The organism is Flavobacterium flavipallidum (genome assembly GCF_038289905.1).
In the GTDB taxonomy this organism is placed as follows: domain Bacteria; phylum Bacteroidota; class Bacteroidia; order Flavobacteriales; family Flavobacteriaceae; genus Flavobacterium; species Flavobacterium flavipallidum.
This window is the reverse complement of record NZ_JBBYHU010000010.1, coordinates 1-57,671: the sequence shown is the minus strand read 5'-3', so window position 1 is coordinate 57,671 and position 57,671 is coordinate 1. Positions and strand designations below refer to the sequence as shown.

General features: G+C 33.4%; 46 protein-coding genes (1 of these 46 running past the window's edge). 40 read left to right on the top strand and 6 right to left on the bottom strand.

Annotation, left to right across the window (positions count from 1 at the left end):
- The 3 genes from thrA to AAEO59_RS07120 form a co-directional block, all read left to right on the top strand.
- A protein-coding gene (gene thrA / locus AAEO59_RS07130) for a bifunctional aspartate kinase/homoserine dehydrogenase I (RefSeq protein WP_341700043.1) crosses the window boundary here: on the top strand, positions 1-1,881 show its 3' portion. It extends 531 nt beyond the left edge of the window; the window shows 1,881 of its 2,412 coding nt (coding positions 532-2,412); the start codon falls outside the window, past its left edge; its stop codon occupies positions 1,879-1,881.
- Positions 1,882-1,945: 64 nt separating this feature from the next.
- On the top strand, positions 1,946-2,377 hold the full coding sequence (locus AAEO59_RS07125; protein ID WP_341700042.1) for an OsmC family protein: 432 nt from the start codon (positions 1,946-1,948) through the stop codon (positions 2,375-2,377).
- A 123-nt stretch (positions 2,378-2,500) separates the two neighbouring features.
- Positions 2,501-3,673: a trans-sulfuration enzyme family protein gene (locus AAEO59_RS07120; RefSeq protein ID WP_341700041.1), complete on the top strand. Its 1,173-nt coding sequence runs from the start codon at positions 2,501-2,503 to the stop codon at positions 3,671-3,673.
- Between the two features lie 64 nt (positions 3,674-3,737).
- Here AAEO59_RS07120 and AAEO59_RS07115 read toward each other — a convergent pair whose 3' ends face one another.
- The gene (locus AAEO59_RS07115; protein WP_341700040.1) at positions 3,738-4,394 is read right to left on the bottom strand and encodes an outer membrane protein; all 657 of its coding nucleotides are present in this window, start codon (positions 4,392-4,394) and stop codon (positions 3,738-3,740) included.
- Positions 4,395-4,656: 262 nt separating this feature from the next.
- On the opposite strand from AAEO59_RS07115, the gene AAEO59_RS07110 reads away from it, so the two are divergent.
- The gene (locus AAEO59_RS07110; protein ID WP_341700039.1) at positions 4,657-5,067 is read left to right on the top strand and encodes an RrF2 family transcriptional regulator; all 411 of its coding nucleotides are present in this window, start codon (positions 4,657-4,659) and stop codon (positions 5,065-5,067) included.
- A gap of 78 nt (positions 5,068-5,145) precedes the next feature.
- On the opposite strand, the gene AAEO59_RS07105 is transcribed toward AAEO59_RS07110, so the two are convergent.
- Positions 5,146-5,928: a sulfite exporter TauE/SafE family protein gene (locus AAEO59_RS07105; protein WP_341700038.1), complete on the bottom strand. Its 783-nt coding sequence runs from the start codon at positions 5,926-5,928 to the stop codon at positions 5,146-5,148.
- A 392-nt stretch (positions 5,929-6,320) separates the two neighbouring features.
- On the opposite strand from AAEO59_RS07105, the gene AAEO59_RS07100 reads away from it, so the two are divergent.
- The 11 genes from AAEO59_RS07100 to AAEO59_RS07050 all read left to right on the top strand — a co-directional run bounded on the left by AAEO59_RS07100 (position 6,321) and on the right by AAEO59_RS07050 (position 22,407).
- Positions 6,321-7,022 (top strand): phosphoadenylyl-sulfate reductase, encoded by a 702-nt coding sequence (locus AAEO59_RS07100; RefSeq protein WP_341700037.1) that lies wholly within the window; start codon positions 6,321-6,323, stop codon positions 7,020-7,022.
- Positions 7,023-7,114: 92 nt separating this feature from the next.
- The gene (cysD, locus tag AAEO59_RS07095) at positions 7,115-8,014 is read left to right on the top strand and encodes a sulfate adenylyltransferase subunit CysD (RefSeq protein ID WP_066328686.1); all 900 of its coding nucleotides are present in this window, start codon (positions 7,115-7,117) and stop codon (positions 8,012-8,014) included.
- Between the two features lie 101 nt (positions 8,015-8,115).
- Positions 8,116-9,360, top strand: a complete 1,245-nt coding sequence (locus tag AAEO59_RS07090; RefSeq protein WP_341700036.1) for a sulfate adenylyltransferase subunit 1 — start codon at positions 8,116-8,118, stop codon at positions 9,358-9,360.
- Between the two features lie 80 nt (positions 9,361-9,440).
- Positions 9,441-11,531, top strand: a complete 2,091-nt coding sequence (locus tag AAEO59_RS07085; protein WP_341700035.1) for a nitrite reductase — start codon at positions 9,441-9,443, stop codon at positions 11,529-11,531.
- A 54-nt stretch (positions 11,532-11,585) separates the two neighbouring features.
- Positions 11,586-12,164 carry a precorrin-2 dehydrogenase/sirohydrochlorin ferrochelatase family protein gene (locus tag AAEO59_RS07080; protein ID WP_341700093.1) on the top strand — a complete coding sequence of 193 codons (579 nt, stop codon included), beginning with the start codon at positions 11,586-11,588 and terminating at the stop codon, positions 12,162-12,164.
- Between the two features lie 103 nt (positions 12,165-12,267).
- Complete coding sequence (locus AAEO59_RS07075) at positions 12,268-13,320, top strand: NAD(P)/FAD-dependent oxidoreductase (protein WP_066328690.1); 1,053 nt, start codon at positions 12,268-12,270, stop codon at positions 13,318-13,320.
- 392 nt (positions 13,321-13,712) lie between these two features.
- Positions 13,713-14,714, top strand: coding sequence for a homocysteine S-methyltransferase family protein (locus tag AAEO59_RS07070; protein ID WP_341700034.1), 1,002 nt, complete (start codon positions 13,713-13,715; stop codon positions 14,712-14,714).
- Positions 14,715-14,728: 14 nt separating this feature from the next.
- On the top strand, positions 14,729-15,175 hold the full coding sequence (locus AAEO59_RS07065) for a hypothetical protein (RefSeq protein WP_341700033.1): 447 nt from the start codon (positions 14,729-14,731) through the stop codon (positions 15,173-15,175).
- A gap of 248 nt (positions 15,176-15,423) precedes the next feature.
- Positions 15,424-18,108: a methionine synthase gene (gene metH, locus AAEO59_RS07060; RefSeq protein WP_341700032.1), complete on the top strand. Its 2,685-nt coding sequence runs from the start codon at positions 15,424-15,426 to the stop codon at positions 18,106-18,108.
- 99 nt (positions 18,109-18,207) lie between these two features.
- Positions 18,208-19,161: a methylenetetrahydrofolate reductase [NAD(P)H] gene (metF, locus tag AAEO59_RS07055; protein WP_341700031.1), complete on the top strand. Its 954-nt coding sequence runs from the start codon at positions 18,208-18,210 to the stop codon at positions 19,159-19,161.
- 171 nt (positions 19,162-19,332) lie between these two features.
- Positions 19,333-22,407: a T9SS type B sorting domain-containing protein gene (locus tag AAEO59_RS07050; protein WP_341700030.1), complete on the top strand. Its 3,075-nt coding sequence runs from the start codon at positions 19,333-19,335 to the stop codon at positions 22,405-22,407.
- Between the two features lie 77 nt (positions 22,408-22,484).
- Here AAEO59_RS07050 and gldA read toward each other — a convergent pair whose 3' ends face one another.
- Positions 22,485-23,381, bottom strand: coding sequence for a gliding motility-associated ABC transporter ATP-binding subunit GldA (gldA, locus tag AAEO59_RS07045; RefSeq protein WP_341700029.1), 897 nt, complete (start codon positions 23,379-23,381; stop codon positions 22,485-22,487).
- A 122-nt stretch (positions 23,382-23,503) separates the two neighbouring features.
- Between gldA and AAEO59_RS07040 the strand changes: the two genes are divergently transcribed.
- The 16 genes from AAEO59_RS07040 (at position 23,504) to queA (ending at position 44,374) form a co-directional block, all read left to right on the top strand.
- Complete coding sequence (locus AAEO59_RS07040) at positions 23,504-24,427, top strand: M20/M25/M40 family metallo-hydrolase (protein ID WP_341700028.1); 924 nt, start codon at positions 23,504-23,506, stop codon at positions 24,425-24,427.
- 238 nt (positions 24,428-24,665) lie between these two features.
- Positions 24,666-25,502, top strand: a complete 837-nt coding sequence (locus tag AAEO59_RS07035; RefSeq protein WP_341700027.1) for a prephenate dehydratase — start codon at positions 24,666-24,668, stop codon at positions 25,500-25,502.
- 58 nt (positions 25,503-25,560) lie between these two features.
- Positions 25,561-26,706, top strand: a complete 1,146-nt coding sequence (locus tag AAEO59_RS07030) for a pyridoxal phosphate-dependent aminotransferase (protein ID WP_341700026.1) — start codon at positions 25,561-25,563, stop codon at positions 26,704-26,706.
- A 76-nt stretch (positions 26,707-26,782) separates the two neighbouring features.
- The gene (locus tag AAEO59_RS07025; RefSeq protein WP_341700025.1) at positions 26,783-27,640 is read left to right on the top strand and encodes a prephenate dehydrogenase; all 858 of its coding nucleotides are present in this window, start codon (positions 26,783-26,785) and stop codon (positions 27,638-27,640) included.
- A gap of 50 nt (positions 27,641-27,690) precedes the next feature.
- Positions 27,691-28,770 (top strand): bifunctional 3-deoxy-7-phosphoheptulonate synthase/chorismate mutase type II, encoded by a 1,080-nt coding sequence (locus tag AAEO59_RS07020; RefSeq protein WP_341700024.1) that lies wholly within the window; start codon positions 27,691-27,693, stop codon positions 28,768-28,770.
- A 169-nt stretch (positions 28,771-28,939) separates the two neighbouring features.
- On the top strand, positions 28,940-29,917 hold the full coding sequence (rsgA, locus tag AAEO59_RS07015) for a ribosome small subunit-dependent GTPase A (protein ID WP_341700023.1): 978 nt from the start codon (positions 28,940-28,942) through the stop codon (positions 29,915-29,917).
- Positions 29,917-30,369: a D-aminoacyl-tRNA deacylase gene (gene dtd / locus AAEO59_RS07010; RefSeq protein ID WP_341700022.1), complete on the top strand. Its 453-nt coding sequence runs from the start codon at positions 29,917-29,919 to the stop codon at positions 30,367-30,369. The genes rsgA and dtd overlap by 1 nt, the downstream gene beginning before the upstream one ends.
- 191 nt (positions 30,370-30,560) lie before the next feature.
- The gene (locus tag AAEO59_RS07005; protein WP_341700021.1) at positions 30,561-32,972 is read left to right on the top strand and encodes an aminotransferase class I/II-fold pyridoxal phosphate-dependent enzyme; all 2,412 of its coding nucleotides are present in this window, start codon (positions 30,561-30,563) and stop codon (positions 32,970-32,972) included.
- A 120-nt stretch (positions 32,973-33,092) separates the two neighbouring features.
- Complete coding sequence (locus tag AAEO59_RS07000) at positions 33,093-33,488, top strand: DUF7793 family protein (protein ID WP_341700020.1); 396 nt, start codon at positions 33,093-33,095, stop codon at positions 33,486-33,488.
- 323 nt (positions 33,489-33,811) lie between these two features.
- Entirely contained in the window at positions 33,812-35,296 is a 1,485-nt protein-coding gene (locus AAEO59_RS06995) for a response regulator (protein ID WP_341700019.1), read from the top strand.
- 252 nt (positions 35,297-35,548) lie between these two features.
- Entirely contained in the window at positions 35,549-37,456 is a 1,908-nt protein-coding gene (locus AAEO59_RS06990) for a DUF3857 domain-containing protein (protein WP_341700018.1), read from the top strand.
- A gap of 6 nt (positions 37,457-37,462) precedes the next feature.
- Positions 37,463-39,484: a DUF3857 domain-containing protein gene (locus AAEO59_RS06985; RefSeq protein WP_341700017.1), complete on the top strand. Its 2,022-nt coding sequence runs from the start codon at positions 37,463-37,465 to the stop codon at positions 39,482-39,484.
- A gap of 4 nt (positions 39,485-39,488) precedes the next feature.
- Positions 39,489-41,480 (top strand): DUF3857 domain-containing protein, encoded by a 1,992-nt coding sequence (locus AAEO59_RS06980; protein ID WP_341700016.1) that lies wholly within the window; start codon positions 39,489-39,491, stop codon positions 41,478-41,480.
- Between the two features lies 1 nt (position 41,481).
- Positions 41,482-41,808: a nucleotide pyrophosphohydrolase gene (locus AAEO59_RS06975; RefSeq protein WP_055094629.1), complete on the top strand. Its 327-nt coding sequence runs from the start codon at positions 41,482-41,484 to the stop codon at positions 41,806-41,808.
- Positions 41,809-41,921: 113 nt separating this feature from the next.
- A complete protein-coding gene (gene aroA, locus AAEO59_RS06970) occupies positions 41,922-43,151 on the top strand; it encodes a 3-phosphoshikimate 1-carboxyvinyltransferase (protein WP_341700015.1) in 1,230 nt (409 codons plus the stop codon).
- A 173-nt stretch (positions 43,152-43,324) separates the two neighbouring features.
- Complete coding sequence (gene queA / locus AAEO59_RS06965) at positions 43,325-44,374, top strand: tRNA preQ1(34) S-adenosylmethionine ribosyltransferase-isomerase QueA (protein ID WP_341700014.1); 1,050 nt, start codon at positions 43,325-43,327, stop codon at positions 44,372-44,374.
- 60 nt (positions 44,375-44,434) lie between these two features.
- On the opposite strand, the gene AAEO59_RS06960 is transcribed toward queA, so the two are convergent.
- Positions 44,435-46,258, bottom strand: coding sequence for a hypothetical protein (locus tag AAEO59_RS06960; protein ID WP_407934924.1), 1,824 nt, complete (start codon positions 46,256-46,258; stop codon positions 44,435-44,437).
- A gap of 164 nt (positions 46,259-46,422) precedes the next feature.
- Positions 46,423-47,949 (bottom strand): helicase HerA-like domain-containing protein, encoded by a 1,527-nt coding sequence (locus AAEO59_RS06955; protein WP_341700013.1) that lies wholly within the window; start codon positions 47,947-47,949, stop codon positions 46,423-46,425.
- A gap of 368 nt (positions 47,950-48,317) precedes the next feature.
- On the opposite strand from AAEO59_RS06955, the gene AAEO59_RS06950 reads away from it, so the two are divergent.
- The 7 genes from AAEO59_RS06950 (at position 48,318) to AAEO59_RS06920 (ending at position 54,874) form a co-directional block, all read left to right on the top strand.
- Positions 48,318-49,136 (top strand): MotA/TolQ/ExbB proton channel family protein, encoded by an 819-nt coding sequence (locus AAEO59_RS06950; RefSeq protein ID WP_341700012.1) that lies wholly within the window; start codon positions 48,318-48,320, stop codon positions 49,134-49,136.
- Positions 49,137-49,185: 49 nt separating this feature from the next.
- Positions 49,186-49,824 carry an ExbD/TolR family protein gene (locus AAEO59_RS06945; RefSeq protein WP_341700011.1) on the top strand — a complete coding sequence of 213 codons (639 nt, stop codon included), beginning with the start codon at positions 49,186-49,188 and terminating at the stop codon, positions 49,822-49,824.
- A 19-nt stretch (positions 49,825-49,843) separates the two neighbouring features.
- Entirely contained in the window at positions 49,844-50,392 is a 549-nt protein-coding gene (locus AAEO59_RS06940; RefSeq protein WP_341700010.1) for an ExbD/TolR family protein, read from the top strand.
- A gap of 40 nt (positions 50,393-50,432) precedes the next feature.
- Positions 50,433-51,245 (top strand): energy transducer TonB, encoded by an 813-nt coding sequence (locus AAEO59_RS06935; RefSeq protein ID WP_341700009.1) that lies wholly within the window; start codon positions 50,433-50,435, stop codon positions 51,243-51,245.
- Between the two features lie 232 nt (positions 51,246-51,477).
- Complete coding sequence (locus AAEO59_RS06930) at positions 51,478-52,386, top strand: PstS family phosphate ABC transporter substrate-binding protein (RefSeq protein ID WP_341700008.1); 909 nt, start codon at positions 51,478-51,480, stop codon at positions 52,384-52,386.
- Positions 52,387-52,437: 51 nt separating this feature from the next.
- Positions 52,438-54,108 carry a tetratricopeptide repeat protein gene (locus AAEO59_RS06925; RefSeq protein WP_341700007.1) on the top strand — a complete coding sequence of 557 codons (1,671 nt, stop codon included), beginning with the start codon at positions 52,438-52,440 and terminating at the stop codon, positions 54,106-54,108.
- 133 nt (positions 54,109-54,241) lie between these two features.
- Positions 54,242-54,874 (top strand): 7-carboxy-7-deazaguanine synthase QueE, encoded by a 633-nt coding sequence (locus AAEO59_RS06920; RefSeq protein WP_341700006.1) that lies wholly within the window; start codon positions 54,242-54,244, stop codon positions 54,872-54,874.
- 46 nt (positions 54,875-54,920) lie between these two features.
- On the opposite strand, the gene AAEO59_RS06915 is transcribed toward AAEO59_RS06920, so the two are convergent.
- Positions 54,921-55,622 carry a class I SAM-dependent methyltransferase gene (locus AAEO59_RS06915; protein ID WP_341700005.1) on the bottom strand — a complete coding sequence of 234 codons (702 nt, stop codon included), beginning with the start codon at positions 55,620-55,622 and terminating at the stop codon, positions 54,921-54,923.
- Between the two features lie 79 nt (positions 55,623-55,701).
- Between AAEO59_RS06915 and AAEO59_RS06910 the strand changes: the two genes are divergently transcribed.
- Positions 55,702-56,196 (top strand): YkgJ family cysteine cluster protein, encoded by a 495-nt coding sequence (locus AAEO59_RS06910; protein ID WP_341700091.1) that lies wholly within the window; start codon positions 55,702-55,704, stop codon positions 56,194-56,196.
- Between the two features lie 91 nt (positions 56,197-56,287).
- Positions 56,288-57,523 carry an ABC transporter permease gene (locus AAEO59_RS06905; RefSeq protein WP_341700090.1) on the top strand — a complete coding sequence of 412 codons (1,236 nt, stop codon included), beginning with the start codon at positions 56,288-56,290 and terminating at the stop codon, positions 57,521-57,523.
- The last annotated feature ends 148 nt before the right edge of the window (positions 57,524-57,671 follow it).

The following is a 57,671-nucleotide window of genomic DNA, read 5'->3' as shown; positions in this document are numbered from 1 at the left end:
TTCATAGGTTCTAATATTAATAATGTTACGACTACTTTAGGTCGTAACGGAAGTAATTATACGGCTTCATTGCTGGCTAATTATTTAGATGCGGAGGAATTGCAAAATTACACCCATGTGGATGGAATTTATACTGCAAATCCAGATTTAGTTGCTGATGCAAAGAAAATTGATCATTTGACATTTAATGAAGCGAATGAATTAGCAAATTTTGGTGCAAATATTTTGCATGCCAAAACAATCATTCCTTTGTTAGAAAAAAATATTCCGCTTCGTATATTAAATACTTTTAATCACGAAAATGAAGGAACTTTAATCACTGCTACATCAAAATCAGGAGGAATTAAAACGCTTTCGGTTTTAGAAGATTTGGCTTTAGTGAATTTGGAAGGTAGAGGTTTGCTGGGTAAGACAGGGGTGGATGCTCGTATCTTTAAAGTAATGGGAGACAATAATATCAGTGTGAGTATTATTTCTCAGGGATCATCTGAAAGAGGAATTGGTTTAGTGGTTGCCGAATCTCAGGCGACTAAAGCCATGATTGAATTAGAAAAAGAATTTGAAAATGATTTCTATTCTAAGGATGTAAATAAAATTTCGGTGACTGATGATGTTTCGGTGATTTCAATTATCGGGCAGGATTTGAGTACTTTTTATCGTCCTTATACGGCTTTGATTAAAAATAAAATCATTCCTATTCTTTTCAATAATACCGTTACTGGAAAAAATGTGAGTTTGGTGGTTAAAAAATCCGAACTGAATAAAGCATTGAATGTTATTCATGGAGAGATTTTTGGAGTTTCTAAAAAAATCAATATTGTGGTTTTTGGTCACGGATTAGTTGGGGGAACTTTGATTAATCAAATTTTAGAATCGGCAAAAGCTATCGAGAAAAGAAAAGATATTAAACTGAATATTTTTGCGATTGCTAATTCTAAAAATGTGTTGCTAAACAAAGACGGTGTTTCGCCTAACTGGGTAAATGAAATTCAAACTAACGGTTTTGCATATACTATCAAAGATGTTATCGCTTACGCAAATGAGAATCATTTAGAAAACTTAATTGCTGTTGATAATACTGCCAGTGCTGCATTTGTAGAAAATTACATTCCATTAGTTGAAAATGGATTTGATTTAATTTCGTCTAATAAAGTAGCGAATACGTTGAGTTATGGTTTCTATAAAGAGCTGAGAAAAGTATTGGCTGAAAATCAAAAGAATTATTTGTACGAAACCAATGTAGGTGCGGGATTACCGTTGATTGATACGATAAAATTATTGCATCTTTCGGGTGAAAATATCACGAAAATCAAAGGTGTTTTCTCAGGAACATTGAGTTATTTATTCAATAATTTCTCTGCCAAAGATGTTCCTTTTAGTGATATATTGAAAGAAGCGATTGATAATGGCTATACCGAACCAGATCCACGTGAGGATTTATGCGGAAATGACGTAGGTAGAAAATTGTTGATTTTAGCCAGAGAATTGGATTTGCAAAATGAATTTGAAGAAATTGCGATTCAGAATTTAATTCCGGAGCATTTGCGTGAAGGAAGTGCTGCTGATTTCCTAACGAAATTAAAAGAGTTTGATCCAATTTATACCAAGATCAAAGAAGAGCAACAACCAAATCACGTGTTGCGTTACATAGGAGAATTGTCTGGTGATTTGCAAAATGACAAAGGAATATTAGAAGTAAAATTAGTTTCTGTTCCTTCTGATACGGCTTTAGGAGGTTTGAAAGGTTCGGATTCTTTCTTCGAAATTTATACAGAATCTTACGGAGACAGACCAATCGTGATTCAAGGCGCTGGAGCCGGTTCGGCAGTAACGGCAAGAGGCGTTTTTGGAGATATTTTAAGATTGTCGGATAAAGGATAATTGATTTAAGATTGCAGTCCCTATAGCTATCGGGATTGATTTCATATTTAAAAAAAAATAAAAAATGAAAATAACATTAGACAGAGTAAACGAAAACTTTCATTTTCAATTAAAAAATGAAAGAGGACATATTGTTAATGTGGATGCACGTCCTGATTTTGGAGGGAATGATATGGGGCCAAGTCCAATGGAATTAGTATTGATGGGTGTTGCAGGATGCAGCGGAATTGATATGATTTCGATATTGAAAAAACAACGTCAGGAAATCACTTCTTTCAAAGCTGAGGTGGAAGGAGAAAGAGTTCAGGTAGGAGATGCTAAACCTTTTAAAAATATTTATGTAGTATTTTCTTTGGAAGGAGATATCAAAGAAGACAAAGCAGCAAAAGCGGCGCAATTGTCTTTTGAAAAATACTGCTCAGTTTCTAAAACGGTAGAGCCTACAGCTACGATTCATTACAAAGTAATTTTGAACGGAATCGAATTAGCGAAATAATTAATATAGAAAATAAAAATTAAACGGTTTTATTAAGTTTAATTGGTGAAATCTAAAACAATATGAATTTGTGCTATCCCGATAGCTATCGGGAGTGCAATTTGTGTTAAAAAATAAAAAAAAATGGACGAACAAGAATTTGGTTTTGAAACTCAAGCCATACGTACACATTTAGATAGAACGCAATATCAGGAACATTCAACACCTCTATATTTATCTTCAAGTTTTGTATTTGAGGATGCTGAGGATATGAGAGCTTCTTTTACAGAAGAAAAAGTGCGTAATATCTACAGTCGATTTTCTAATCCAAATACAACCGAGTTTGTGGATAAGGTTTGTGCTATGGAAGGAGCTGAAGCTGGTTATGCTTTTGCTACCGGAATGGCAGCTATTTACTCCACTTTTGCAGCTTTATTAAGCTCTGGCGATCATATTGTGTCTGCAGGAAGTGTATTTGGTTCTACGCATGCATTGTTCATGACTTATTTCCCAAAATGGAATATTACTACTTCTTATTTTGATATCAATAAGCCGGAAACAATTGAAAGTTTTATTCAACCTAATTCTAAAATTTTATATGTTGAAACGCCTACCAATCCGGGTGTTGATGTAATTGATTTGGAATTGTTGGGGGATATTGCTAAAAAGCATAATTTGATTTTAATTGTCGATAACTGTTTTGCTACACCTTATATCCAGCAACCTATTAAATACGGAGCTCATATTGTGGTGCATTCAGCAACAAAATTGATGGATGGTCAAGGAAGAGTTTTAGGCGGAGTTGCAGTAGGTGATGCCGATTTAATTCGTCAAATTTATCTTTTCTCAAGAAATACAGGTCCGGCAATGTCACCATTTAATGCCTGGGTTTTGTCTAAAAGTATGGAAACTTTAGCGCTTCGTGTGGAAAGACATTGTGAAAATGCCATTAAAGTAGCTGAGTTTTTAGAAAACCATCCTAGTGTAAACAGTGTGAAGTATCCTTTCTTAAAGTCACATCCAAAATATGAAGTGGCTAAAAAACAAATGCTTTTGGGAGGTAACATTATTGCGTTTGAAATTAAAGGAGGTATTGAAGCCGGTAGAGCATTCTTGGATAAAATAAAATTATGTTCGCTGTCAGCAAATATTGGAGATGCGAAAACAATTGTAACGCATCCTGCTTCTACAACACATAGTAAATTGTCAACGGAAGAAAAATTAGCTGTTGGTATTACCGAAGGCTTGGTACGTGTTTCTGTAGGTTTAGAAACTGTAAAAGATGTAATTGCCGATTTAGAGCAGGCGCTTTCTTAGTAAGATTGCTTTATAAATATAAAAGGGTTAGCAAAAAACAAGCTAACCCTTTTTTGTTTGATTCTTATTTTAAAAATACACTGATACCAGCATTTGCACCAAAAGCACTGGAACTTGTTTTTATACCATCATTTTTGAATGAATAGTTAGTATAGCCTAAACCTAAATCAAGTGCTATATTTTCCGTGATTAAGAAAATTAAACCTCCATTAGCTGTCCAAACAAAACCATCATTTTTGGTTTCAGAGCTCGAAAAAAGAATGTCTCCGGATGAATTATACATTGTGTAATTATTCTTGTTTTTAGTATTTGCAAATCCGACTCCTGTATTTAAATAAGGTCTTGTTTTTCCTTCGGAAAAGAAATAGGTTACATTCGGAATGATAGAAAGTGTTGTTTGTTTTTCTTTAGTTCCATTTGTAAATGTTGGATCGTAAGGAGATTCAATTTCTGTTCCGGCTTTTATTTTAGTCGTAGATGTTTTGTAATCTAACGCTAATCCAAGTGCTAAATTATCAACAATAAAATAACCAGCATTAGGCGAGATAGTAAAAGTATTTGTTTTTGAACCATCAAAGGTTTGTCCTTGAGCTTTGTATTTTATAGTATTAGAGGTGAAACCTAAATTAGTTTTACCGCTGATAAAAAATGAGCCTTTTTCTGTTTGTGCAGACATTACGCCAAAAAAGACAAGAGATGCTGATAAAAATAGTTTTTGCATTTTGGGTTGATTAAAATTCGCAATAAATATATGTAAGATTATTTTTGATTTTAATAAAAAAAATGAAATTTTACATTTCATTGTTAAATTAGTGTCATACTTTAAAACTGTTTTGGATTGATTATTTAATTCGTTGGTAATATTTCTGATTTAAGATGTTGATATTGTTCGAGAATATTTTTGATTGACAATTTTTGATTGTAGATTTGTTTTTTGAACCTGAAATATTAAATCAAAAACTGTTTCATAATAAACATCTTAAATGATTTCTAAAAAGACAAAATACGGAATTAAAGCATTGACTTATTTAGCGCGTCAGGAAGATCAAACCCCTGTTGCTATTGCAGATATTGCTAAAAGCGAAAATATTTCGATTAAGTTTTTGGAGAGTATTTTGTTGCTACTTCGTAATTCTGGATTTTTGGGAGCAAAAAAAGGAAAAGGCGGAGGTTATTATTTGATTAAAGATCCTAAAGAAATCAGCATGGCAAAAGTCTATCGCATTCTTGAGGGACCTATTGCCTTATTGCCTTGTGCAAGTCATAATTTTTATGAAAAATGTGATGATTGCCAGGATGAAACAACTTGTGCAGCACGCCGGTTAATGACTGAGGTTCGGGATAATACCCTGAAGGTTTTGGAAAATAACAGCTTAGCTGATATTGCTTTTTAAAAGAATTAATTGCTATAAAAAAAGAGCGGATTTCTTAAGGTAAAGAAATCCGCTCTTTTTTTAAGGATGAAATTTAATTTAGAATACCAATTTGTATCCTACGAAAAACAACATAATAGCTATAGCGTTTCTAAGTAATAAATCAGGTACTTTTCCACTCAATAAACTTCCAACAAAAATTCCAGGAAGAGATCCCATTAGTAGCTGACTTAATAAAGTCAAATCTAAATTACCCATTGATGCGTGACCCAATCCTGCTACTAATGTAAGAGGAACCGCGTGTGCGATTTCAGTACCAACAAGTCTTGGAGTTGGTAAAAGTGGATATAGGAAAAATAATGTTACTGTACCTAAAGCTCCTGCTCCAATGGAAGTTAGTGTTACAGTCGCTCCTAATAAAACTCCGATGGCAATTGTTAAAAGATTTTGTGTTCTACTTTCGCTATGAAATTTATCACCAGCATGTTTTTGGGAAAAATCTAATAATTTCTTTTTAAATAATACAGCTACCGATGTGAATAATAAAGCCCAGCCTAAGCTGTATTTAATTATTGTGTTGATATGTGAAATATCTGTTTTAATACTTTCTAAAATCCACAAAGTAATAAGTGCAGCCGGTACGCTGCCTAAGGCTAGCCATCCGGTAATTGTCCAATTGATATTGTTTTTTTTATGATGTACAAAAACACCTCCAATTTTAGTAAATGCAGCATATAATAGGTCGGTTCCAACAGCTGTTGTCGGAGAGATTCCAAACCATAATAAGATTGGGGTCATTAATGATCCGCCACCTACGCCGGTTAGTCCTACGATAAATCCAACAACAAGTCCTGCGACTACAAATCCTATTTCAATATCCATGATAAAATAATTTTGGTGCAAATTTAGGATTATTTTTTAAATTAATCCTATCGATTTAGTAGAATTTATTTTAATCTAGTTTTTAACATATATTTAATGTGATTGAAAAAGAATAAATTCTCTTGTTTTTGTGCTTTTTAAGGTGGCTTTATTTTTTGAGTTATAAAATGTATGTGTTGGAGTTTATGGTATTTTGAAGTTTTTTAAAGTTTAATTATTATGTTTTGTAACTGTTTGTTTGTTGATTTTTAATAGGTTAGTTGGTTTTTGTAAATGTTTGATATATAAAAAAGAATGGAAAAATATTTTGTATTTTAAAAATAAGTATTACTTTTGCTGAGTAATCTACTAAACCGATAGGGTAATAGTTTTTAAAAGAAAAAGTAAAAGAGATGAGCGAAGCAGTTGTTCAAATATTATTAGAAAAAACAAAGGATTTTTCAATTGAGGAAACTTTTGCTTTTTTGGCTGAGGAATATAAAGATAAAGTTGTTTTTTCGACTTCTTTTGGTCAGGAAGATCAGGTAATCACTGATTTAATTGAAAAAAGTGGTGCTGCAATAAAAATTTTCACTTTAGATACAGGACGTTTATTTCAGGAAACTTATGATGTTTTTCACAGAACACAAAAAAAGTACAAAACACCTATTAAAGTGTATTTTCCTGAAGCAAAAGCGGTAGAGGAATTGTTAGAGAAAAAAGGACCTAATAGTTTCTTTGAATCAGTTGAAAATAGAAAAGAATGTTGTTTTATTCGTAAAGTAGTACCTTTGAAAAAAGCATTGGGCGGGAATAAAATATGGATAACAGGTTTAAGAGCGGAGCAATCAGAAAACCGAAGCGATTTGCATTTGTTTGAATATGATGCTAATTTTGACATCGTAAAATTCAATCCGTTATTAAAATGGACTTTGGAAGAAGTGCAAAAATATATTGACGATCATAATGTGCCACAAAACAGTTTGCATAAAAAAGGATTCGTAAGTATTGGTTGTGCGCCTTGTACCCGAGCCATAGTTGAAGGTGAAGATATCAGAGCAGGAAGATGGTACTGGGAACAAAGCCATAAGGAATGTGGTTTGCATAGTAAATAATTAAGAAACAAGAATAGCGAATAGAATAAAGAGGAAAGATTATAGTTTGAAGAATTACAATCATAGAATCTTTTAATTTTTAAATAAAAAAAATGAGTTCAGTTTTAAAAACAAATGCTTTAGAGAGCGAAGCGATTTACATATTTAGAGAAGTTGTTTCTCAATTTGAGAAGCCTGTGTTGCTTTTTTCAGGTGGTAAAGATTCGATTACGTTGGTGAGATTAGCGCAAAAAGCGTTCTTTCCAGCTAAAATCCCTTTTCCATTGTTGCACGTAGATACAGGTCACAACTTTCCTGAGACTATCGAATTCAGAGATAAATTAGTTGCTGAATTAGGATTAGAGTTAATCGTTCGTAATGTACAGGATGCTATCGATCAGGGAAAAGTAGTGGAAGAAACAGGTCGTTATGCAAGTAGAAACAGTTTGCAAACAACCACTCTTTTAGATGCAATTGACGAATTTAAATTTGATGCTTGTATTGGTGGAGCGCGTCGTGACGAAGAAAAAGCAAGAGCTAAAGAACGTATTTTCTCTGTTCGTGACGATTTTGGTCAATGGGATGAGAAAAATCAACGTCCTGAGTTGTTTGATTTATTGAATGGAAAAATTGAATTAGGACAAAACGTTCGTGTGTTCCCAATTTCAAACTGGACAGAATTAGATGTTTGGAGTTATATCGAGCAAGAGCAAATTGAAATTCCTTCTATTTATTTCTCACACAAACGTAAAGTGTTTGTAAGAGACGGAATGATTTGGTCACACTCTCCATTTGTTTATCAGGATGAAGATGAGGAAATCGAAGAAAGAGTAGTTCGTTTTAGAACTGTAGGAGATATGAGTTGTACTGCTGCTGTTGAATCTTATGCAGGTACTATTGCTGAAGTTGTTGGTGAAATCAGACAATCTACTATTTCTGAGCGTGGAGCGCGTATTGACGATAAACGTTCGGAAGCAGCGATGGAGAAAAGAAAGCAACAAGGATACTTTTAATAAGTTAGAAGTTAAGAGTTAGGAGTTAGAAGAATCAAAAAACATACAGATTTAAGTTTCGAAAGAACCTGAAACTTTAAAACTGAAACAAAATAGTTAGAATGGAAGTTTTAAAAATAGCAACAGCAGGAAGTGTAGATGATGGAAAAAGTACATTAATCGGAAGGTTATTGTATGATACACAATCATTGACTACAGATAAATTAGAAGCAATTGAAAGAAGCAGTAAGCAAAAAGGATATGATTATTTAGATTTTTCTTTGGCTACTGACGGATTAGTTGCTGAGAGAGAACAAGGAATTACAATTGACGTAGCGCATATTTATTTTTCTACAGCTAAGAAAAGTTATATCATTGCTGATACTCCGGGACACGTGGAATATACACGTAACATGGTTACCGGTGCTTCAACTTCGCAAGTATCCATCATTTTGATTGATGCTCGTAAAGGAGTAATTGAACAAACGTATCGTCACTTTTTCATCAATAACTTATTGAGAGTAAAAGATGTGATTGTAGCAATCAACAAAATGGACTTAGTGGATTATTCAGAAGAAGTTTTTAATAAAATTAAAGCTGATTTCCAAGCATTGAATGCTAAGAGTTCTTACAAAGAACAAAATGTAAGCTACATTCCTTTAAGTGCTTTAACTGGAGATAATGTTGTGGAATCATTAGGAAAAATGCCTTGGTACACAGGACAAACAATCTTACAGCATTTAGAAGCTTTAGAGTCAAAAGATATTTATGATAATGGAAAAGCACGTTTCCCGGTTCAAACGGTTATTCGTCCTAAAACCGAAGAATACCACGATTTTAGAGGATACGCCGGAAAATTGAACGGAAATAATATTAAAGTGGGAGATGCTGTTACGGTATTGCCTTCTTTAACAGAATCTGTTGTGACTAAAATTCACTTCTTTGATAAACAATATGATGAAGCAGTTGCCGGTTCTTCAATCACAATTGAATTAGAAAATGATATCAATGTGACTAGAGGAGATATGATTGTAAAATCAGCTGAGTTGCCAAAAGTTGAAAAAGAAATCACAACAACTGTTTGTTGGATGGATAGCAAAAAATTAGTTGCAGGAACTAAATATTTGGTGCAACATAATACAAACAGAGTTTTAGCAAAGGTTGATGCAATTAAAAATGTAATTGCAACTGATTATTCAGGAACTACACCAGCCACTCAATTAGGAATTAACGAAATTGGTGAAGTATCTATTAAATTGAGCAAAGCTTTGTATTTTGATTCTTATGAAGATAATAAGTCAAATGGAGCATTCATCTTAATTGATCCTAATACGAATACAACTGCAGGAGTAGGTTTTATAAAATAGTTGATGGTTGAAGGGATTTAGTTGATAGGAACACTGTCGACAACCAACAACCAACAACCAACAACTAATAGTAAGAAGAAATGGAAAGTTTTAGAACAGAAATAGAAAATCCGATTGTCCAAAAAGAGATTATCGATTTAGAGAAAAAAATTCACGCATTCCGTGGTGGAAAAATTGACGACGAGCGTTTTCGTAGTCTTCGTTTAGCTCGTGGTATTTACGGGCAACGTCAAGAAGGTGTACAAATGATTCGTATCAAATTGCCTTACGGAAAAGTAAGCAGTGAGCAATTAAGAAGAATTACGGATGTTTCAGAAAAATATTCTACAGGTCGTTTACACATTACGACACGTCAGGATATTCAAATTCACTATGTGAGTTTGGACAGAACTCCTGAACTTTGGGCTGATTTGGCTAAAGACGATATTACTTTAAGAGAGGCTTGTGGAAACACCGTTCGTAATATTACAGGAAGTGAATTAGCAGGTGTGGATGTAGATGAGCCGTTTGATGTAACACCTTATGCTCATGGTTTGTTCCAATATTTATTGCGTAATCCTATCTGTCAGGAAATGGGACGTAAATTCAAAATTTCGTTCTCTTCATCTGAGAAAGATTCTGCTTTGAGTTATTTACACGATTTAGGGTTTATTCCTAAAATTGTAGACGGACAAAAAGGTTTCAAAATCATGTTAGGTGGTGGATTAGGTTCTCAGCCTTCTCATGCCGAATTACTTTCTGAGTTCGTTCCTGTAAACCAAATTATTCCAACTGCCGAAGGTGTAATCCGTATTTTTGACCGTTATGGTGAAAGAGCAAAACGTTTAAAAGCACGTTTGAAATTCTTAATCAAAGATTTAGGACGTGACGAATTTTTACGTTTGGTAGAAGAAGAGAAAAAAGCTTTGCCTTTCCATTCTTACGAAATTGATACTACTGCTTTTGAAGGTTCAATTGCTGAGCCATTGTTAGAAGTGCCAACAGTAACTATCGAAGATGTTGCGGCTTATGAAGCTTGGAAAAAATCAAATGTGATTGCTCAAAAACAAGCAGGTTATGTTGCAATTGGTGTAAAAGTACTTTTAGGAGATTTTTACATTGACAAAGCGAGATTATTAGCTGATTTGATTAAAAACTACGGAGCTAATGAATTGCGCTTTTCATTACGTCAAAACATTGTCATCCGTAATATTAAAGAAGAAAATTTACCATTCTTCTACCAAGAGTTAGCTAAATTAGACATGGTTCATTTAGGTTACAATACCATTGGTGATATCACAGCTTGTCCTGGGACTGATACTTGTAATTTAGGTATCGCAAGTAGTACTGGTATTGCTGATGAGCTTGAAAGAGTAATCAAAACAGAATATCCACAATATCTTGATAATACTGAAATTGCTATTAAAATCAGTGGATGTATGAATGCCTGTGGTCAGCACAATATGGCTGAAATTGGTTTCCAAGGAATGTCAATCAACTCAGGAAAATTAGTAGCACCGGCTTTACAAGTATTGTTAGGTGGTGGTAATTTATCAAACGGAAACGGTCGTTTTGCTGATAAAGTAATCAAAATTCCTAGCCGTCGTGGTCCTGAAGCTTTGCGTTTAATTTTAAATGATTTTGAAGCAAATGCTAATGGTGTTAAGTTCTTAGATTATTATGATGCGAAAGGTGAAAAGTATTTCTATGAATTCTTAAAACCATTGGCAGATGTAACAAATCTTACTGAAGCTGATTTCGTTGACTGGGGTAATGCTGACAATTACGTAAAAGCGGTAGGTGTTGGAGAATGTGCCGGAGTTGTAATCGACTTAGTTGCGACTTTGTTATTCGAAGCTAAAGAAAAAATTGATTCTGCTAATGAGGCTGTGAACGAACAAAAATGGTCAGATGCTATTTACTTAGCTTATGCAGGATTTGTAAACGGAGCCAAAGCTTTATTATTAGCTGAAAAAGAAAAAACTAATACACACGCCGGAATCATTGATTCATTCGATAGTGTTTTTGTTGAAGCTAATAAAATTGAATTAGGAACTTCTTTTAGAGAATTGGTTTACCAAATCAATAAAAACGAGCCTAATGAAGCTTTCGCAAAACAATACATTGAGCAAGCAGTTGTGTTTTTCAATAAATTAGAAGCTTACAGAGAGCAGGATTTAGCTCAAGCATAAATTATAGATAAGATGAGTGATATAAAAGATACCGCTGGTAACAATTCAAATAGCTTGGAGCGCAATGAATTGTATCCAATATTTTTAAAACTGCATAACCTAAGCGTACTTATTGTTGGTGGAGGGAATGTAGGTTTAGAAAAGCTATCTTTTTTACTTAAATCGAGCCCTAACGCTAAAGTTGAGGTGGTGGCCCCGCGTTTTATTGAAGAATTAGTTACCCTGGCAGAAAAACACCCTGCTGTAAAATTGACTAATAAGAAGTTCAAGAAAAAAATGTTGAAAAAGCGCCATATGGTAATCGCTTGTACAGATGATTTAAAGGTGAATAAACGCATATATGAATTGTCCCGAAAAAGATATTTGATATGCAATATTGCCGACACACCTGATTTATGTGATTATTATTTAGGAGGAATCGTAACCAAAGGAAATGTAAAGATTGCAATTTCAACCAATGGAAAATCGCCCACAACAGCCAAACGTTTGAGAGAGTTTTTTGAGGAGGTTATACCGGAAGATATTAATCAAATGGTACAAAACCTTAATGATTATCGAAATAATCTGAAAGGAGATTTTGAAGAAAAAGTTCACAAAATGAATGAGATTACTCAGTCATTAAAAAATAAATAAAAAAAATGTAATTCGTAAATAAACGAATGATTTAAATCATGTCCTTATTTTGATTTTTTTCGTTTCTTTGCAATTATTAAGAATGATTATAAATAAATAAAAAATGATAGAAACAGATATCCTTATAATAGGAGCCGGTCCTACTGGTTTATTTGCCGTTTTTGAAGCAGGTTTATTGAAATTAAAATGTCACATCTTAGATGCTTTACCGCAACCGGGTGGACAATTAGCTGAATTGTATCCAAAGAAACCAATCTATGATATTCCTGGATTCCCAGAAGTATTAGCGGGTGATTTAGTAGATAACTTAATGGAGCAAATTAAGCAATTCGAGCCAGGATTTACACTTGGTGAACGTGCTGAAACTATCGTTAAACAAGAAGATGGAAGTTTTATTGTTACTTCTAATGAAGGAACTGAATTCCATGCTAAAGTAATTGCTATTGCGGGTGGTTTAGGAAGTTTTGAACCTAGAAAACCTTTAATCGAGGATATCGAGTTTTACGAAAATAAAGGAGTAAAATATTTCATCAAAAATCCTGAAGAATTCCGTAACAAACGTGTAGTTATTGCCGGAGGAGGAGATTCTGCTTTGGATTGGAGTATCTTCTTAGCTGATGTAGCTTCAGAAGTGACTTTAGTGCACCGTCGTAACGAATTCCGTGGTGCTTTGGATTCAGTAGAAAAAGTACAGGAATTAAAAGATAAAGGAAAAATTCACTTGATTACTCCTGCAGAAGTTGTTGGAATCAACGGTGCAGAGCATGTTGAATCAGTAGATTTAGAAGAAAACGGAGCACACCGTAACATTCCTTGTGATTACTTTATTCCACTTTTCGGATTAACGCCTAAATTAGGACCTATCGGAAACTGGGGCTTAGAAATCGAGAAAAACGCCATCAAAGTAAACAATGCTTTGGATTACCAAACTAACATTCCTGGTATTTTTGCTATCGGAGATATCAATACCTATCCGGGTAAATTGAAGTTGATTCTTTGTGGTTTCCACGAAGCAACTTTAATGTGTCAGGCAGCTTACCAAATCATCAATCCAGGAAAACGTTATGTGTTGAAATACACCACTGTTTCTGGAGTTGATGGATTTGACGGTACCCGTAAAGAAGCACCTAAAGCGGTTGTAAAAGCAATTAACTAAAAGGTTACTGAGATATTAAAACAAAGGCTCTAAGTTTGTTGAACTTAGAGCCTTTTTTTAGATTTTTAACTTTGGTACTTTGTAACTCAGCAACTTTAAAAAACACTTGCAAGTGGTAAGGCTATTGCTTTACTTTGCATTTCCAAATTTGGAAAATAATTAGGAGCACAGCATGAGGCATTTTAGGGAATATAGTTCCCGCTTTTCGCTTTAATCTTGTGTCGGCATAAATGCCTGCCGCCACAAGGATTTCCGCTACAATCGGGGCTATAGAGCCACAATTGTTTTTGGAAAATTACTCCTGCAAGGTTTTAAAAACCTTGTAGGTATTAGTATAGAATTAGATACCTACAAGGTCAAAACAGACCTTGCAGGAAAATAAAAAATAAGTTATGCCAAGCATTCAGGAAGAAATCAAAAAAAGAATACTCGTTCTCGACGGAGCAATGGGAACCATGTTGCAACGTTACAATTTTTCGGAAGAAGATTTTAGAGGCGAGCGCTTCAAGGATTTTCCACATCCTTTAAAAGGAAACAACGATTTATTGTCGTTGACCCAACCTAAAGCCATCGCTGAGGTTCATGCTGCTTATTTTGAAGCAGGAGCTGATATTGTTGAAACCAATACGTTCTCCGGAACAACAATTGGTATGGCCGATTACCACATGGAGGATTTGGTGTATGAACTGAACTACGAATCGGCAAAAATTGCCCGAAAAGTAGCTGATGAATTCACAGCTAAAAATCCCGAAAAACCACGTTTTGTGGCAGGTTCAATTGGCCCAACAAACCGTACGGCATCGATGTCGCCGGATGTAAATGATCCGGGATACAGAGCGGTAACTTTTGATGATTTGCGTATTGCTTATAAACAACAGGTAGAAGCTTTAATGGATGGTGGTTGTGATTTGTTATTGGTAGAAACGATTTTCGATACGCTGAATGCCAAAGCAGCACTTTTTGCTATCGAAGAAGTAAAAGAAGAACGAGGGATTGATATTCCAATTATGGTTTCAGGAACCATTACCGATGCTTCCGGAAGAACACTTTCCGGACAAACGGTGGAGGCTTTCCTGATTTCAGTTTCACATATTCCATTGTTGAGTGTAGGATTCAATTGCGCTTTAGGAGCCGATTTGTTGAAACCTTATTTGCAAACCTTGTCTTCGCATACCTCTTTCAATGTGTCGGCGCATCCTAATGCAGGATTGCCAAATGCTTTTGGAGAATATGACGAAACACCACAGGAAATGCAGGCACAAATTAAGAGTTATCTGGATGATAATTTAGTAAATATTATTGGAGGATGTTGTGGTACAACCCCAGATCATATTCGATTAATTGCCGATATTGCTAAGGATTATAAACCGAGGGTTTCGACAGCGAGTTTGTAATAAAATAGTTGAATGTGGATCAAACGGATAAAATAAAAAATAAGAAAGGCAATTATGTAGGAATTATTGTTTTCGTAGCAATTGTATTTGTCTTGTTGTTTTTTAATTATTATGAAAAACATAAAATTGAGGAATATCGAAGAACATTTAAAGGGCAAACTATTGGATTCACAACAAGATATAAAAATCATTCGAAGTCTATTTCTATAAAATATTATTTTTATTATAGAGAAAGAATAGTAGGTTCAATGATAGTTTATGGAAACAATAGTAATCGTCTCAGTAAATTTTATAAGGTAAAATATAATTTAAAAAACCCTTATGAAAATTATATTGTTTTAGATGAAGAATTACAACCTGATTCACTTGAACTAGTTAAGGCTGGTTTTACTAAAGTTAAATATTATATTTACGATGAAGGTAGGACAAGTGAATATATTGAAAAATCTAAATGGAAATGATTTAAGTTTTCACAGCTAGCGCAAGCGTCATGTTCGTGTCTAAAAAGAGAATAAAAAAAATAAATCACGCAGATTCAGCTGATTTTAGCAGATAAGAAATCTGCTCTATCTGCAAAATCTGCGTGAAAAAAAATATAAAACGTCTAGTTTGTCAGGAATGACAAAAATGATGATGTCGATAGTGAGATTGTTTCGTTCCGATAGCTATCGGAACTCGCAATGCTTGGACGAATAAAAATAAAAATAAAATGGCAGAAGCAGAAGCAAGAAGAAATTTAGTTTTATCGGGATTAGAACCGTTAATTATTACGCCGGAGAGTGTTTTTGTAAACATAGGTGAGCGTACCAATGTAACAGGTTCCAGAAAATTTCTTCGATTAATTAAAGAAGAAAAATACGATGAAGCCTTAGATATCGCCAGACAGCAGGTAGAAGGTGGAGCACAAATCATCGATATCAATATGGATGAGGGAATGCTTGATGGTGAATATGCAATGGTGAAATTCTTAAACCTGATTGCTGCCGAACCGGATATTGCCCGTGTGCCTATTATGATTGACAGTTCGAAATGGCACATTATTGAAGCCGGATTGAAAGTAGTACAGGGAAAATGTGTGGTAAACTCGATTTCGTTGAAAGAAGGAGAAGAGCAATTTATTCATCACGCCCAATTAATCAAACGTTATGGGGCGGCGGTAATTGTGATGGCTTTTGACGAAGTAGGTCAGGCTGATAATTACGATCGAAGAGTCGAAATTTGCCAACGTTCGTATGATATTTTGGTAAACAAAGTAAACTTCCCGCCACAGGATATTATTTTCGATTTGAATATATTTCCAGTTGCGACAGGAATGGAAGAACACCGTTTGAATGCTTTGGATTTCTTCAGAGGAACTAAATGGGTTCGTGAAAATTTACCACATGCACACATCAGTGGTGGTGTGAGTAATGTATCTTTTTCTTTTAGAGGAAATGATGTGGTGCGTGAAGCCATGCACTCGGTTTTCTTGTATCATGCTATCAAAGCCGGAATGACAATGGGAATTGTAAATCCGGAGATGTTGACCATTTATGATGATATTCCAAAAGATTTGTTGGAGCACGTTGAAGATGTGATTTTGGACAGACGCGATGATGCTACGGAACGTTTATTGGATTTTGCTGAAAGTGTAAAAGGAACTGGTTCTAAAAACACAGAAGCCGAAGTACAGGAATGGCGTTCAGGAACGGTGCAGGAACGAATTACACATTCATTAGTAAAAGGAATTGATGCTTTTATTGAAGAAGATGTGGAAGAAGCCCGTTTAGCAGCAACAAAACCTATCGAAGTAATCGAAATCAACTTAATGGCGGGGATGAATGTTGTTGGGGATTTGTTTGGTTCCGGGAAAATGTTCTTGCCACAGGTAGTAAAATCGGCACGTGTAATGAAAAAAGCGGTGGCTTATTTATTGCCTTTTATTGAAGCTTCAAAACAAGCCGGAGACAAAGAAGGAAACGGAAAAATATTGATGGCAACCGTAAAAGGGGATGTGCACGATATTGGTAAAAATATTGTTTCGGTGGTGTTAGCTTGTAATAATTACGAGATTATTGATCTGGGTGTAATGGTTCCTCCGGAAAAAATTATTGCTGCAGCTTTGGAACACGAAGTAGATATCATCGGATTGAGTGGTTTGATTACGCCTTCGCTGGACGAAATGGTGTTTTTGGCCAAAGAACTGGATAAACGCAATATGAAAGTTCCGGTGATGATCGGTGGAGCAACTACTTCGCGTGCACATACAGCCGTGAAAATTGCACCGCAATACAAAGCAACTGTAGTTCACGTAAATGATGCTTCGAGAGCGGTAACGGTAGCAGGAAATTTATTAGATGATAATAAAGAAACTTATACAGCTGGAATTCGAGAAGAATATGATGCTTTTAGAGAGTCGTTTTTAAATCGTTCGAGAGATAAAAATTTCCTGTCTATTGAAGATGCCCGTAAAAATAAATTACAATTGGATTGGGCGAATTATTCGCCAAAGAAACCAAATTTCATTGGGACAAAAAGTGTAGAAGTTGATTTGGATGTGTTGGTTCCTTATATCGATTGGACACCGTTTTTTCAAACATGGGAATTATACGGAAAATATCCTGCTATCCTGACGGATGAAGTAGTAGGAGAGCAGGCAACGTCTGTGTTTAAAGATGCTCAGGCAATGCTGGATGTGATTTTGAAAGAAAAGAAATTGCAGGCCAAAGGAATCTACGGCATTTTTCCGGCTAATCAGGTAAATGATGATGATATTCAATTGTACGACGAAAAAGGAAAAGAGATAGAAAAATTCCTGACTTTGCGTCAACAGTCACAAAAAACCAAAGGAGCACCAAATATTGCTTTGGCTGATTTTATTGCGCCAAAAGACAATGGAGTGACTGATTATATAGGGGCTTTTTGTGTAACGACCGGTTTTGGTGTTGACGAATGGGCTGATGAATATCGCAATAATTTAGATGATTATAATTCTATTATGGTTAAAGCATTAGGTGATCGTTTCGCCGAAGCCTTTGCTGAATATTTACATGAAAAAGTACGTAAAGAATTTTGGGGTTATGATGCTGAAGAGTCTTTGTCTAATGAAGAATTAATAAAAGAAAGCTATAAAGGAATTCGTCCTGCACCGGGATATCCGGCTTGTCCGGACCATTTAGAAAAGCCAACGATTTGGAAATTGTTAAAAGTAGAGGAGGAAATTGGTGTAACTTTGACCGAAAGTATGGCAATGTGGCCTGCTTCATCAGTTTCGGGGTATTATTTTGGAAATCCAGAAAGCAGGTATTTCGGACTGGGGAAAATAAAAGAAGATCAGGTGGTTGATTATGCCAAACGTAGAAGTATTTCAACTGACAAAGCCGTAAAATGGTTAAGTCCTAATATTGCAGATTAATCCCCACCCAACCTCCCCTAAAGGGGAGGAGTGAATAAAAAATTGTTTAATTAAAATATACCCAATCTCCCCTCCTTTAGGAGGGGCGGGGGAGGAAATATGAAAGTAACACAACATTTAGAAGCAGCAAAAGGTAAACCTTTGTTTTCCTTTGAAATTGTACCGCCTCAAAAAGGAAGTAATATTAAAGATTTATATGCTAATATAGATCCTTTAATGGAGTTTAAGCCTCCTTTTATTGATGTAACGACTTCGAGAGAAGAATATGTGTACATTGAAAAAGACGGACTTTTTGATCGTCGTATCACTCGTATGCGTCCAGGGACAGTTGGGATTTGTGCTTCTATCCAACATAAATATGGTGTCGATGCCATTCCGCACGTTTTGTGTGGCGGATTTACAAGAGAAGAGACGGAATATTTATTGGTAGATTGTCATTATTTAGGAATAGAAAATTTAGTGGCATTACGAGGCGACCCAATGAAAGGGGAGAAGTATTTTGAGCCTACAGTGGGAGGAAATGCTTATGCGGTTGATTTGGTTAAGCAAATCAAAGCCATGAATAATGGGAAGTTTTTACATGGCGAATTGCCATTGGAAAATGCTCCTGATTTTTGTATTGGTGTAGCAGGTTATCCCGAAAAACATATTGAAGCGCCAAGTTTAGAGGCTGATTTGAAACGATTGAAGGAGAAGGTAGATGCCGGTGCCGATTATATTGTAACCCAAATGTTTTTTGATAATCAGCGCTATTTTAGATTTGTAGAAGCAGCGAGATCCATTGGAATTGATGTGCCAATTATTCCTGGGATTAAACCGGTTTCAGTAAAACGTCATTTGCAATTGTTGCCACAGGTATTTTGGTTGGATATGCCACAAGAATTAATCTCAGCAATTGAACAAGCGAAAGATAATGTGGCTGTTCGTCAGATTGGAATTGATTTTGCAGTGCAACAATCCAAAGAATTAATTGAGTTTGGTGCTCCATGTGTGCATTATTATTCAATGGGTAAATCAGATAATATCCATAAAATAGCCAGTCAGGTATTTTAGAAATTTTTAAATCTATTGTAAGTAACCCGAATGATTTTGTCATTCGGGTTTTTTTGTAACTAAGATTAAAAAGGAAGCCCTCTGATTTTACCTCAAAATTCCCTTGGTTAACCTCAAAAATAATAGGATTTCTTAGTTAAGTTTTAACTTTACTAAGTTAAAATTGTGGTTTTGGTTAAGAGGTTTTGGGTTTTGGTATTTTGTATTTGTCTTTCGTTTACCACAGCGAAGGCGCAATTATGTACCGGGAGTTTAGGAGACCCTGTTGTGAAATTAGATTTTGGAACAGGGACTGCTTCTCATGGGGCAGCCTTAGGTTCGGGCATAACCAGTTATACCTATTCCAGTGCCGATTTTCCAAGTGATGGTTCTTATACAATTGAAAGTAGAACAAATACATCTGGAACCTGGTGGACTACTACAGATCATACTGGTGGCGGTTATATGATGGTAGTGAATGCTAGTTTTTCTACAACAGATTATTTTTATAAAAATACGGTTACGGGTCTGTGTCCGGGAACTACTTATGAGTTTGCGGCTTGGATTATGAATCTTTTAGTAAGTCGAGATAATAGTCCGCCAAACATTACTTTTACAATTGAGGATACGAGCGGAACAATTTTAGGAACTTATAATACGGGAGATATTGGGTTGTCATCAACTGCTGTATGGAAACAATACGGATTTTATTTTACCACGCCATCAGGAGTTTCAACGGTTGTCATCCGAATGCGGAATAATAAGGTGGGGGCAGCGCCCGGAAATGATATTGCTTTGGATGATATTACTTTTAGAGCTTGTGGGCCTACGGTTACTTCGGTTATTCAAAATGAATCAACTACTAATTTAGAAGTTTGTGAGGGCGAATCAAAACCGATTACCTTATCAGGCTCAGTTTCGTCTTCGGCTTATACAACTATAGGCTATCAGTGGCAAACGAGTACTGATGGAGGAACGAGCTGGACAGATATTTCAGGAGCTAATTCGGCTAATTATACTTTCACTTCCGGCGCAGCTGGTACTTTTAAATACCGATTAGCTACGGCTGATAGTTCTAATATTTCGTCTTCAAACTGCCGTATTTTTTCGAATGAAATAACGATTGTTGTCAAATCGGGTTCGGTGGCGCCAACTTTTATAACCGTTCAGCCTACTTGCGACCTGCCTTCGGGAACGATTAATATTACTACAGCAGCTAATACAACCTATAGTATTGATGGAGTGAATTACCAGATATCGGGTGTTTTTTCAGGTTTGGCAGGCGGAGATTATAATGTTACGGCTAAATTAAATTCGGGCTGTGCCTCGAGCCCGGTTGTGGCGCATATTAATAGTGTTGCTGCTTCGAGTGCAGTACCAACTTATTCGGTAATTCAGCCGGTAATTTGTACTAATCCTTATGGGACAATTACCGTGACTAGTTCAAATGCTGAATACAGTTTTGATAACGGACAAACATGGCAAGGTAGTAATGTAAAAACAGGATTGATTCCGGGTGATTATTTGGTGAAAACCAGAAACAGTTCTTTGTGTGAAACGGCTGCTGCTACAGTAAATATTGCTGTGCCGCCGGGTTATCCGCCTACGCCAACAGTTACAGTGATTCAACCTGATTGTATTGTTCGAACAGGAACTATTACAGTTACGGATATTGCTGCAGCTTATAGTTTTGATGGAGGGACTAACTGGGGAACTGCAAATTCTAAAAATAATTTAGTTGCCGGTACTTATCAGGTTTTGATAAAAAATAATTTGGGCTGTAGCTCTCTTGTGGCTGCAGAAGTAGTGATAAATCCATATGTTAATAGTGAGCCACTTCCTGTTGCTGTTTCTCCTCAAACTTTTTGTGCACAGGATAATAAAACTTTAAATGATATTGCTATTTCAGGAACTAATTTAAAATGGTATGATGCATCTTCGTCTGGAACTTTGTTGCCTGGAACAACTGTTTTAGCTAATGGTGTTTCTTATTATGCATCGCAAACTCTTACTACTTGCGAAAGCGAAAGAATTCCTGTGACAATAAATATTCAAACTACAGCTGCGCCAACAGGAAATATAACTCAGGATTTTTGTTCGACCCAAAATGCAACCATTGGTTTTTTAGAAGCTATAGGAACAGCAATTGTTTGGTATGATGCAGCTGCAAATGGAACTGTTTTAGAAAGTACAACTCCATTGATTGACGGGAAAACGTATTATGCTTCACAAACATTGAATGGTTGTGCAAGTGTGAACAGGCTTGCTGTTACTGTGGAAATAAGTACGCCAACGTTGGTTGTAAATGATGTAGCGGATTCGTTTTGTGATGATTTGAATGATGGGGTTGAAATAGTCGATTTGTTGACTTATAATAGCTTGATTACCTCTGATTCATCGACGCAAATTCGTTTTTATACTTCTATTGCTGCTGCTCAAAATCAAAATGGTTCTAACGAAATAGTTTCTACAAATACCTATAATTTGCATACTGGTGTAACAACGCTTTATGCCCGAGTGGATTCGAATGATAAATGTTATCAGGTAGTAAAAGTGGTGCTGACTTTGTTTTCGAATCCTGTAATTCCTATCGCTGATGAGGTGTCGCTTTGTGAAAACTCAAATGTGAGTATTGATGCAGGAGCAGGTTTTGACAGTTATTTATGGTCAACAGGCGAAACAACGCAAACAGTCAATGTTTCCGCTGTGGGGAATTATTCGGTAACGGTGACAAAGAATAATGGTGCAGTGATTTGTTCAACTACTCATAATTTTTCTGTCATACTTTCCAATAAGGCAACAATTAGTTCTGTTGAAATTGTAGACTGGACCGATAATCAAAATACGATAACTGTGCATTTGGATTCGTCCAGTTTAGGAGATTATGAATATTCTTTGGATGGAATTTATTATCAGGATGAAAATGTTTTTACCGGTTTGTTAAGTGGAACATATGTGGTTAATGTTAGAGATAAGAAAGGTTGTGGTGAAACCAAAGAAATAGTCTATATACTTAATTTTCCTAAGTTTTTTACTCCCAATGGTGATGGTTATAATGATACTTGGGCAGTGAAACTTTCAGAGACAGAGTTTAATTTGAGAACGAGAATATTTGATAGATACGGAAAGTTTTTAAAAGAGTTTGGAAACACTTCTTCATGGGACGGCACTTTTAATGGTTACCAATTGCCTTCAGATGATTATTGGTTTGAGGTGTTTAGAGAAAATAATAAAATTTACAGAGGGCATTTTGCTTTGAAAAGGTAATTTAAGTTTTGGTTTCTAAAAGAAAGAGCTCATTTCATTGGTTTGAAAGAGCTCTTTTTGATTTTAAAAAATAGATGTTATTTAGTGATTTCTCTAAAAATAGCTTCCAGATTTTTGTTTTTCTGATTCAGTTGAAGTGTTCTTAATCCGTTTTCATTAGCAAAATCAAAAACCACCGAACGCATGTCTTTGTCGGTTTTAAAAACCAGTTCCCAGGTCATGTCGTGGGTGTTTTTATAGGAGATTAAATTCTCGATTTTAGCAATAGCCTGTTCCTCGATTTTATAATCGAATTCGACTTCAATAATTTGTTCTTTTTCTTCAGAAATAAGATGGTCTAGTTTTTTATCAGCAACTATTTTTCCGTTGTTGATAATGATTACACGGTCGCAAATAGCTTCTACTTCTTGCATAATATGTGTAGAAAGAAAAACCGTTTTGTCTTTTCCGGCATTTTTAATCAGGTTGCGAATTTCTAAAAGTTGGTTTGGGTCAAGACCTGTTGTAGGTTCGTCCAGAATCAATACTTCCGGATTGTGTAATAAAGCATTGGCTAGACCTACACGTTGACGGTATCCTTTTGATAGTTCTCCAATCTTTTTATGACTTTCGGTAGTTAAACCTGTTAATTGAATCACTTCTTCAATACGGGATTTGTTAACTTTATAGACATCGGCGTTAAAAGCCAGATATTCTCTCACGTATAAATCTAAATATAGTGGATTATGTTCCGGTAAATAACCAATGGAACTTTGAACCGCTTTTGGGTTCAAATTTACATCCTGTTCGTTAACCAGTGCGTTTCCTTCGTCGGAGGAAAGATAAGTTGTCAATATTTTCATTAAAGTTGATTTTCCGGCTCCATTTGGGCCAAGGAAACCAACAATTTCTCCTTTTTTTATTGAAAATGAAATGTTGTCAAGGGCTTTTTGAGCACCATAACTTTTAGATATGTTTTTTACTTCTATTGACATCCTTTTTTTATTTGGTTACAAAAGTAAATAGAAATTTGTTTGAATTGTTAATAGGGAATTTTAAAATGTATACTTTGGATTACTATATTTGATTGATTTTAAAATGAAAATTAATTGTATCTATGAAAAGAGTTAGCCTTTTATTGGGGGTTTTATTGGTGAGTTTTGCCCATGCTCAAAAAATAGCTTCAATTGAAAAAGAAGATATTGTTAGAATTGAAACAAAATTAGCTTCGGATGATTTTGAAGGAAGAGCAACTTTTTCAGCAGGTATAGAAAAAGCTTCTGCATTTATCGAAAATGAGTTTAAAGAAATAGGGCTTGCTTTTTATGGAGATTTACAAAGTTACCGACAGGAATTTAAGTTTAAAGGTAAAGATGCAAATAATGTGGTTGGGGTTTTAAAAGGAAAAACAAAGCCTGATGAATATGTGATTTTTTCAGCGCATTATGATCATTTAGGTTTGAATAAAGATAGTGAAGACAAAGTGTTCAATGGAGCTAATGATGATGCTTCGGGTGTGACAGCAGTAATAACTTTGGCTAAATATTTTAAAAAAAAGGGGTTTAATGACAGGACTATTGTTTTTGTAGCTTTTACGGCAGAAGAAATAGGAGGTTATGGCTCTAAAGAGTTTTCTAAAAGCATAGATGCTGCTAAAGTGGTAGCTATGTTTAATATCGAAATGATTGGTACTGAAAGTAAGTGGGGTAAAAATTCGGCATACATAACTGGTTTTGAGAAATCAAATTTCGGAGGTATTTTACAGCAGAATTTAAAGGATTCTCGTTTTAACTTCTATCCTGATCCTTATCCTGATCAAAATTTATTCTATCGTTCAGATAATGCCCGATTAGCTGCAATGGGTGTTCCTGCACATACCATCTCTACTTCAAAAATGGATGTTGAGCCTAATTATCATAAGGCTTCTGATGAGGTTTCAACTTTGAATTTGGATAATATGACAGAGATTATAAAGGCGATAGCCATTAGCTCTAATACTATTGTTAATGGAAAAGATACTCCTACAAGAGTAACAAAATAATTTTTTTTAAAAAAAAATTTGTGCAATTGGAAATCTGTTGTATATTTGCCAGCGTTAAAAATAATAATTCGTAGAGAATAATATTTAATTAAGATGTCAAATAACCGTTTCTATTTTAGCTTTTCTTTTTATTTCTTTAGCGAGAGATAAGGATTGTGCTATGGTAATTTGAATAACGAATAAAACAAATAAAACTAATATACAATCCTGATGAAAATCAGGATTTTTTTTTGAATAAATGGAAGCAAAAATTGCAATACAAGGTATAATAGGTTCTTTTCATCATCAGGTGGCTCAGGAGTATTATGGTCAGCAAGTGGTTGTTGATGAATGTATGTCTTTTGAAGAATTAGTAGATAGTCTTTTGTCAGGGAAGTCAACTCAGGCGGTGATGGCGATTGAAAATTCTATTGCTGGTCCTATTATTCCTAATTATGCTTTGATTGATAAGAATAAATTGCATATCATAGGGGAGCATTATTTAAGTATTCATCAAAATTTAATGGCTTTAAAAGGTCAGAAGATTGAAGATATTACCGAAGTGTATTCGCATCCAATGGCTTTGTTGCAGTGTATGGATTTTTTAAAAAAATACCCGCATATTAAATTAGTTGAAGATAAAGATACGGCTGAAACAGCAAGAAGAATTCAGGAGAAACAATTAACAGGTATTGCTGCAATTGCAAGTAAAACAGCGGCAGAAATGTATGATTTAGAAATTTTAGCTCCCGAAATTCAAACGATAAAAAATAATATGACCCGTTTTGTGATTATTCAAAAGGAGGATTCATTTGTTTCGGAAGAAGAGATAAACAGAGCTTCTTTGAAATTTGAATTGGATCATAAACGAGGAAGTTTGGCGGCAGTTTTGAATGTAATGAGCGATTGTAAAATGAATTTGACTAAGATTCAATCCTTGCCAAAAATAGAAACCCCTTGGAAATATTCTTTTTTTGTGGATGTTACTTTCGAAAAATATGAAGATTACGCTAAAGCAAAATCTTTGTTAGAAATTATGGCAGAATATTTCAAAGTTTTAGGCGAGTATACCAATACAAAACCTAGTTTGATTTAAATAAAACAGTAAAAGCAGATTGTCAATTTGAACCAGGTTCAAAAGCCAAAGAATAAAAATGATTACAACAGCAAACAGATTAAATACAGTTGAAGAATACTACTTCTCATCAAAATTGAGAGAGGTAAGACAATTAGCATCAGAAGGAAAACCTATCATCAATATGGGAATCGGAAGTCCTGATTTGGCTCCGGCACAGGCTGTGATTGACGCGGTAACTTTGGCTATGCAGGATGTTAATGCACATGGTTATCAAAGTTATCAGGGAATTCCTGAGTTACGAAAAAGTATGGCTGATTTTTATCAGAACAATTTTCAAGTGGATTTAAATCCGAATACTGAAATTTTGCCTTTGATGGGTTCGAAAGAAGGAATCATGCATATTTCAATGGCATTTTTGAATGAAGGAGATCAGGTCTTAATTCCTAATCCGGGTTATCCAACTTATACTTCGGTAACGAATTTAGTAGGTGCAGAGGCTGTTTATTATGATTTGGCAGAAGCTAATAATTGGGAACCTGATTTTAAAGCTTTAGAAAAATTAGATTTATCGAAAGTAAAATTAATGTGGATCGGTTATCCACACATGCCTACAGGAGCAAGAGGAAGTTTGGAATTGTTTGCAAAGTTAGTCGCTTTTGCTAAAAAACATAATATACTATTGGTGAATGACAATCCGTATAGTTTTGTTTTGAATGACAATCCGATGAGTTTGTTACAGGTGGAAGGAGCTAAAGAAGTAGCTTTAGAGTTAAACTCTTTGAGCAAGACTTTTAATATGGCAGGCTGGAGAGTAGGAATGGTTTCCGGAAGTGCTGACTTGATTGATGCTGTTTTAAGAGTGAAAAGTAATATGGATAGCGGAATGTTTTACGGAATTCAAAAAGGCGCTATCGAAGCATTAAAAAGTGATAAATCATGGTTTGATTCCATGAATGAAATATATAAAAAACGTCGCGTTTTAACCGAGCAATTGGCAGAAAAACTTGGATGTAAAGTTTATAAAGAAGGAGTAGGTTTATTTGTTTGGGCAAAATTGCCGGAAGGAATTGAATCAGCTGAAAAGTTCATCGATCAGATATTGCACGAGAAATATATTTTTATTGCGCCAGGAACTATTTTTGGTTCTAATGGAGAAGGGTATATTCGATTTGCATTATGCGTAAAAGAAGAAAAAGTACAGGAAGCAATAAGCCGATTTTAGGTTTTAGATCTCAGATTTTAGTTTAATCAAAGTTTGGAATTTGGAATTTTAAAAGTTTGGAATTTAAAGAAATAAAATGAAAGTATTTGTAATAGGTATTGGTTTAATAGGTGGTTCGATGGTTTTAGACATCAAAGCGCTGTATCCGAATGCTACTATTTACGGAATTGATAATAACGAAAAACATATCCAACAGGCATTAGAGTTAGGTGTTATTGATGTTGCTGCTACAATGGGAGATTTGTCTGAGGCAGATTTTGTAATTGTTTCGGTTCCTGTGAATGTTTTACTTGGATTATTGCCTCAAGTTTTGGATTTAGTTGGTGATAATGCTATTGTTTTTGAAGTAGGTTCTACTAAAAATCCTATTTGTGAAGCAATCGCAAATCATCCTAAAAGAAGAAATTTCATTGCCACTCATCCTATTGCGGGAACGGAATTTTCAGGTCCTTCGGCAGCGTTAAGAGATTTGTTTAGAGGAAAAACAAATATCATATGCGAAGTAGAGAAAACAGCTTTCAAATTGCAGGAAAAAGCATTAGAGGTTTTCAGTAAAATGGGGATGCGTATTCGTTATATGGATCCGAAATCGCACGATAAACACATTGCTTACGTTTCGCATTTATCGCACATCAGTTCCTTTATGTTAGGAAAAACGGTGATTAATAAAGAGAAAGACGAGCAGGATATTTTTGATATGGCGGGTTCCGGTTTTGAAAGTACGGTGCGTTTAGCTAAAAGTTCACCAGCCATGTGGACGCCAATTTTTGAGCAGAATAAAGCGCAGGTTTTAGAATCATTAGAAGAATACATTTCTAATTTGACCCAGTTTAGAGATTTGCTTGTTCAGGATGATTACAATGCAATCTATGAAGAAATGGCGAGTGTCAATAAGATTAGAGAAATATTAAACGGTATGGGCGTTAAAAAATAGGAGTAAAAAGAATAAATATATACAACACAATACAAAATAAATTTTAAAAGATGGAAAACAACAAAGAAATGAGAAATTGGTTGGATGCTTTCAAATTGAATCATCCATTTGTGATAGCAGGACCTTGTAGTGCTGAAACTGAAGAGCAAGTATTGAAAATTGCTCACGAATTGAAAAATTCAGATGTAAGCGTTTTTAGAGCAGGAATTTGGAAACCAAGAACTCGTCCGGGAGGATTTGAAGGAATTGGAGAAATAGGATTAAAATGGTTGAAAAAAGCTAAAGAAGAAACAGGATTGTTGATGGGAACTGAGGTTGCTACAGCTGCTCACTGTAAATTGGCTTTAGAATATGATATCGATGTATTATGGGTTGGAGCTCGTACAACAGCAAATCCATTTGCAGTTCAGGAAATTGCTGATACATTAGCTGGAACTGATAAAATTGTATTGGTTAAAAACCCTGTAAACCCTGATATGGCTTTATGGTTAGGTGGTGTGGAGCGTTTACACATGGCTGGAATCAAGAATTTAGGAGTTATTCACAGAGGTTTCTCTACTTATGAGAAAACAAAATACAGAAACATTCCTGAGTGGCAAATTGCTATCGAATTGCAAAACAAATTCCCTGATTTGCCATTAATCATTGATCCATCTCACATTACAGGAAACCGTAACATGATTCAGGAAGTAACTCAGGAAGCTTTAGATTTGAATTATGATGGTATGATCATTGAAACGCATATTGATCCGGATAACGCTTGGTCTGATGCTGCTCAACAAGTTACTCCAGATACATTGAAACAAATCTTGAAAGACTTAAAAATTAGAAAAGTAAGCGGAGATAGTGATTTTGAAGCTAAAATGACAAAATTAAGAGCTAATATCGACGTTTTGGATACTAACTTATTAGATCTTTTAGGAAAAAGAATGAAAGTAGCTGATGAAATTGGTCAGGTGAAAAAAGACAACAATGTGGCTGTATTGCAAAACAACCGTTGGAATGAAATCCAAGAGAAAATGGTTGCTGAAGGAGCTAAAAAAGGATTGTCAGAAGAATTTATCACTAAATTATTCAAATCAATTCACCAAGAAAGTATTGAGCACCAAGAAAAAATTATCAACGGATAATTGTATCGTGATTTGAGAACTCGATAAATTCAATTTATAAAATCCCAAGACTTTATGTTTTGGGATTTTTTGTTTGTTTTAGAGTCTTCTTAAAATTAAAAACACTTTATCTTTGTAAAGAATTTCGATTTAAATCTGTGATCTAAATTCTGCAATCTAAATTCTAATAATGACAGGAATCGTTTATAAATCAACAGGGAGCTGGTACACCGTAAAATCCGAGGAAGGGAATTTTGTGGAGTGTAGAATAAAAGGAAAGTTTAGGATGAAAGGTATTAAAAGTACCAATCCTATTGCTGTAGGCGACTGTGTTGAGTATGAACTGGAAGAGAATAATGATCAGGTAACCGGTGTGATTAATACCATTCAGGACAGGAAAAATTATATTGTTCGAAAATCGGTTAATCTTTCTAAACAAACACATATTATTGCTTCTAATATTGACATTGTTTTTTTATTGGTAACTATCAATAATCCGCCTACAACGACCAGTTTTATCGATCGTTTTTTAGTGACTGCAGAGGCTTATGGTATTGAAGCGGTATTAGTTTTTAATAAAATCGATACTTTTGATGAAGCCGCTCTGGACGAACAGTTGTATTTGCAATATATTTATGAAAGTATTGGTTACCAATGCCTGCGCGTTTCCGCTCAAAAACACAAAGGTTTGGATAAACTGACTGCTTTGATGAAAGATAAGGTGAGTATGTTTTCGGGACATTCAGGAGTCGGGAAATCAACTTTGGTAAATGCTATCGAGCCGGGTTTGAATTTGAAAACAAAACAAATTTCGGATTCGCATTCACAAGGGCAACATACTACGACTTTTGCCGAAATGTTTGATCTTTCTTTTGGAGCCCAAATTATCGATACACCCGGAATTAGAGGTTTTGGTGTAGTAGATATGGAAAAAGAAGAAATTAGTGATTATTTTCCGGAATTTTTTAAACTAAAAGACAAATGCAAGTTTAATAATTGTCTGCATAAAGAAGAACCAAAATGTGCTGTCAAAGAAGCCTTAGAGAAAGAAGAAATTGCCTGGTCACGTTATAATAGTTATCTGAAAATCTTAGAAGGTGATGACGAACATTATCGAACTGATATTTATGATGAAGACCGAAAAAACAGCGATAAATCCAGAGGTTAATGCGAGTTGTAATTCAAAGGGTTTCCGAAGCTTCAGTGACGATAGATTCCCAAATAGTAGCTTCCATTCAAAAAGGTTTATTGGTTCTTGTAGGTATTGAAGATGCCGATTCACAAGAAGATATCGATTGGTTGACGGCTAAAATTGCTAAAATTCGCATTTTTGGAGACGAAAATGATGTGATGAATTTATCGGTTCAGGATATTGATGGAGATATAATTGTGGTGAGTCAGTTTACACTTCACGCCGCTACTAAAAAAGGAAACCGTCCTTCTTATTTAAAGGCGTCTAAGCCTGAAATAGCCATTCCGCTTTATGAGAATTTTGTTCGAAAATTAGAACAGGAACTCGGTAAAAAAGTGCAAACCGGTCAGTTTGGTGCTGATATGAAAGTAGCGTTGGTTAATGATGGCCCTGTTACGATACTAATTGATAGTAAAAATAAAGAGTGAAAAACTTGATTTATAAACACGACAGCTCAAATAGGAGCTGTTTTTTTTGTTATATTTGGTTGTTTCATAAAGGATAGATTTTTACAATTCAATACTGTTTATGCTCCGAAATAGTTTTGTGTTTGTTATAGCTTCGTTGTTATTACAATGACTAAAAAACAGATCAAATTATTAATTAAAATTTCGGAATTTTGGCAAAAATAAATCACAATAATTATTTGGATGTTGTTGATAATGTGTGGACCTCTGCAAAGGAAAAAGGAATCATGCACATTAATTCAGAAGAGCAGTATTTTACTGGAAAGAAATTTGTTATCAAAGACAGGGATTTAATTAATTTTGGAACCTGTGGTTATTTGGGGTTAGAAACACATCCTGATTTGATAGCCGGTTCAATTGAATTGACAAGGAAATTTGGAACTCAGTTGTCAATGTCCAGGGCCTATATTCGTCCTGCTTATATTCAGGAATTAGAAGAGCTAATGTCTCAGCTATTTGATGGTAATAAAGTGATTTGTTATACTTCAACTTCTAATGCACATATTTCGGTTATTGCTACAATTATCAAGTATGATGATTTAATAATTCTTGACCAGCAAGTACATTTTAGTGTGCAGTATCCATGTAAGAATACTAAATTACAAGGAACGGAAGTGAAAATGGTGAGGCATTCTAATTATGAAATGCTGGAAGAAATGATTCAGGAAAATTACAATAAATACAATCGTATTTGGTATATGGCCGATGGTGTTTATTCGATGCATGGTGATTTACCTGATACCATTGTTTTAAAAAAATTACTGGATAAGTATCCAAAACTACATTTGTATTTTGATGATGCACATGGAATGGGTTGGGATGGAAAAAATGGTACGGGTTACATTTATGACAGATTAGGTGTAAGCAATCGAATTGTAATAATTTCGACACTTGCTAAAGGTTTTGGCTGCGTAGGAGGAACGGCTATTTTTGCTGACCCAGAGATGTACAGAAGAACTGATATTTTTGGAGGGCCATTAAGTTATTCGCATCCTTTGTCACCAGCCAATGTTGGAGCAGCTATTGCTTCGGCAAAAATTCATTTGTCTGATGCTATTTGTACGTATCAATCAGAATTAAAAGAATTGATGGATTATATGAATCTACGGTTGAAAGAAAAAAATCTGACGAATATTTCTTCTCCGGATTCTCCTATTTATTTTATTGGAAGTGGCTTGAATAAGGTAACCCGTAATTTTGTGCATCGTATTTTACAAGAAGGAATTTATGTAAACACAGCTACATTTCCGGTTGTTCCTAATGATAAATCCGGTTTGCGATTTACTTTAACGCGTCATAATACAAAAGCAGATATCGATTTGTTAACCGATGTATTAGCATATCATTTGCCTAAAGCTATAGAAGAGGAGGGAGATAGTGTAGAAAGAGTTTATAAAGAATTTGGTTTTCATTTTCAACAAGATAATAATGATTTTAAACTGGAATCAAAAAATAATTCGAACTTAATTGTTGAAGAATATGCTACAATACACGCTATAAATGCTGCTGATTGGGACTTTATGTTTAAGGATAGAGGAAATATCAGCCATTCGGGAATGCAGTGTATGGAAGAAATTTTTTCCAATAATGAAAAACCGGAAGAGAACTGGAGTTTTCATTACATTATTGTTAGAGATAGTAAGGGGAAAATAGTTTTAGCTACTTTTTTTACTGGGGCAATTTATAAAGACGATATGATTGCTCAGGAAAATATTTCAAAACAAATAGAAGAAGTACGCAAGACTGATCCTTATTATTTGTGTTCAAAAACATTAGCGATGGGGTCTTTGTTTTGTGAAGGAGATTTTGTTTATTTGGATGTTGAACATACTGAGTGGAGAAATGCAACGAATCGTTTGTTTGAATTTGTTTCCAAAGTGAAAAAGGAAATTGATGCCACAGTTGTAATCTTCAGGGATTTTGAAGTAGAACATCCTTTAAACTCATTATTGAAAGATGAAGGCTATGTACAGATGAAAATGCCTAACAGTAATATTGTTAGTCATCCAAAATGGAATTCCAAAGAGGAATTATTGGCGCTTTTAGATTCAAAAAATAATGTTAGAAATATTAATCGCTACGTCTTTAGATATGAACATCTATTTAATGTTAGGATAAAAAAAACATTAACAAATTTAGAGGCTGAAAAACATTATCAGTTATTTCTAAATGTTAAGAAAGTTAATTTTTCTTTTAATTTTTTTTCTTTTCCAGTTAAGATTGCAAAAATTATATCTAAATATTCTGATTGGGAGTTTATGGAGTTTCGTCTTAAAGATTCAGAAGAATTAATAGCTTGTGTATGGTCTTTTTTAGGGAAAGATCATATTTGTCATCTTATTTTAGGGTTGAATTATGATTATAATGAATCACATCATTTATATAAACAAATTATGTATCGTATGGTGAAGAGAGGAAATGATTTAGAAAAATCTAAAATCTACCTAGGTTTGACAGCTGATTATGAAAAACAAAAATATGGTGCAAAATCAGTAGCTCTTTTGGGTTATATTAAGGTCGATGATATGTATAATTTAGATTTGTTATCTTCGCTGAGCGGTTAAATTTTAAAATAAAGGTTGTTCCTAAAACTTTAATTTGTTTGCATGTTTTGTTTATTCCAGTATTATTAAAGTTTTAGATGTTTAAAATACTGTTGTTCTAATTTTAATAAAAAAAATAAAATGGTAATTAAAGACGGTGAAAATGATTTTATTAAGTTTTGGATAGAAGATGATATTCTCTATTCTGAATTTAAAAAACCTACTATTGGAACTAAAGAAAACTTGAAAGCTTTAATAGATTTAAGACATCAAATATCAGCAGGTGAAAAACAATATTGGTGTTATGATTTCGCTGGTATACAATCTTATGACAAAGATGCGCGTGATTATGCAGATAAAAATGGGCAAGAATACCTGCATGCTTGTGCTGTTATTTTAAATTCTCATATTACTAAATTCATCCTCAATACTTTTATGAGATTAAAGAATCCTGTTGTTCCTTTAAAAGGTTTTACAAAAAAAAGCGAAGCTGTTAAATGGCTAAATGAATTGAAAAGAAAGAATGATCAAATATGATATTTCAATTGTAAAATTAATATTAAAGGGCCTTGATTATGCTGGTAAGTACGGACATAATTAATTGAATGTTGGTGCTATAATAGTAGTTTCTCAAATAGCATTTTTTTTTTATATATAACGTATGTTGAATTGGAAACACCTATTATGCCGATTCAAATTTGTACCAAAAAAATAAAGCCTAAGTGTGGTTACTAAATTCAAGGAAAAAAATAAATCAATTTTTAAAAGATTATTCTTATATTTATGTTTTTATAAGTAATAAATGTTTTACTTTTTTAAAACAAACGAAGTATCTCCGATTAATGAACTTAGAGTAGTATATGTCTAAACTAAAAGAAATATTAGCCTTAGTGCGCTCCATAAATGAAGATGAGTTTCAGGAGCAATTGACTCATGGAGATACTTTGGATGATGTTTATGAGGAATTACTGTTTTTAGCTAATAAATTTGAATCTAAAAAGAAACGAACAGCCGAAATAATCGAGCAAATTTCTAATTGTTTTGCAGGTGATTTTTTTAATTATTTGCCTATTTCTGAAGCACATGATGAATTAGACGTTTTTTGTATGGGGTTTAATACTTATATTGAAGAACTAAAATCAGCAATGGTTTCTAAAAAATTAGCCGAAACAATAAATGAAAAATTAGTTGAAGAAAAAGAACGTTCTGAGCAATTAGCTTTAGTAAGACATCAGTTCCTGTCTAATATGAGCCATGAAATTAGAACACCGCTCAATGGGATTATGGGTTTTACGGATTTGTTACTTAAAAGCGCTTCTTTAGATCCTGAGAAGAGTAAGCAATTAGAATATATCAAGATCTCTGCTGATGTCCTGCTGGTAATCATTAATGATATTTTAGATTTAGTTAAAATTGAATCGGGCCAACTTACTCTGACTAATAAACCTTTTAATCTAAATCTACTTACTCAGTTGTTATATGATACTTTTTTGGTAAAAACTAAAGAGAAGGCTATTGATTTTAAGGTTGCCATTGATAAAAAAGTTCCAAGGATTTTAAATGGAGATTCTATCAGGGTTTCTCAGATATTCTTTAATTTAATTAGTAATTCAGTTAATTCTACTCCGGTAAATGGGAAAATTAGATTTAAAATTAAATTCCAGGAAGAGGAAGACGATAATTTTATCCTTAAAATTATTTTAAAGGATACGGGTTTAGGAATTTCAACAGAAATGTTCAAAGAAGCTTCTAATCCATTTACTAAACAATACGAAGGAGCTGGGTTAGGTTTGACAATTATCAAAAAGATAATTAACATCATGAATGGTGAAATTGTGGTCAAAAGCAAAATTAATGTTGGAACTAAATTTATAATAACACTCCCTTTTTCAAAAAACGATCATCATCTTTCGGCTTCAAAATCATATATTGATAGAGAATACTCGGTTCCAAAAATTGATGTGAACGCAAAAATTAAGGTTTTACTAGCTGAAGATAATCGGGTAAACCAACTTTTATCTCATAAAATTTTGAGTGATTATAATTTTGACTGTGTGGCTGTAGCCAATGGTAAATTAGCTGTTGAAGCTGTTAATCAGGAAGATTTTGATATTGTTATCATGGATTTGATGATGCCGGTGATGAATGGTTATGAAGCGACATCGGCAATAAGAAATATGAAAGATCTTTTGAAGAAAAACATTCCTATCATAGCTTTGTCGGCAGTCGTGAACGATACAGTAAATGATACTTGTAAGGCAGTAGGAATTAATAAATATATTTCAAAGCCATTTAGTTCAGAGGAATTATATACAGCAATTTTAAGTTTGATAATAAGGGAATGATAATTATTATCAGCCTACATAATTCACTATAAGGATATATTGTTGATAGTTAGGTATATCGTTAATATTTTTTTATACTATTTCTTGTTAAAAAAAACACAACAATTTATTTGTATTTTGTGCGATTTATTTTATTTTTGAGAATAATCGTTGATTGAATGAAAAGTTTTAAAGAGGTGTAAAATGATTTAAGATTCATTTGCCCTATTTCTTCTTTTTTAATCGAATTGTTTATTTGCTCAAAAAAAATATATGAAAAACAATTTTTTTCAAATTCTATTAGTTTTGTTTCTTACTAATTTTCTTCATGCTCAAAAGAACGATTTTTCTATCGTTGCTATTCCTGAGGATTTAAAAGAGAATGCTAATGGAGTTATTCGTCTTGAAAAGACAGATATAGAGATTATATCACAACGAAGTATGACCGTCAAGACTTATCGGGCTATTACTGTTTTGAATCAAAAAGGTTTGAGTGCAGTTAATGGTTACGAAAACTATGATAAAAAAACTACGGTTAAATCTATTGAAGCCGTAGTCTATGATATTTTTGGTAATGAAATAAAGAGGATAAAACGAAAAGATTTTAAAGATCAAAGTGCAGCAGGAGAAGGTACCTTATTTTCTGATAATCGAGTGTTATTTTTAGATTATACTCCCGTTAATTATCCTTTTACTTTAGTTTATCAAAGTGAAGTTGCTACTTCGAATACGGCTTTTATTCCTAAATGGTATCCAGTTTCAGAATTCAATGTTAGTGTTGAAAAAAGCATTTTTAATATTAGCTATCCAAATAATTTAGGGTTTAAGAAAAAGGAAATCAATTTTTCAAATTACACTATTCAAAAGACTACTGATACTGCTACTCAGTTGTCGTATTCAGCATCAAATATTCAAGCAATTAAGTCCGAGCCTTATGTGTTGAGGTCAGTTGTTTTTCCGAAATTATTTATGGCATTAGAAATGTTTCATTTAGAGGGTAAAGATGGTGTAGCAAAATCTTGGAAAGATTACGGAAAATGGTATTACGATGAAATTTTATCCGGTACTTCAGAGTTGCCAGAGACCACTGTGACTAAAATTAAAGAACTAGTTGGTAAAGAAGAGAATCTAGTTGAGAAAGCAAAAATTATATATGATTTTGTTCAAAAGAAATCAAGATATGTAAGTATTCAAGTTGGAATTGGTGGATGGAAACCTATGTTGGCAAGTGATGTCGATCGGTTGGGATATGGTGATTGTAAGGCTTTGACAAACTATACCAGAGCACTTTTGGATGTGGTTAATGTGCCCTCTTACAACACAATTCTTTATGGAGATTCTTATAAAAGAGATATTGAGTCGGATTTTGTTTCAACCCAAGGAAATCATATGATATTAGCGATTCCTAATGGTAAAGATTATATATGGTTAGAATGTACTAGTCAAGTTAATCCTTTTGGATATCAGGCTAATTTTACTGACGATAGAGATGTCCTTGTTATTAAGCCAGAAGGAGGTGAAATTGTAAGGACTAAGAATTATGAAGATAATGGGAATTGTCAAAATAGTATTGGGAGTTATGTGTTAAATGAAGAAGGAGATTTGACAGGTAATATTAAAATGATTTCATCAGGGACTCAGTATGGACATAAAACTAATGTAGAAAAGTTACAAACTGTAGAAAAAGATGAGCATTACAAAGAATATTGGAGCCATATCAATAGTTTGAAAATTGAAAAGAGTTCCTTCTCTAATGATAAAGAAAAAATTCAATTTACAGAGAATGTACAAATAAGCGCTAAGAATTACGGAAGTGTTTTAAATGGCAAAATGATGTTTGTTGTAAATGTCTATAATTTGAATTCAAATTCAGTCAAGAGAGTGCGAAATCGGAAAAGTCCATTTGAAATCCAAAGAGGTTATCTAGATACAGATGAAGTAAATGTGGCTTTGCCTAAAGGTTATAAGATTGAGTTTTTGCCTGATAATTTCGAGCTGAAAGGGAAGTTTGGCGAATGTAAAACAGAGATACTTAAAAAAGAAGATGGCTCCTTGGTATATAAACGTAGTTTACTTATAAATAAAGGAGTTTATTCCAATGCAGAATATGAAGATTATCGTCTTTTTATGGAACAAATTTCAAGAAATGACAATGCTAAAATTATACTAACCAAGATTTAAATCAATATGAAATCCAAATTTTTACTAACTGTATTTACAGCTTTTATAGTTGTTTGTTCTTCTAATGCTCAGGATTTTAGATTAGGAAAAGTATCTCTCCAGGAATTAAAAGAAAAAGTACATCCAAATGATTCTTCTGCTGTAGCAGCTGTACTTTTTGAAAAGGCAGAGAATAAAGTGGTATTCAACCAAGAGACCGGTTTTGAAATAGAATTAAGAGTTAAAGCAAGAATTAAAATTTACAAGAAAGGTGGGTATGATTGGGCAAATAAAGCCGTGCGTTATTATTTGGTTAATAGCTCACGAGAAAAAGTATCATTTTCAGATGTCGCAACTTATAATTTAGTGGATGGAAAAATTGAAAAAACAAAGCTTAAAAGCGATGGAGAGTTTGATGAAGTAATTAATAAATACTGGGGGCAAAAAAAAATAGTTCTGCCTAATGTAAAAGAAGGTTCTGTTATTGAGTATGAATATGTGTTGCATTCTCCTAGTATTGGAAATCCTAGGGATTGGTATTTTCAATTGGATATTCCGGTGAATTATTCAGAATACATTAATTCTATCCCTGAATATTTTGTTTATAATACCAATTTGAAAGGCTTTATTAGTCCAAAAGTGACTGTTGAAAAGTTAAATAAGTCAATAAGAATTGATAGTAAAGAGAGGGTAACAGCACCTGGTTTTGGGACCACAAGAACTAATTTTAGTAGTGAGGATATAGCCTATTCTGAAACCAGAACAACTTATTTAGTAGAGAATATGCCTGCAATAAAAGAGGAGTCTTTTGTAAATAATATTAGAAATTATACCACAAGTTTAGAGCAAGAGTTATCAATGACTCAGTTTCCTAATTCTGTACCTAAAAAGTATTCAACCAATTGGGACGCGGTAGTTAAAACAATTTATGAGTATGAAGATTTTGGTCCGGAATTAAATAAGACTGGTTATTTTGAAGAAGATTTAAAACAAATTCTTCAAGGGCTAAACTCTGTAGAAGAAAAGATAGCAGCTGTTTTTACTTTTGTAAAGACTAAGGTAAAGTGGAATGGCTACCATGGCTATTCTTGCGAAGAAGGAGTTAGGAAAGCTTATAAAACAGGAGTAGGTAATGTTGCAGATATTAATTTAATGCTTACAGCTATGTTGCGTTTTTCTGAACTTAATGCTAATCCTGTTTTACTTAGTACAAGATCTAATGGTATCTCTTTTTTTCCAAATCGTACAGCTTTTAATTATGTGATTTCCGCTGTAGAAACTGATCAGGGATTAGTCTTAATGGATGCTACAGAGAAATATTCTGTTCCCAATGTTTTACCATTGAGAGATTTAAATTGGTTTGGAAGATTAATACGAAAAGATGGAAGTTCTGAAGAAGTAAATTTAATTCCAAAAGTAAACTCCAAAGAATTAGCAACTGTAAATTTAGATATGGATGATAAAGGAGTTATTAATGGTAAGGTAAGATTATACCATGCTAATCACGAAGCGTTAAGATTTAGACAAAATCATATCGTTACTAATAAAGATAGCTATTTAGAAGCGCTTGAGAATAAAAATAATAATATTGAAATTAATGATTATGTGCGCGAAAATGACTTGGATTTGTCAAAGCCAATAATTGAAAATTATACTTTCAAAGACACTAAAACGGTTGAGATTATCAATAATAAAATATATGTGTCTCCTATGATTTTCTTTAGTCTAAAAGAAAATCCTTTTAAGCAGGAAGTAAGAGAGTATCCTGTAGATTTTGGGTATCCAATTCAGGAAAAATATAGTGTAAATATTAAAATACCAGAAGGTTATGAGGTAGAATCTTTGCCTAAATCAATGACTGTTGATGGTGGTGAGAATATTGGGATGTATAAATTTCTTATTGGTTATAACAATGGAGTTGTCCAAATTGTCTCTACATCGGATATTTATGCTCCAATTGTTACTCCTGAACATTATCCAATCTTGAAAGATTTTTTTCAAAAAAGTATAGAAAAACAAAACGAGAAAATTATTCTGAAAAAAATTTAGTCCTATGAAGTTGTATCGTTTTAAAATAGTTTTAGCTGTCTTTTTGATAGCGATTTCAGCAAAAGCGCAAGCACTTAAATTGGATAAAGTTACTGTTGCTGAACTGCAGGCAAAAAAGCATCCGGTTGATACTAGTGCGGCAGCGGCAATCCTATATAAAAAGGGAAGAACTTTTTTTACTTATTCTGAAAAGGTGGGATTTATTATGAATCATGAATTTACGTATAGGATTAAAATATATAAAAAAGAAGGTTTGAATTGGGCCAATTTTGAAGTGCCTTATTATGTGGGATATGAAAATTTGAATGAGGAAAATTTAAGATTTAATGATGCTTTAACATATAATTTAGAAGGGGGAGTGATTGTTAAAACCAAATTGGGAAATGAGGGTATTTTTAAAACGAAGTTGAATGATAATTGGAAAATGGCAAAATTGTCAATGCCGAATGTCAAAGCTGGTTCTATAGTAGAGTTTACTTATTTGTTGAAATCGGAGAATTTAGGACAATTTCCGGTTTGTGATTTTCAATACACTATTCCTGTAAATTATGCGGAGTATAAAACAGAGATACCAGAATATTATATCTATAAAACGATTCTAAAAGGGTATATAGATGTAAAGACCGAATCTAAAATGGAACAGGGCTCGGTAAATTTTGACAATCAATACGGGCAGACGAATACGATGACATATCAACAAATAAGTAGTAGTTATATTGCCAAAGATATCCCTGCATTGAAAGAAGAAGAATATGTTGATAATGTGAAAAATTATCAATGCTCACTTCATAATGAATTAGAAAGAACTCGTTTTCCGGGGCAACCAGTTAAAGATTATGCTATTACTTGGGAAGGGGTAGCTAAAACTATTTTTGAAAACAAAGATTTTGGAAAAGAACTAGATAAAAGAGACTTTTTAATTAATGATGTAAAATTGCTTCTTAATAGTGAAGATTCTAAAGAAGAAAGGCTTGGGAAAATTTTTAAGTTTGTTCAGGAAAAAATGAATTGGAATCAGGAATACGGATATTATACTGATAAAGGAGTTGTAAAGGCTTATCAGGATAGAACGGGAAATGTAGCCGAAATTAATTTTATACTAATTTCAATGCTACGATTGGCCGGGATAAATTCAGATCCTGTCTTGCTAAGTACTATAAATAATGGGTTGCCTGTTTACCCTGGTCGCACAGTTTTTAATTATGTTGTTGCAATGGCAGATATTGATGGGCAACAAGTATTACTGGATGCTACTCATAAATATACAGCAGCAAATATTTTACCACTTAATACTTTAAATTGGACTGGACGTTTAATTCAGCCGGACGGCACTTCAAAAGAAGTAAATTTATTGCCTACAATTCCTTCAGCTGTGAATTGTAGTGTAATGGTAAAAATTGATAATTCCGGAAAGATTTCCGGTGATTTACGAAGTCGTAAAACAAATTATGAAGCATATAGTTACAGAGACAAATTTGCTCAGGCAACTACTGATAATTATATAGAAAGAATGGAGAATTTGTATAATGGTATTGAAATAAGTAATTATCAGGTTAATAATAAAAATGCCGATTTATTAAAACCTGTCGATGAAAGTTTTTCATTTCAATCTGCGAATCATGTAGAAATTATTGGAAAAGAATTTTTTATTAATCCTTTGTTGTTTTTTACAACCAATAGAAACCCTTTTTTTCAGGAAAATAGAAAGATGCCTGTTTATTTTGGATATCCTACTCAAAAAAAATATACTATAAATATTGAAATACCTGAAGGTTTTGAGGTAGAATCATTGCCAAAAGGAATAAATTTGTCAGCTGGCGATGGTGCGTTGGTTTTTAAATGTATTTTAGAACAAAATCAAAATCGAATCCAAATAGCTGTTCAATCTGACTTGAAAAAAGCAATTGTTTCTGCGGAGGATTATTCCATGCTTAAAGAATTTTATCAAAAAATAGTAGATAAACAAAAAGAGAAAATAGTATTAAAAAAAATATAGAATGAATCTTAAAAACGCCCAACTAGACGTAGATACCTGGATAAAAGAACACGGTGTTCGTTATTTTAACGAATTGACTAATATGGCTCAGCTTACCGAAGAGGTAGGAGAGGTAGCCCGAATTATTGCGCGTCGTTATGGAGAGCAATCGGAGAAAGAAAGTGATAAAAGCAAAGATTTAGGCGAAGAACTAGCTGATGTGGTTTTTGTAGTTTTGTGTTTGGCTAATCAAACTGGAATCGATTTGCAGGCAGCATTTGATAAAAAAATGGATTTAAAATCGGTTCGTGATAAAGACCGTCACAAAAACAATGAAAAATTAAAATAATTATTAGGTGTGGATTATGAATTGTGAATTGGGAGTGCTAAATTGCGCCCTCAAATTATTTACGTTAAATGTCTTGGACAATAACAAATAATTCATCCCTAATAATTTAAAAAATGAATTTACTACTACAAACTACTCATTCTAATTTAAATGCTAAAATAGAGGTAACAGGGTCTAAAAGTGAAACCAACAGATTGTTACTTTTACAGGCATTATTTCCTAATATTACTTTAAGCAATACCTCTAATTCTGATGATAGTGAAGTAATGCAAATGGCATTAAGCGGAAATGAAGAAGTAGTAGATATTCATCATGCAGGAACTGCAATGCGTTTTTTAACAGCATATTTTGCTGTGAAAGAAGGTCGCGAAGTGATTTTGACTGGTTCAAGTCGTATGCAGGAACGTCCGGTTAAAATTTTAGTGGAAGCTTTACGCCAATTAGGAGCTGAAATTTCTTTCCTGAAAGAAGAAGGTTATCCACCAATTAAAATCAAAGGACAAAAAATCACAGAATCTAAAGTGACTATGGCTGCTAATGTCAGTAGTCAGTATATTTCCGCTTTATTGTTAGTTGCACCAAAATTAGAAAATGGTATTGAGTTAACTTTAGAAGGCGAGATTACGTCAATTCCTTATATTAAAATGACATTGGCTTTGTTGAATGATTTGAACATTCAAACGAGTTTTGAAGGAAATGTTATTAAAGTGTATCCAAAACAGGAAGTAGAACCAAAAGTAATGACTGTAGAGTCTGACTGGAGTTCGGCTTCTTACTTCTTTAGCTTAGCAGCTTTGTCTGAAGAAGCTGAGATTTCTCTCAGTAGCTATAAACAATCTAGTTTACAGGGCGATTCAGCTTTAGTTTCTATTTATAAAGAAATGGGAGTGGAAACTCAGTTTAATGGAAATACTATTACTTTAACTAAAAATAAAAAATTCAAACATCAAGACGTTACTTTTGATTTGAATAATACACCTGATATTGCGCAAACGATCGTTGTTACTTGTCTTGGGTTGGGAATAGGTTGTTACCTTACAGGGCTTCATACTTTAAAAATTAAAGAGACTGACCGTTTAGAAGCATTGCGTATCGAATTAACTAAATTAGGTGCCAATATTTCTGTTACCAATGATAGCTTAACTCTTGTGGCTACTTCAGAAATCAATTCAAATGTAAAAATTGGAACTTATAACGATCATAGAATGGCAATGGCTTTTGCGCCTTTAGCTTTAAAAGTGCCAATTATTATCGAAAATGCCGATGTAGTTTCTAAATCTTATCCTGATTTTTGGACTGATATGGAAAAATTAGGCTATAAAGTTTCAGATTTAATAGGTTAATCATTATCATAAAAACCCTAAAACATTGATGCTTTGGGGTTTTGTTGTTTTAATTTCAAATTAAACGATAAAATACTTGACATCGCCTATTTGACAATCGTATATTTGCAGCCGTTAAAAGTGGAAGCTAATAGAACTTCTGACTTTTAATTTCTAACTTCTAATTTTTTCAAATGAAATTATCACATTTTAATTTTGACTTACCTAAAGAACTTTTAGCTGAATTTCCTGCTGAAAACAGAGATGAAGCTCGTTTAATGGTAATTGATAGAAAAAAACAAACCATTGAGCACAAAATGTTCAAAGACATTATCGATTATTTTGATGATGGAGATGTAATGATTTTAAACAATACTAAAGTTTTTCCTGCTCGTTTATACGGAAACAAAGAAAAAACTGGAGCAAGAATCGAAGTTTTTTTACTTAGAGAATTGAATGCTGAACAACGTCTTTGGGATGTATTAGTTGATCCGGCTCGTAAAATCAGAATTGGAAATAAATTATATTTTGGTGATGACGATTCATTAGTTGCTGAGGTTATTGACAATACTACATCTCGTGGTAGAACTTTACGTTTTTTATATGATGGTTCTTACGAAGAGTTTAGAAACAAATTGACTGAACTTGGAGAAACTCCAATTCCTAAATACATCAACAGAGAGGTGACTCCTGAAGATGCAGAACGTTACCAAACAATTTATGCTAAAGAAGAAGGAGCTGTGGCTGCACCAACAGCTGGTTTGCATTTTTCTAAGCACTTATTAAAAAGATTGGAAATTAAAGGAGTAAACTTTGCTGAAGTTACACTTCACGTAGGTTTAGGGACTTTTAATCCGGTTGAGGTGGAAGATTTATCAAAACACAAAATGGATTCTGAGGAGTTAAAAATTACTCAGGAAGCTTGTGATGTTGTGAATGCTGCTAAGGCAAAAAGAAAACGTGTATGTGCGATAGGAACTACTTCGATGCGTGCTATCGAAAGTTCGGTTTCTTCACAAAATACTTTGAATCCTTATGAAGGATGGACAAACAAGTTTATCTTTCCTCCTCATGATTTTAGTGTTGCTAATTGTATGGTTACTAATTTTCATACGCCAAAATCAACTTTGTTAATGATGATTTCTGCATTTTGCGGACATGATTTAATGAAGAAAGCTTATGAAGAAGCGATTAAAGAGAAGTATAAATTCTATTCTTACGGTGACGCAATGTTAATATTGTAATCACTAATAAAGGTTAATTCATAAAAAGAACCCGTCAATAATTGACGGGTTTTTTGCTTTTTAAGCTATTTGTAGTCGTGGTATCTCGATGGTGTCAATTTCGTTTTTATAGAATTCGATTTGTTTAGAGATTTCCTTTTTGATGGTTTCAAAATTTGGTATTGTAGAAAAAAGCGTTTCATAATACTTGATACCTTCAAGAAGATTGGTTTTAAAAGCTTCTAGTTTTTTAGATTTGGCATTGTTGATTTCTTCACTAATAGAAAGGATATCATTTTTTAAGTAATCGATATACATTTTTAATTCTTTTACAAAAAAATGTGGTCGGTTTGGATTTCTTAAAACGGATGTGTTTCCGTAAATATGCTGTATCATTTGAAAAAGTGAAACTTCCTGATCAAAATAAGCCATATTTGGACCGGGACAAACTACAACTCCTTGGTCTTGTCCTTTTATTTTGATGTCGTTTTCTAAATAAGAAGCATTGGCTAAACCAACACAAAGACATGATTTTTCAGTAATTGATGCTTTGGCTTTCTCGTAATTTTCTATGGTGAAATTGTTTTTGTTTGCTTCTAATTCTTCCAGTTTGTAATCCTGATATTTTTTAGATGCGGTACAAATTCCGTTTCCTTCAGCATCTTTATTAAGAGCAAGGAATTTTTTTGGACAAGAACTTCCTGCTTTGCTTTCCTGGATGCGTTTTTGTTTTATTTTCTCATTGGTTGTGCCTCTCAAGGTGTTAAAAGGTACTCCTAATGGGGAAATTTGGCTTAAATATAAATCCTCTTCTTTAGCTTTTATTAACAAGTTTCGGGTTTCTTGGTCTACAGAAGTCGCTTCAGGAACTAATAGAAATGGAGAACCCCAGCCTACAGAGTCAACATTGTAATAATCCAATAGAAAATCGTGTTCTTCAGAAGTTCCAACTCCTCCCTGAACCGTAATTTTTAATTCTAATGATTCGTCTGGAATTCTTTTTCCTTTTTGTTCCAATGCTTTAATCATTATTTCATGAGCCGATTGTATAAGTTGTTCCTTCTTTTGTTTGAACTCTTCTAAAATCGGACCTAATAAAAATCCTTCTGTAGCAAAAGCATGTCCACCGCAATTTAATCCTGATTCGATACGGTATTCTGAAACCCAAAGTCCCTTTTTGGCTAAAAAGTTTCCTTGAATCATTGCTGAACGGAAGTCGCTTACTTTTAATGTGATTTTCTTTTTTAATTGGTTGTTTTCGTCAGGATAAAATTCTTCAAAATTTTCAAAATAACTAAATAATCTTGGATTCATACCTGCCGAAAGTACAATGGAAGAATTTGTTGTACTGTTAGCAAAACCTCTTAGTGCAGCATGTGCATCATTGTACATGAGAGGTAGTTGTTCGTTTTTATCAAAATTGTCTTTGTCTAGTTTTGTCATAATGTTGACATCAATAGCGCCTGCAGACAAATTTTTTTCGATGTAGTTTTTAACATTGTCTTTCCAGTTGATGCCTTCTTCAATGATGGATTGCAACCCTTTTTTTATCTCAGATTTGTTAGGTAAGATGGCGATATAGTTTTCTACAGCTTCTTTGCTTTCAACTAATTCATTTTTGAAATTATTAAATTTTTCTTTTACAATTTTATCAACTAAATTTAAATAAGAAGTAATTCTTTTAGCTCTGTAGTCAGTAACTTTTTTTGATATTTCCTGATAAGGAATGTTGAGTTTTTCGTGATAAAATGCGTTCATTTTTTCTATTAACTCGTCGTCAGCAAGTGAAATTACCGAAGAAATTCCATAATGTGCCACTCGGATAGGGCTGTCAATAGTATAGGCAAGTCCCATAACTGGTATATGGAAATTGTGTAATGGTTGTGGATTTTTAGTCATGTTCATACCTTCATTAATAGTTTGTGCAAAGTTTATAATAATCATTTGCTTAAAAACTGATAAATGTCATATAAAGGTTTTAGGACCAACATTAATTTATTGAATAAAAAAAATAGCAATAACATATTTTGAATTGTTATTGCTATTATTCTTTATGAGTTATGAATTTTCTATTTTTTGAGAATCTTAGAGAGTATTCCAAAGGCACCTCTTATAAAAGTTGCGCTTGTAAGTACTTTTAAGACCGATTTTCCAACAACTTCAGAAGTGCTGGGTTGGTTTGAAGTTTTGCTTTGTTTTATTTCGTTTTGTTTTTCTTCTTCTTTAGAATTTTCCTCTTCTATTACAGTGATTTTTTTATTCAGCATTTCATAAGCACTTTCGCGATCGATGTTTTCGCTGTATTTTTTTACCAACTTTGATTTACTATTGATTTCTTGGATTTCATCATCTGTTAAAATGTCCATTCTGCTCATAGGAGCTCTAAGCATAGTTGCCGCAAGTGGAGTTGGGATTCCTTTTTCGTTTAGTGCTGTTACTAATGCTTCCCCAATTCCTAAACTTGTAATTAATTCACTTGTGTTGTAGAATTCTGATATTGGATAATTATCTGCAGTTTGTTTTATTGCTTGCCTGTCATTGGCAGTAAAAGCTCTCAATGCATGTTGGATTTTAAGGCCTAATTGTGCTAATATACCGCTTGGAACGTCCATTGGATTTTGTGTTATAAAATAAATTCCGATGCCTTTTGAACGGATTAATTTTATTATGGTTTCAATTTGTTCCAATAGTGTTTTGCTTGCTTCTTTAAAGATTAAGTGCGCTTCGTCAATAAAAATGACTAATTCAGGTTGTTCAACATCACCTTTTTCAGGCATTTGTTGGTAGATTTCAGCCAATAAGCTAAGCATGAATGTGGAGAAAAGCTTCGGCTTGTCTTGGATATCGTTTAGTCGCAGTATGTTAATGTAGCCTTTTCCGTTTTCGTCAATTCGCATCAAGTCATCAATTTCAAATGACATTTCTCCAAAAAACATTTCGCCGCCCTGTTGTTCCAGTTCGATAATTTTTCTCAGAATGATACCTGTTGTTGAAGTTGATATTTTTCCGTAACTTTCAGTGATTTCATCTTTACCTTCTTCAGTGATGTAGTTGATGACTTTTTTGAAATCTTTTAGATCAAGCAATGGCATTTTATTGTCATCGCAATATTTAAATATGATAGCAACTACTCCAGCTTGTGTGTCATTTAAATCGAGTATTCTGGAAAATAATACAGGTCCAAACTCTGAGATGGTTGCTCTAAGTCTTACACCGCTTTGTTCGGAAAGACTTAATAGTTCAACAGGGAAGCCTGTAGTTTGGTATGGGATATTGATTTTTTGATGTCTTTCAATTATAAAAGTTTTTTCTTCTCCTTCTTTGGCTATGCCGCTAAAATCGCCTTTAATGTCCATCATTAATACGGGTACGCCAAGAGAAGATAATTGTTCTGATAAGACTTGAATTGTTTTTGTTTTTCCGGTTCCGGTAGCTCCAGCAATTAGTCCGTGTCTGTTTAATGTCTTTAATGGTATTTTTATATGGGCATTATTTATGGTTTGACCTTCTAAAATAGCGGCTCCTAAAAGGATGTTTTCTCCTTTTGATTGGTAGCCAGAGTTGATTTCTTCAGCGAATTTTTCAGTCTTATTCATAAAACTAAGTTTTTTTTAATTGTATGTTTTGGTTTTTTTAAATCTAATAATTTAATATTTACTGTAATTTTAAGCCTTTTTTTTTGTTAAATATTAAAAAAAAGAGTTTTTTGGCTTAAATTTTAGATGTTGAAATATTATTGCTAATAAAAGCAATTTAATTAATTATTTTATTAATATCTATGAAATAACATGATGAAATTGATAATAAAACAATCGTTATATTTTTCAGGTGTTAATTTATGATTAGTTAGTTTGAATATAATGAAAAAAAATTTTTTTATTTCAATGAAACGTATAAATTTGCGGGACTACAAGTTAATTATAACTAATATAAATTATTTAAAACTATTAAAATTTAAAAAAAAATGGCAAACGTTAAAAAAGAAAGCAGTTCAAAAGGAGGAGGAATGATTTCAGGAATCATTATTTTATTATGTGTGTCGGTGGGAGTTGTGATTTGGAAATTTATCATGGGAGCACCTGCTAACTTTGAGGGAGGAAATCCAGAAACTGGACATCCAATCAATACTTTAGGACAAGTTTACAAAGGAGGATTCATCGTACCAGTTTTATTAGGTATGTTATTAATGGTAATCACATTCTCAATTGAGAGATTTTTTGTAATTACTAAAGCTGCTGGAAAAGGAAATTTAGATGCTTTTATGTCTAATGTACAAGCAAGTATTAAAGGTGGTCATATTGAAGAAGCTATTGCTGCTTGTGATAAACAACAAGGTTCAGTTGCAAATGCAATTAAATCAGCTTTAGTTAAATATCAGGATGTTAAAAAAGAAGGATTCAACAGTGAAGAAGCTTCTGAAACTATCCACAAAGAAATCGAAGAAGTTACTTCTCTTGAAATGCCAATGTTAGAGAAAAACATGACTATTATTTCTTCACTTGTTTCTTTAGGAACTTTAGGAGGATTATTAGGTACTGTATCGGGGATGATTAAAGCGTTTGGTGCGTTAGCATCTGCTGGAACTCCAGATCAAGCTGCTCTTGCAACAGGTATCTCTGAAGCACTTATCAATACTGCAACAGGTATCTCTACATCTATTTTGGCAATTGTTGCTTACAACTTCTTTACTGCAAAAATTGACGACTTAACTTACTCTATCGATGAGGCAGGTACTACAATCGTTAATACTTACAGAAAATTCAGAGGAAGTTTGAAACAATAATCATTTTTGATAATAAGTATTTATTGTATCAAAATAAAAAACAAAAAGAATGGCTAAAATAAAAATGAAAAAGAAGTCGACATCGACAGATATGACTGCGATGTGTGACGTTGCGTTTCTTTTGCTTACCTTCTTTATTTTGACAGCTACAGCTAAAGTTCCTGAGGCATTGCCTGTGGATACACCTGCTTCTACTGTACAAACAAAATTACCTGAGTCTGATTTAGCAACATTAACTGTTGGTAATAAAGATGGAAAAGATAGAGTTTTCTTCGATTTGAAAGGTAGAGATGTTCGTAAAAGAGCCCTTGAATTAATGGGGGATAAGTATGGTGTTACTTTTTCTGAAGAAGATAAAGAGAAGTTCGCTTTGATGACTGATTTTGGTGTGCCAATTCAAAATCTTAAGCAAATAATTGACATGAAGGCTTCTGATCGTGTAAAAGCAGATCAACCAGGTATACCAATGGATTCATTGAATAACCAAGTGAAAGAATGGGTTTATAATGCTCGTATTGCTAACAATGAATTTAATAATGCAAAAGGTAGCAAGCAAGAATTACAAATTGCCATTAAGGGTGATGCAAAAGAGGAATATCCAGTTATCAAAAAAGTAATGGATATTTTACAGGATCAACATATCAATTCATTTAGTTTAGTTACTGGATTGAGAGGAAAAGATTTTTAATTAAAAAAAATATACTAAAATGGCTGAATTAAATACCGACAGTGGTGGTGATAAAGGCGGCAAGGTAAGAAGTAAAAAGCAAAATTCGAAGGTGGATTTAACTGCCATGGTGGATTTAGCATTCTTATTGATCACTTTCTTTATGCTTACTACTTCGTTGTCAAAACCTCAAGCGATGAGTTTAGGTTTGCCAGATAAAGATCCTAAGGAAAAAGTTGAGGATATGAAAGTAGATGAAAATCGTACCATGACTATATTGTTAGGGGACAACGATCAAATGTACTTTTACATGGGGATTATTAATAGTCCTATGGCACCAAAACTTATAGCTTACGGTAAAGATGGAATTCGTAAAGAATTAATTAAGAGGAAAAAAGATGTTGCTGCTTATACTGCAGCAAAAGGGAATCCAGAACAAGGTATGATTGTTATTATCAAACCTGGTAAAAAATCAAACTACAAAAATGTGGTTGATGTTTTAGATGAAATGGCTATCTCTTCTATTCCTACTTATACAATCGTTAATGATTTTTTACCTGAGGAACAAAAATTGTTAGAGGGGAAATAAGAGTAATCTTGTTTTCTTAATAACCTAATAATTAAGAAAAATGAAATTAGATATATTAAAAAACCAATGGGTTGAAATTGTTTTCGAAGGTCGTAACAAGTTGTACGGAGCTTACGAATTAAGAAAGTCAAACCGTAAAACTACAGTTAAAGCATTGCTTATAGGTGCTTTCTTCTTTAGTTTAGCAGTTAGTGCTCCTCTTATTATCAGTTTGATTCCTAAGTCGACAGATGACGAAGACAATTCACTTAAAGAGGTTAAGCTAACTAATGTAAAGCTGCCTCCAAAGAAAGTTGAACCACCTAAGTTAAATGCACCACCACCACCACCACCACCGCCAGCGGTTGATCAGGTGAAATTTGTTAAGCCAGTGGTTGCAAAAGCTGAGGAGGTTGTTGAAGAACCGCCTAAGATTGAAGAAATCAAAGACAAGAAGACAGGTACTGAAACTATTAAAGGTGATCCGGATGCTGTTTTAACTGTAGCACCAGCAGGTAATGGTCCAAAAACAAGTCAGGTAGTTGAGGAAGTTGATGATCAGGTTTATAGTACTGCAGGTATCGAGGTAAAACCTGAATTTCCTGGAGGGATGGAAAAGTTTTATAACTTTGTTGGTAAAAACTACCGTACTCCTGAGGAAGAAGGTTTGAAAGGTAAAGTATATGTTACTTTCGTAGTTGAAAAAGATGGGTCGTTGACTGATATCAAAGTTTTAAGAGATATAGGTTACGGAACAGGTAAAGAAGCTATCAGAGTGTTGCAAAAATGTCCAAGATGGAATCCAGGAATTCAAAATGGAAAACCAGTAAGGGTACTTTATTCTTTACCAATTAGTATAACTTCGGCAGAATAATGTTAAAGAAATTTATCACAAATATTCAGAAGAAATCGCTCAGAGAGCGATTTCTTCTCGTTATAGGCATATTGTTTTTTGTTCTTTATTTTGTTTTGGGATTGATTGTTATTTTTATGGATAATTTTCCTTTAGCTTTATCAAAGAATTATAGATTTGCTTTTGGTGCTCTTTTAATTGTTTATGCTTTTATTCGTTGTTTAAGAATTATTAATGATAATAAAGAAGAAGAATGAGAAAAATATTTTTGGCGTTAACCGTTTTTTTTATTTTAGTTTTTGGATTATTTATTTCTTGTAAACAATCGGATTCTAAGCAGGATAAAGAAACTATTATTAAAGGAAAGGTTACTATTTTAGTAGATGAGACTGTAAAGCCTTTAATTGAAGATCAAATTGCTGTTTTTGAAAGCACCTATAATGCTAAGATTACATTAGTCGCAAAGTCGGAAAAAGAATTATTACAGTCTTTCTTAAAAGATACTTCGGGAATAGTTATTCTTTCAAGGCCTCTAGATAGTACAGAAATTAAGTTTTTTGAGCGTTCAAAAATAAAACCAAGAGTAACGAAATTTGCAACTGATGCAATTGCTTTTATATCTAATTCAAAAGATACAGATACTTTAGTTTCTTTAAAAGATGTTGTTTCTTTTATAAAAGGAAATGCAGTTTCTAAGATTAAAGGGCTTGTATTTGATAATCCTAATTCGAGTACGGTGCGTTATCTGACTGACCTAGCTTCAGTGAAAGATTTGCCTCAAAAAGATGTTTATTCTTTTAAATCTAACGAAGAGGTAGTTCAATTTGTTGCAGAGAATCAAGGTATGATAGGGGTGATTGGTGTAAACTGGTTATTACAGCCTACGGTAAAAATTAAAGATTATTTAACTAATATTAACGTTTTAAACGTAGAGGGTTTAAATAAAAAATCTTATTTTGCACCAACTCAAAATAATCTAGCAGAAGGAACTTATCCTTTGGCACGTGATTTGTTTATTATTAACTGTCAAGGAACATCTGGTTTAGGTATGGGGTTTGCTTCTTTTCTGGCTGGTGAAATTGGTCAAAGAATTGTATTGAAATCAGGTATGTTGCCTGCATCGATACCTGGGAGAAAAATTTTGATTAAGTCTAGAATTTGATAATCAACGAGAAACGAATTAATGAAAATGAATAAATTAAATAAAGTTACAATGAATAAATTTAAATTTTTAAGTCTTACTTTGTTTGCTTCAGCTTCTGCTTTACAAGCGCAGGATATTAATGAGGTAAAGAAACAAATTGACGCAGAACAATTTCAAAAAGCTAAAACATCTTTAAAGTCAATTATAAAAGCAGATCCTTCTGAAGGTAAAGCGTATTTTCTTCTAGGAAATATTTATTTGAATCAAAATGTTATTGATTCTGCTAAAATTACTTTTAATGAAGGATTAAAGGCTAAAGATGCAGCTCATTTTAATAATATTGGATTAGGTCAAATTGATTTAGAAAATAAAGATGTTGCGGCTGCAAAGACTAAATTTGATTTGGTTAAAAGTGAAACTCGAAAAAAAGATTTCGAGGAGTACATTTATATTGCAAAAGCATATATGAATAATTCTCATCCTGATTATAAAGCGGCATTGGCTACTTTAGCGCTTGCAAAAGAAAAAAATCCTACTGAACCACAGGTGCTTTTGGCTTTAGGAGATGCTTTTTATGGTGATAAAAATCAAAATGAAGCTTTTACATCTTATCGTAATGCATTTCAGGGAGATAATACTTTGATTAGAGCTAAAATGCAATTAGGAGTTTTGTTAAAAGGAGCAAAAGCGTACCAAGAAGCTGTAGCTGCTTATAACGAAGTTATTGCTTTGAGTCCAAATTACGGTCCGGTTTACAGAGAATTGGCTCAGACCTATTATTATTGGGCACTAAATGTACCTGGTCGTTATGATCAATACATTAAGCAAGCGTTGACATTTTATGAAAAATATATGTCACTTACTGATTATTCATTGGCTTCACGTATGCGTCACGCAGATTTCTTGATTTTAGCTAAAGATTATAAAGCTTTAGAAATTGAGGCTAATAAAATGAAAGAATTAGATAATGTAAATCCTAGAATATATAGATATTTAGGTTATGCTGCTTATGAAAATGGAAATATTGATGCAGCAATTTCTTCTTTACAAGATTTTGTGAATAATCCATCTAATAAAGTTATTGCTCTTGATTATTTGTATTTAGGTCAGGCAAAAATTAAAAAAGGAACTAATGCTGAAGGTACTGCTGTAGATCCTGCTTTATATGCTGAGGGAATTGACTTTATTAAAAAAGCTGTAGAACTTGAGCCTGCTGTAGCGGATGGATTAGGTGATATGGGTAAAAAATTCTATGAGAAAAAAATGTTTAAAGAAGCAGCAGCAATCCTTGAATTAGCTACTTCTTATAAAGAAAGTAGAACTTTCTTAATCGATAATTTTTATTTAGGAAATGCTATTTATTTTTCTAATGCAGGTAAAGAAGTTGCTGAAAGAGATATGGTTGCTTTGAAAAAAGCGGATACTGCTTATGCAAATGTTTTAGAAGCTTCTCCGGATACTGTTGATGCTTACATATCACGTGCAAGAACAAATAGTTTATTAGAAGATGATCAGGCAATGATTAAATATTATCAGGAGTATATTGATCATGTTTCTGCTAAAGGTGCTGAAGAACTTGCTAAGCCAGCAGTTAAAACAAAGTTAATCGAAGCTTATAATACAATGGGAGCTGGTTATGCTAACTTTGATAAAGCTAAAGCAATCGAGCATTTTAATAAAACACTTGCTTTGGATCCTGCTAATAAATACGCTACTCAATCTTTGAAATCACTTCAATAATTATTAAAAATAGAAAAAAAAGAGGCTTTCTCAGTATAGAGTAAGCCTCTTTTTTTATGTGGTTTTGTTAAGCTATTTATAAATTAAATAATCTCAATACAAATTGGTTATCTTTGCAGCTTAAATTTTAGAAATGCTATCAAAAGAAATTCAATTAGAAGTTAACAAAGGTGCTATGTTGCCTTTGATGGAGGAATTTTATACTATACAAGGAGAAGGATTTCATACTGGTACTGCGGCTTATTTTATTAGAATTGGAGGTTGTGATGTGGGCTGTCATTGGTGTGATGTTAAAGAAAGTTGGAATGCTGAGTTGCATCCGCCTACAGCAATTACTCATATTGTTGATAATGCCAGTAAATATGCTGATACAGTTGTAATTACTGGTGGTGAGCCTTTGACTTGGGATATGGGGTTGCTTACTTCAAAATTGAAAGAAAAAAATATGAAAGTGCATATTGAAACTTCAGGTGCTTATCCGCTTTCTGGAACCTGGGATTGGATTTGTCTTTCTCCCAAAAAAAATAAATTACCTACTGAGACAGTTTATGCGGCTGCTCATGAATTGAAGGTAATTATTCATAATAAGCACGATTTTATCTTTGCAGAAGAACAAGCTGAACTTGTAAATAACAAAGCTATTTTGTTTTTACAACCAGAATGGAGTAAGAAAGAAGAAATGACACCGCTAATTGTAGATTATGTAATGAATAATCCTAAATGGAGAGTCTCGTTACAAACGCATAAGTATTTGAATATTCCTTAAAATAAAAAAAACCAGGTAAAGTTTTATCTGGTTTTTTTGTTGAATCTTAGTATAGTCTGGCTAAATAATCATAATGTTCCCCTTCAATAATTAACTCGCATTGTAAGCTGTTATCATTTGCGGCATTTTGAAGAGTGTTGTAATCCAGATAAAGCCACGGAAAAGAATCTTCTTTTTCTCCTTTATATTTTATGGTAAATTCTAATTCTCCGTAATAACCATTGGCGGGTATTTCGTATGCGCCGTCTTCGTCTTCATCAAACATATAAATGATGTCAGAACTGTCAATTAAAATTTGTCCGCCCGGATTTAATAAAGATTTTAATTTTTGAAGAAATTGCGGAGTGTTTTTTAAAGAGCCAAATATTCCTGTTCCGTTCATTAAAAGTAAGATGCTGTCAAATTTTTCGTTTTCTAAAGTCAAAATATCTTGGACTAAAGAATTTTTTATTCCTCTTAGTTGACAGGTCTTTATAGCGTTTGGGGAAATATCAATTGCTGTAGTTTCTAAATTTCTTCCGTTTTGTAAATACAAACTATGACTACCGGCGCCGCAACCCACATCTAAAGTTTTACCCTTGGCTAATTGTAATGCTTTTTGTTCGATAATTGGCATTGCGTCGAAATTTCGAAATAAGTAGGCGATACTCATTTCGTCTTCTTCTGAAATAGTAGTTTCGGTAATTATATCTTCAGGTGAATTATTGGTTTGATAGTCAAGAATGGCTTTGCCAAAAAGGTCTTTCATGATAGTTTATTTGGTTATTCGTTTATTTGTATATACGTTTTGTGTAATTTTGTAATTCATTTTTTAGATTACGAAATTGATAAATCCACAAATTAACATACTGCAAAAACTAGCCAAAGATAAGCAAGTTGAAAATAAAAAGTATTTTGATAAACTGAAAAAGAAAGCGCCTAAGAATTTAGATTATGTAATGCAGGATTTACATGATGCTGAATTTAGAAAGACGGATTGTTTGGAATGTGCTAATTGTTGTAAAACAACTGGGCCGCTTTTTACTTCTGCCGATATTGAGCGAATTTCAAAACACCTGAGGTTAAAACCGCAACAGTTTATCGAACAGTATCTTCGTGTTGATGAAGATAATGATTATGTTTTGCAAACAGTTCCATGTGCTTTTTTAGATACAGATAATACTTGTTTTATTTATGATGTTCGGCCAAAAGCTTGCAGGGAATTTCCACATACAGATAGAAAGAAGTTTCAGCAAATTACAAATATTACTTTGAAAAACATTCCTATTTGTCCAGCTGTATATAATATAGTAGAGGAGATGAAAAAGAAACTACCTCTTTAAATTGCTGATTTAATGTTGTATTAAGCTGATTGTTTGTGAACGCCTAAGAATTAAACCTTATTTTTGAATAATAAAATTGAAAATTAATCACTTGAATTTAGAATATTTCATTGCTAAAAGACTTATTACTGCTAAAAATAATAAAAGCAGTATTTCTGCACCTATTATAAAGATTGCAATTTTGGCTATTGCTATCGGGATGATTATGATGATTGTTTCGGTGGCTACTGGAATTGGACTTCAACAAAAGATTCGAGAGAAAGTATCGGCTTTTAATGGACATATTATTATTGCTAATTTTGACAATAATCAGTCTGACGCAACACTAGTTCCGGTTTCTAAGAATCAAAAGTTTTATCCTAAATTTAAAGATGTGCCTGAGGTTAGCCATGTTCAGGCTATAGCAACTAAGGCCGGGATAATAAGAACTGAGGAGGCTTTCGAAGGAATTGTGTATAAAGGTGTGGGTGTAGATTATAAATGGGATAATATAAAAGAGTATCTTGTCGAGGGTAGATTGCCTGTATTGACAGGAAATTTGAATTCAGAAGTGTTGATTTCTCAGTTTTTGGCTAACAGGTTAAAACTTAAAGTAGGTGATGGGTTTAATACTTTCTTTATGAAGGAAGGGCAGAATAAATTGCCTAATATAAGGAGATTTAAAATTGTTGGAATTTTTAATTCGGGTTTTCAGGAATTTGACGCTACTTATGTTTTGGGTGATCTTCGCCATATTCAGCGAATTAATAAATGGAAACCGGATCAAGTTGGTGCTTTTGAAGTTTTTGTAAATGATTTTGACAAGATTAGTGTAGTTGGTGAGCAGGTTTATGAACATACAGGTTCAACTTTGGATTCGCAAACTATAGTTGAAAAGTACAGTTATATTTTTGAATGGCTTCAATTGTTTGATTTTAATATTGTTGTCATTCTTATAGTAATGATATTGGTGGCTACTATTAATATGGTTGTGGCGTTATTGGTTTTGATTTTAGAACGAACGCAAATGATAGGGATTTTAAAGGCAATAGGGGCGAACAACTGGTCTATCCGAAAAACTTTTTTGTATAATGCATCTTATTTAATATTTAGAGGTCTTTTTTGGGGTAACCTTATTGGTGTAGCTATTTTATTGCTTCAAAAGTATTTTGGAATTGTGAAGCTTAATCCTGAGAACTACTATGTGAATCAAGCGCCGGTAGATATAAATATTGTTTATATTCTATTATTGAATGTGCTGACTGTTGGAGTTTGTTTCTTGGTTTTGCTTATTCCGTCTTATATTATTACTAAAATAACTCCTGTAAAAGCAATTCGTTTTGATTAGTTAGGCTTTAATATATACTCTAAAGAGGCATATTCATAATACCTCAATCTATTGTTTTTCATAAAAATAGGTATTATATTAGAAGAAACAAACCCCGAAATTGCTCAAAAGGAGTCAAAAACGGGGTTTTCTTTTATAGTGTGATGCC

Excerpts from the sequence above, each read along its gene's own strand:
- AAEO59_RS07025 (WP_341700025.1), top strand. The coding sequence starts at position 26,783 with ATGAAAGTATTTGTAATAGGTATTGGTTTAATAGGTGGTTCGATGGTT.
- AAEO59_RS06990 (WP_341700018.1), top strand. The coding sequence starts at position 35,549 with ATGAAAAACAATTTTTTTCAAATTCTATTAGTTTTGTTTCTTACTAAT.
- AAEO59_RS06975 (WP_055094629.1), top strand. The coding sequence starts at position 41,482 with ATGAATCTTAAAAACGCCCAACTAGACGTAGATACCTGGATAAAAGAA.
- AAEO59_RS06980 (WP_341700016.1), top strand. The coding sequence starts at position 39,489 with ATGAAGTTGTATCGTTTTAAAATAGTTTTAGCTGTCTTTTTGATAGCG.
- AAEO59_RS06945 (WP_341700011.1), top strand. The coding sequence starts at position 49,186 with ATGGCTAAAATAAAAATGAAAAAGAAGTCGACATCGACAGATATGACT.
- rsgA (WP_341700023.1), top strand. The coding sequence starts at position 28,940 with ATGACAGGAATCGTTTATAAATCAACAGGGAGCTGGTACACCGTAAAA.
- metF (WP_341700031.1), top strand. The coding sequence starts at position 18,208 with ATGAAAGTAACACAACATTTAGAAGCAGCAAAAGGTAAACCTTTGTTT.
- AAEO59_RS07040 (WP_341700028.1), top strand. The coding sequence starts at position 23,504 with ATGAAAAGAGTTAGCCTTTTATTGGGGGTTTTATTGGTGAGTTTTGCC.
- queA (WP_341700014.1), top strand. The coding sequence starts at position 43,325 with ATGAAATTATCACATTTTAATTTTGACTTACCTAAAGAACTTTTAGCT.
- AAEO59_RS06955 (WP_341700013.1), bottom strand. The coding sequence starts at position 47,949 with ATGAATAAGACTGAAAAATTCGCTGAAGAAATCAACTCTGGCTACCAA.
- AAEO59_RS07035 (WP_341700027.1), top strand. The coding sequence starts at position 24,666 with ATGGAAGCAAAAATTGCAATACAAGGTATAATAGGTTCTTTTCATCAT.
- AAEO59_RS07070 (WP_341700034.1), top strand. The coding sequence starts at position 13,713 with ATGCCAAGCATTCAGGAAGAAATCAAAAAAAGAATACTCGTTCTCGAC.
- AAEO59_RS06930 (WP_341700008.1), top strand. The coding sequence starts at position 51,478 with ATGAGAAAAATATTTTTGGCGTTAACCGTTTTTTTTATTTTAGTTTTT.
- AAEO59_RS07075 (WP_066328690.1), top strand. The coding sequence starts at position 12,268 with ATGATAGAAACAGATATCCTTATAATAGGAGCCGGTCCTACTGGTTTA.
- AAEO59_RS07090 (WP_341700036.1), top strand. The coding sequence starts at position 8,116 with ATGGAAGTTTTAAAAATAGCAACAGCAGGAAGTGTAGATGATGGAAAA.
- AAEO59_RS07000 (WP_341700020.1), top strand. The coding sequence starts at position 33,093 with ATGGTAATTAAAGACGGTGAAAATGATTTTATTAAGTTTTGGATAGAA.
- AAEO59_RS06925 (WP_341700007.1), top strand. The coding sequence starts at position 52,438 with ATGAATAAATTTAAATTTTTAAGTCTTACTTTGTTTGCTTCAGCTTCT.
- AAEO59_RS07020 (WP_341700024.1), top strand. The coding sequence starts at position 27,691 with ATGGAAAACAACAAAGAAATGAGAAATTGGTTGGATGCTTTCAAATTG.
- AAEO59_RS07085 (WP_341700035.1), top strand. The coding sequence starts at position 9,441 with ATGGAAAGTTTTAGAACAGAAATAGAAAATCCGATTGTCCAAAAAGAG.
- AAEO59_RS07100 (WP_341700037.1), top strand. The coding sequence starts at position 6,321 with ATGAGCGAAGCAGTTGTTCAAATATTATTAGAAAAAACAAAGGATTTT.
- AAEO59_RS07110 (WP_341700039.1), top strand. The coding sequence starts at position 4,657 with ATGATTTCTAAAAAGACAAAATACGGAATTAAAGCATTGACTTATTTA.
- dtd (WP_341700022.1), top strand. The coding sequence starts at position 29,917 with ATGCGAGTTGTAATTCAAAGGGTTTCCGAAGCTTCAGTGACGATAGAT.
- AAEO59_RS06940 (WP_341700010.1), top strand. The coding sequence starts at position 49,844 with ATGGCTGAATTAAATACCGACAGTGGTGGTGATAAAGGCGGCAAGGTA.
- AAEO59_RS06920 (WP_341700006.1), top strand. The coding sequence starts at position 54,242 with ATGCTATCAAAAGAAATTCAATTAGAAGTTAACAAAGGTGCTATGTTG.
- AAEO59_RS06915 (WP_341700005.1), bottom strand. The coding sequence starts at position 55,622 with ATGAAAGACCTTTTTGGCAAAGCCATTCTTGACTATCAAACCAATAAT.
- AAEO59_RS06985 (WP_341700017.1), top strand. The coding sequence starts at position 37,463 with ATGAAATCCAAATTTTTACTAACTGTATTTACAGCTTTTATAGTTGTT.
- AAEO59_RS07120 (WP_341700041.1), top strand. The coding sequence starts at position 2,501 with ATGGACGAACAAGAATTTGGTTTTGAAACTCAAGCCATACGTACACAT.
- AAEO59_RS06995 (WP_341700019.1), top strand. The coding sequence starts at position 33,812 with ATGTCTAAACTAAAAGAAATATTAGCCTTAGTGCGCTCCATAAATGAA.
- AAEO59_RS06935 (WP_341700009.1), top strand. The coding sequence starts at position 50,433 with ATGAAATTAGATATATTAAAAAACCAATGGGTTGAAATTGTTTTCGAA.
- gldA (WP_341700029.1), bottom strand. The coding sequence starts at position 23,381 with ATGTCAATAGAAGTAAAAAACATATCTAAAAGTTATGGTGCTCAAAAA.
- AAEO59_RS06960 (WP_407934924.1), bottom strand. The coding sequence starts at position 46,258 with ATGAACATGACTAAAAATCCACAACCATTACACAATTTCCATATACCA.
- AAEO59_RS07115 (WP_341700040.1), bottom strand. The coding sequence starts at position 4,394 with ATGCAAAAACTATTTTTATCAGCATCTCTTGTCTTTTTTGGCGTAATG.
- aroA (WP_341700015.1), top strand. The coding sequence starts at position 41,922 with ATGAATTTACTACTACAAACTACTCATTCTAATTTAAATGCTAAAATA.
- AAEO59_RS07125 (WP_341700042.1), top strand. The coding sequence starts at position 1,946 with ATGAAAATAACATTAGACAGAGTAAACGAAAACTTTCATTTTCAATTA.
- AAEO59_RS07105 (WP_341700038.1), bottom strand. The coding sequence starts at position 5,928 with ATGGATATTGAAATAGGATTTGTAGTCGCAGGACTTGTTGTTGGATTT.
- metH (WP_341700032.1), top strand. The coding sequence starts at position 15,424 with ATGGCAGAAGCAGAAGCAAGAAGAAATTTAGTTTTATCGGGATTAGAA.
- AAEO59_RS06950 (WP_341700012.1), top strand. The coding sequence starts at position 48,318 with ATGGCAAACGTTAAAAAAGAAAGCAGTTCAAAAGGAGGAGGAATGATT.
- cysD (WP_066328686.1), top strand. The coding sequence starts at position 7,115 with ATGAGTTCAGTTTTAAAAACAAATGCTTTAGAGAGCGAAGCGATTTAC.
- AAEO59_RS07030 (WP_341700026.1), top strand. The coding sequence starts at position 25,561 with ATGATTACAACAGCAAACAGATTAAATACAGTTGAAGAATACTACTTC.